50 protein-coding genes and 1 pseudogene (2 of these 51 cut by a window edge) are annotated in these 57,671 nt (G+C 63.4%); 20 read left to right on the top strand and 31 right to left on the bottom strand.

Translation table 11 applies throughout. From position 1 onward, the window contains the following. Window positions 1-553, bottom strand: partial view of a Uma2 family endonuclease gene (locus P2869_RS05875; protein WP_277597730.1) — the 5' portion only. Its footprint begins 32 nt before the window's first position; the window shows 553 of its 585 coding nt (coding positions 1-553); its start codon is at window positions 551-553; the stop codon falls past the left edge of the window. Window positions 554-1,038: 485 nt separating this feature from the next. Between P2869_RS05875 and P2869_RS05870 the strand changes: the two genes are divergently transcribed. Next, window positions 1,039-1,248, top strand: coding sequence for a hypothetical protein (locus P2869_RS05870; RefSeq protein WP_017777842.1), 210 nt, complete (start codon window positions 1,039-1,041; stop codon window positions 1,246-1,248). 13 nt (window positions 1,249-1,261) lie between these two features. Here P2869_RS05870 and P2869_RS05865 read toward each other — a convergent pair whose 3' ends face one another. Beyond that, window positions 1,262-1,534 carry a DUF1488 family protein gene (locus tag P2869_RS05865; RefSeq protein ID WP_026122051.1) on the bottom strand — a complete coding sequence of 91 codons (273 nt, stop codon included), beginning with the start codon at window positions 1,532-1,534 and terminating at the stop codon, window positions 1,262-1,264. Window positions 1,535-1,945: 411 nt separating this feature from the next. Here P2869_RS05865 and P2869_RS05860 point away from each other — a divergent pair, with 411 nt between their 5' ends. Together P2869_RS05860 and P2869_RS05855 are read left to right on the top strand one after the other, a co-directional pair. Continuing rightward, window positions 1,946-3,889, top strand: coding sequence for a GGDEF domain-containing protein (locus P2869_RS05860; RefSeq protein ID WP_277597729.1), 1,944 nt, complete (start codon window positions 1,946-1,948; stop codon window positions 3,887-3,889). A 772-nt stretch (window positions 3,890-4,661) separates the two neighbouring features. After that, the gene (locus P2869_RS05855) at window positions 4,662-5,138 is read left to right on the top strand and encodes a hypothetical protein (protein WP_277597728.1); all 477 of its coding nucleotides are present in this window, start codon (window positions 4,662-4,664) and stop codon (window positions 5,136-5,138) included. A gap of 67 nt (window positions 5,139-5,205) precedes the next feature. Here P2869_RS05855 and P2869_RS05850 read toward each other — a convergent pair whose 3' ends face one another. From P2869_RS05850 to P2869_RS05820, 7 genes are all read right to left on the bottom strand, one after another. Beyond that, window positions 5,206-6,486: a divalent metal cation transporter gene (locus tag P2869_RS05850; RefSeq protein ID WP_277597727.1), complete on the bottom strand. Its 1,281-nt coding sequence runs from the start codon at window positions 6,484-6,486 to the stop codon at window positions 5,206-5,208. Between the two features lie 504 nt (window positions 6,487-6,990). Further along, a complete protein-coding gene (locus P2869_RS05845; RefSeq protein WP_277597726.1) occupies window positions 6,991-8,157 on the bottom strand; it encodes a DUF4382 domain-containing protein in 1,167 nt (388 codons plus the stop codon). Window positions 8,158-8,397: 240 nt separating this feature from the next. After that, window positions 8,398-9,618 (bottom strand): M20 aminoacylase family protein, encoded by a 1,221-nt coding sequence (locus P2869_RS05840; RefSeq protein WP_277597725.1) that lies wholly within the window; start codon window positions 9,616-9,618, stop codon window positions 8,398-8,400. Window positions 9,619-9,686: 68 nt separating this feature from the next. Further along, a complete protein-coding gene (locus P2869_RS05835) occupies window positions 9,687-11,144 on the bottom strand; it encodes an aldehyde dehydrogenase family protein (protein WP_277598061.1) in 1,458 nt (485 codons plus the stop codon). Further along, window positions 11,141-12,418, bottom strand: a complete 1,278-nt coding sequence (locus tag P2869_RS05830) for an FAD-binding oxidoreductase (protein WP_277598060.1) — start codon at window positions 12,416-12,418, stop codon at window positions 11,141-11,143. Before P2869_RS05830 ends, P2869_RS05835 begins: the two co-directional genes overlap by 4 nt. A 122-nt stretch (window positions 12,419-12,540) precedes the next feature. Beyond that, entirely contained in the window at window positions 12,541-13,443 is a 903-nt protein-coding gene (locus P2869_RS05825; RefSeq protein ID WP_277597724.1) for a GNAT family N-acetyltransferase, read from the bottom strand. Window positions 13,444-13,496: 53 nt separating this feature from the next. Continuing rightward, window positions 13,497-13,901: a RidA family protein gene (locus P2869_RS05820; RefSeq protein ID WP_199541373.1), complete on the bottom strand. Its 405-nt coding sequence runs from the start codon at window positions 13,899-13,901 to the stop codon at window positions 13,497-13,499. Window positions 13,902-14,024: 123 nt separating this feature from the next. Between P2869_RS05820 and P2869_RS05815 the strand changes: the two genes are divergently transcribed. Next, window positions 14,025-14,945, top strand: coding sequence for a LysR substrate-binding domain-containing protein (locus tag P2869_RS05815; RefSeq protein WP_277598059.1), 921 nt, complete (start codon window positions 14,025-14,027; stop codon window positions 14,943-14,945). 91 nt (window positions 14,946-15,036) lie between these two features. Here the strand turns inward: P2869_RS05815 and P2869_RS05810 are convergent, their stop codons facing one another. Both P2869_RS05810 and P2869_RS05805 read right to left on the bottom strand, forming a co-directional pair. Next, a complete protein-coding gene (locus tag P2869_RS05810; protein ID WP_277597723.1) occupies window positions 15,037-16,362 on the bottom strand; it encodes an FAD-binding oxidoreductase in 1,326 nt (441 codons plus the stop codon). 3 nt (window positions 16,363-16,365) lie between these two features. Beyond that, window positions 16,366-17,100, bottom strand: coding sequence for a cupin domain-containing protein (locus P2869_RS05805; RefSeq protein WP_277597722.1), 735 nt, complete (start codon window positions 17,098-17,100; stop codon window positions 16,366-16,368). A 389-nt stretch (window positions 17,101-17,489) separates the two neighbouring features. Here P2869_RS05805 and P2869_RS05800 point away from each other — a divergent pair, with 389 nt between their 5' ends. Beyond that, a complete protein-coding gene (locus P2869_RS05800; protein WP_277597721.1) occupies window positions 17,490-18,620 on the top strand; it encodes a DSD1 family PLP-dependent enzyme in 1,131 nt (376 codons plus the stop codon). A gap of 361 nt (window positions 18,621-18,981) precedes the next feature. On the opposite strand, the gene P2869_RS05795 is transcribed toward P2869_RS05800, so the two are convergent. After that, a complete protein-coding gene (locus P2869_RS05795; protein WP_277597720.1) occupies window positions 18,982-19,281 on the bottom strand; it encodes a putative quinol monooxygenase in 300 nt (99 codons plus the stop codon). A 292-nt stretch (window positions 19,282-19,573) separates the two neighbouring features. Between P2869_RS05795 and P2869_RS05790 the strand changes: the two genes are divergently transcribed. The 3 genes from P2869_RS05790 to P2869_RS05780 all read left to right on the top strand — a co-directional run bounded on the left by P2869_RS05790 (window position 19,574) and on the right by P2869_RS05780 (window position 22,560). Then, window positions 19,574-20,392, top strand: coding sequence for a MipA/OmpV family protein (locus tag P2869_RS05790; RefSeq protein ID WP_277597719.1), 819 nt, complete (start codon window positions 19,574-19,576; stop codon window positions 20,390-20,392). Between the two features lie 10 nt (window positions 20,393-20,402). After that, window positions 20,403-21,095, top strand: coding sequence for a response regulator transcription factor (locus P2869_RS05785; RefSeq protein WP_017777825.1), 693 nt, complete (start codon window positions 20,403-20,405; stop codon window positions 21,093-21,095). 109 nt (window positions 21,096-21,204) lie between these two features. Further along, complete coding sequence (locus tag P2869_RS05780) at window positions 21,205-22,560, top strand: ATP-binding protein (RefSeq protein WP_277597718.1); 1,356 nt, start codon at window positions 21,205-21,207, stop codon at window positions 22,558-22,560. Between the two features lie 252 nt (window positions 22,561-22,812). Here the strand turns inward: P2869_RS05780 and P2869_RS05775 are convergent, their stop codons facing one another. The 8 genes from P2869_RS05775 to P2869_RS05740 form a co-directional block, all read right to left on the bottom strand. Further along, window positions 22,813-26,469, bottom strand: a complete 3,657-nt coding sequence (locus P2869_RS05775) for an autotransporter outer membrane beta-barrel domain-containing protein (protein WP_277597717.1) — start codon at window positions 26,467-26,469, stop codon at window positions 22,813-22,815. A 1,056-nt stretch (window positions 26,470-27,525) separates the two neighbouring features. Next, complete coding sequence (locus tag P2869_RS05770; protein WP_277597716.1) at window positions 27,526-27,822, bottom strand: sugar nucleotide-binding protein; 297 nt, start codon at window positions 27,820-27,822, stop codon at window positions 27,526-27,528. Between the two features lie 166 nt (window positions 27,823-27,988). Further along, on the bottom strand, window positions 27,989-28,924 hold the full coding sequence (locus tag P2869_RS05765) for a dihydrodipicolinate synthase family protein (RefSeq protein WP_277597715.1): 936 nt from the start codon (window positions 28,922-28,924) through the stop codon (window positions 27,989-27,991). A gap of 101 nt (window positions 28,925-29,025) precedes the next feature. Then, window positions 29,026-29,910: a glycosyltransferase family 2 protein gene (locus tag P2869_RS05760; protein ID WP_277597714.1), complete on the bottom strand. Its 885-nt coding sequence runs from the start codon at window positions 29,908-29,910 to the stop codon at window positions 29,026-29,028. Window positions 29,911-30,027: 117 nt separating this feature from the next. Next, on the bottom strand, window positions 30,028-30,750 hold the full coding sequence (locus tag P2869_RS05755; protein WP_277597713.1) for a GntR family transcriptional regulator: 723 nt from the start codon (window positions 30,748-30,750) through the stop codon (window positions 30,028-30,030). A gap of 126 nt (window positions 30,751-30,876) precedes the next feature. Beyond that, a complete protein-coding gene (locus P2869_RS05750) occupies window positions 30,877-31,668 on the bottom strand; it encodes an Asp/Glu racemase (RefSeq protein ID WP_277597712.1) in 792 nt (263 codons plus the stop codon). Continuing rightward, on the bottom strand, window positions 31,665-32,909 hold the full coding sequence (locus P2869_RS05745) for a D-amino acid dehydrogenase (protein ID WP_277597711.1): 1,245 nt from the start codon (window positions 32,907-32,909) through the stop codon (window positions 31,665-31,667). Before P2869_RS05745 ends, P2869_RS05750 begins: the two co-directional genes overlap by 4 nt. A gap of 33 nt (window positions 32,910-32,942) precedes the next feature. After that, complete coding sequence (locus P2869_RS05740) at window positions 32,943-33,290, bottom strand: RidA family protein (protein ID WP_126875844.1); 348 nt, start codon at window positions 33,288-33,290, stop codon at window positions 32,943-32,945. A gap of 305 nt (window positions 33,291-33,595) precedes the next feature. Between P2869_RS05740 and P2869_RS05735 the strand changes: the two genes are divergently transcribed. The 10 genes from P2869_RS05735 (at window position 33,596) to rfbB (ending at window position 42,878) form a co-directional block, all read left to right on the top strand. Next, on the top strand, window positions 33,596-34,690 hold the full coding sequence (locus tag P2869_RS05735; protein WP_277597710.1) for an ABC transporter substrate-binding protein: 1,095 nt from the start codon (window positions 33,596-33,598) through the stop codon (window positions 34,688-34,690). Between the two features lie 31 nt (window positions 34,691-34,721). Further along, window positions 34,722-35,615, top strand: coding sequence for a branched-chain amino acid ABC transporter permease (locus P2869_RS05730; RefSeq protein WP_017777814.1), 894 nt, complete (start codon window positions 34,722-34,724; stop codon window positions 35,613-35,615). Next, window positions 35,608-36,495, top strand: a complete 888-nt coding sequence (locus P2869_RS05725) for a branched-chain amino acid ABC transporter permease (protein ID WP_199541362.1) — start codon at window positions 35,608-35,610, stop codon at window positions 36,493-36,495. The genes P2869_RS05730 and P2869_RS05725 overlap by 8 nt, the downstream gene beginning before the upstream one ends. After that, window positions 36,492-37,277, top strand: a complete 786-nt coding sequence (locus P2869_RS05720) for an ABC transporter ATP-binding protein (RefSeq protein ID WP_126875848.1) — start codon at window positions 36,492-36,494, stop codon at window positions 37,275-37,277. Before P2869_RS05725 ends, P2869_RS05720 begins: the two co-directional genes overlap by 4 nt. Further along, window positions 37,274-37,993, top strand: coding sequence for an ABC transporter ATP-binding protein (locus tag P2869_RS05715; RefSeq protein ID WP_277597709.1), 720 nt, complete (start codon window positions 37,274-37,276; stop codon window positions 37,991-37,993). Before P2869_RS05720 ends, P2869_RS05715 begins: the two co-directional genes overlap by 4 nt. Before the next feature lie 89 nt (window positions 37,994-38,082). Further along, the gene (locus tag P2869_RS05710) at window positions 38,083-39,396 is read left to right on the top strand and encodes an MFS transporter (protein WP_346833743.1); all 1,314 of its coding nucleotides are present in this window, start codon (window positions 38,083-38,085) and stop codon (window positions 39,394-39,396) included. A gap of 53 nt (window positions 39,397-39,449) precedes the next feature. Continuing rightward, window positions 39,450-40,346 carry a glucose-1-phosphate thymidylyltransferase RfbA gene (gene rfbA, locus P2869_RS05705; protein ID WP_277597707.1) on the top strand — a complete coding sequence of 299 codons (897 nt, stop codon included), beginning with the start codon at window positions 39,450-39,452 and terminating at the stop codon, window positions 40,344-40,346. Beyond that, window positions 40,343-40,915, top strand: a complete 573-nt coding sequence (gene rfbC, locus P2869_RS05700) for a dTDP-4-dehydrorhamnose 3,5-epimerase (RefSeq protein WP_199541357.1) — start codon at window positions 40,343-40,345, stop codon at window positions 40,913-40,915. The genes rfbA and rfbC overlap by 4 nt, the downstream gene beginning before the upstream one ends. A gap of 32 nt (window positions 40,916-40,947) precedes the next feature. Then, window positions 40,948-41,820, top strand: coding sequence for a dTDP-4-dehydrorhamnose reductase (rfbD, locus tag P2869_RS05695; RefSeq protein WP_277597706.1), 873 nt, complete (start codon window positions 40,948-40,950; stop codon window positions 41,818-41,820). Continuing rightward, window positions 41,817-42,878 (top strand): dTDP-glucose 4,6-dehydratase, encoded by a 1,062-nt coding sequence (rfbB, locus tag P2869_RS05690; RefSeq protein WP_277597705.1) that lies wholly within the window; start codon window positions 41,817-41,819, stop codon window positions 42,876-42,878. Before rfbD ends, rfbB begins: the two co-directional genes overlap by 4 nt. 14 nt (window positions 42,879-42,892) lie before the next feature. On the opposite strand, the pseudogene P2869_RS05685 reads toward rfbB, so the two are convergent. Continuing rightward, a pseudogene (locus P2869_RS05685) lies at window positions 42,893-43,228 on the bottom strand (IS3 family transposase); the annotation flags it as partial. Window positions 43,229-44,158: 930 nt separating this feature from the next. Here P2869_RS05685 and P2869_RS05680 point away from each other — a divergent pair. Then, a complete protein-coding gene (locus tag P2869_RS05680; RefSeq protein WP_277597704.1) occupies window positions 44,159-45,349 on the top strand; it encodes a sialidase family protein in 1,191 nt (396 codons plus the stop codon). Window positions 45,350-46,079: 730 nt separating this feature from the next. Here the strand turns inward: P2869_RS05680 and P2869_RS05675 are convergent. Beyond that, complete coding sequence (locus P2869_RS05675; RefSeq protein ID WP_277597703.1) at window positions 46,080-47,036, bottom strand: NADP-dependent oxidoreductase; 957 nt, start codon at window positions 47,034-47,036, stop codon at window positions 46,080-46,082. 145 nt (window positions 47,037-47,181) lie between these two features. Here P2869_RS05675 and P2869_RS05670 point away from each other — a divergent pair, with 145 nt between their 5' ends. Then, window positions 47,182-47,775: a TetR/AcrR family transcriptional regulator gene (locus P2869_RS05670; RefSeq protein ID WP_233411501.1), complete on the top strand. Its 594-nt coding sequence runs from the start codon at window positions 47,182-47,184 to the stop codon at window positions 47,773-47,775. 208 nt (window positions 47,776-47,983) lie between these two features. Here the strand turns inward: P2869_RS05670 and P2869_RS05665 are convergent, their stop codons facing one another. The 9 genes from P2869_RS05665 to P2869_RS05625 all read right to left on the bottom strand — a co-directional run. Then, window positions 47,984-48,355 (bottom strand): YciI family protein, encoded by a 372-nt coding sequence (locus P2869_RS05665; RefSeq protein WP_277597702.1) that lies wholly within the window; start codon window positions 48,353-48,355, stop codon window positions 47,984-47,986. Between the two features lie 112 nt (window positions 48,356-48,467). Beyond that, the gene (locus P2869_RS05660; protein ID WP_277597701.1) at window positions 48,468-49,211 is read right to left on the bottom strand and encodes a CoA ester lyase; all 744 of its coding nucleotides are present in this window, start codon (window positions 49,209-49,211) and stop codon (window positions 48,468-48,470) included. Window positions 49,212-49,341: 130 nt separating this feature from the next. Next, window positions 49,342-50,313, bottom strand: coding sequence for a 2-dehydropantoate 2-reductase (locus P2869_RS05655; RefSeq protein WP_017777796.1), 972 nt, complete (start codon window positions 50,311-50,313; stop codon window positions 49,342-49,344). Beyond that, complete coding sequence (locus P2869_RS05650) at window positions 50,310-51,692, bottom strand: MFS transporter (protein WP_017777795.1); 1,383 nt, start codon at window positions 51,690-51,692, stop codon at window positions 50,310-50,312. The genes P2869_RS05655 and P2869_RS05650 overlap by 4 nt, the downstream gene beginning before the upstream one ends. A 71-nt stretch (window positions 51,693-51,763) precedes the next feature. After that, the gene (locus P2869_RS05645; protein ID WP_277597700.1) at window positions 51,764-52,612 is read right to left on the bottom strand and encodes a MaoC family dehydratase N-terminal domain-containing protein; all 849 of its coding nucleotides are present in this window, start codon (window positions 52,610-52,612) and stop codon (window positions 51,764-51,766) included. Beyond that, window positions 52,609-53,778 carry a CaiB/BaiF CoA-transferase family protein gene (locus P2869_RS05640; protein ID WP_277597699.1) on the bottom strand — a complete coding sequence of 390 codons (1,170 nt, stop codon included), beginning with the start codon at window positions 53,776-53,778 and terminating at the stop codon, window positions 52,609-52,611. The genes P2869_RS05645 and P2869_RS05640 overlap by 4 nt, the downstream gene beginning before the upstream one ends. Window positions 53,779-53,808: 30 nt before the next feature. Further along, window positions 53,809-55,248: an MmgE/PrpD family protein gene (locus P2869_RS05635; RefSeq protein WP_277597698.1), complete on the bottom strand. Its 1,440-nt coding sequence runs from the start codon at window positions 55,246-55,248 to the stop codon at window positions 53,809-53,811. A gap of 35 nt (window positions 55,249-55,283) precedes the next feature. Next, the gene (locus tag P2869_RS05630; RefSeq protein WP_277597697.1) at window positions 55,284-56,495 is read right to left on the bottom strand and encodes a porin; all 1,212 of its coding nucleotides are present in this window, start codon (window positions 56,493-56,495) and stop codon (window positions 55,284-55,286) included. Between the two features lie 395 nt (window positions 56,496-56,890). Beyond that, window positions 56,891-57,671, bottom strand: the 3' portion of a protein-coding gene (locus P2869_RS05625) for an alpha/beta hydrolase (RefSeq protein ID WP_277597696.1). 98 nt of this gene lie beyond the right edge of the window; the window shows 781 of its 879 coding nt (coding positions 99-879); its start codon lies beyond the right edge, outside the window; the stop codon is at window positions 56,891-56,893.

Raw genomic sequence — 57,671 nt, 5'->3', positions numbered from 1 at the left:
GCTCCGCCGTCGCCCCGTGGGCGAGCTCGAAATACAGAGGATCGAACGCGAGCACGATGCCGAATACCGACGCCTGCCGGCGTCCGCCCGCGCCCCAGAATTGCACCTGGCCGCGTGCATCCACGAGAATCACCTCGCTGCAGCCGCCCTCGAAATAGGCGGCCACGCGGCGTTCCACGTCGTCGCGCCGGTCGCGATCGAGCAGCACTTCGACGCACAGATCGGGAACGAACGGCACGGGCGCGTCCCGGTCGAACGTTTCCCATTTCTCGCACGGCATCCAGACCACGTCGGCGATCCGTATGCCATACGAGGGCGTGGTCACCGCAGCCGACATCACGGCGAGATGGCCGATCTGTTCAGTGAGCTGGCAATAGGCGTCCGTGAGCACGATCTGCCGCCGCGCGGACGGCGGGGAATGGATCACCGCTTCACCGGCCTCGTCGACTTCATACCGTTCATGCCCGCTTGGTGCAGTCCAGCCCGCATCCGCACCGAGCCGGTGCCAGGAGGCTAACAGTCCATTGCGGTCCAGAAGAGAAGGCGTACCCATAAGCGTCTCGTCGGGAAGTCACCTAAGCGTATACCCTCTACCCGCCTCTTAACAATTATTAAGTATGTGTGCAGCGCACAATCCAGGGTATGCTCAACGTTGCTTCGAGGCCCTTCAAGCAGGGGTTCTGATGGACGCTTCCGTGCAGCCGGTCTGCATTGTGTGCCGCAGAGCCGCCACCCGCTTGACTCAAAAACGGGGTCCGAATTCGAAGTCGAAGACGTAGAGACTTCGTTGTGCGGCGCGACAGCCGCCATTTGACGAGCGCACGTTGCGACACGCCGAATCACCGGGGGCTGCCGCCGAAACCGGCCTGCGGGTTCCCGCGAGAATGGATGGCAACCATGCCGGCCATCTCGGTGCCGTTCCACGGTGTACGGCTGGAACGTGCCGCTCATGCATCACGCGAACACCAAGGCTCGCCGGCGGGCACAGCAGCACAGCATGTCTTGCCACCGTCCGGCGCCACCTACCGGAGGTCCACCATGAAACTCGACGACGCGACTTTTCATCGACTGCGCCGTCTTGCTCCGGTCCTCGACGACATACTGGGCGCGAGGGAAGTCGAGCATGCGGATCAGGCCGTCAACGTGGCGGCGCTTGCGCAACTGTGCGCAGAGATCTTCGACGCGTATCGCGACCAGTACCCGGACGAGACCGCCCAGGCGCGCTGTGACGCGCTCGAATCGCAGTAGAGGATCGAGCGGGCTATTTGCGCACGCCGAAGTCGGCGACGGTCAGCACGACCCGCTCGCCGGGATGCGTGAGCACCTTGCGCTCGGCGACGGCGACGATGCGTTTGCGACCATCGGTAAATGCCTTGAGAACGCGCAATTCGCTGTCGCCCGGCTGTACCCAGAAATGCTGTTCGAGTGCGTCGCGCGTAATGGCGCATTCGATGTCGCGACCTCGACTCGACAGGAAAAAGACCACAGTGCGTCCATCCGGCGAAACGCCGGGTTCACGTTCAAGGGTTTCCACGATGAGAACTCGCCAGAATTTTTTTTGGCCGACCTGCGCCCCGACCCGCACCCCGCCTGCACCTCACTTGCACCATATCGTACAGGCGAGACAACCTCATTCTCAAGCAAAACCAGCTGGCCGCGCGACGTTGCACGCGGCGTGCATATCGCCCGCACAACCGCGCAGGGCAAGCGGTTCGAGCAAGCGGTAAAAGTGCCGTCATGCCCTCACTGCGCGCACGGCAAACAAGGTAAAGACGAACGTCCGGCCACGCGTCTCAAGTCCCATTCGAAACTTCCCCGGCACCTTGTCGTATTCGCGATTGCGTATTCATCAGTCTAAATAACCGGCGGCGCATGCCGTATACATCGGTTAAAGCGTGCACAGAATATGGACAAACAGAGGGCGACCGCTGAATCGGGAGCAGGCATGCTGCATGAACTCCGGCGAGTCGCCGATGCGCAATACGATTTCGCAGACGTCGCCGCGGCCACTGCGCCACTCGCGCCGCCCGACGCTGCGGACGATGCGCGGTCCGCTGCCGCGTCTTTGCCGCCCGCACGGGACACACGCCTCGGCGCATTCGCGCTGGCCGCCGTACTCGTCTTTCTGATTTGCCTCGGCAGCGGCGCAGCAAGGGCCATGTCGGGCGAAGTGCTGCCGATCTGGGTGGCCAACGGCGTACTGCTCGCGCAGGCGCTCGCGGCTCGCGAACCGTGCCGGCTCCATGTGCTGCTGGGCGGCGCGCTGGGTTTTCTCGGCGCCAACCTGGCGCGGGGCGACTCCCTCTACGTGTCTTCTTCGTTCATGGCGGCCGATATCGTCGAGGTCGTCATCGCGCTGCTCTTCGCCCCGCGCGTTGCGTGCACCGCCGAACTGGCGCGGCCGCGTCGCTGCCTGCGCTTCGTGGCAGGCGCCGTCGCGCTCGCGCCGGTCGCATCCGGGGCCGTTGCGGTGTCGCTGCTTCACGCGCGGTTCGGCGCCCATCCGTTCTCCTCGTTTCGCGACTGGGTCGTCGCCGACGCCCTCGGGATGACGATCTTCACACCCGCGGCGCTTGTGTTCTTCTCCGGCGAATTGCGCGCGCTCTGGCGCTCGGAACGGCGCAATCGCACGCTTGCGTTGCTCGCGTTGCTCGCCGTGGTTGCGCTTGCCGTCTTTAGTCAGGGCACCTGGCGCCTCACGTACTGGGCGCTGCCGCCCGTGGCCGTGCTCGCATTCGAGGCCGAACTCGCCGCGGTGTTCGTCGGCGTGCTGCTGTTGATTGCGATTGCGATGGCTTTCACGATCCACGGCCAGGGCGCGCTGTGGATCGAGCCTCATCACGAGTCGAATCACGCCCGCATCCTCGCGCTGCAGCTCTTCGTGCTCGCGGCCCTGGGTATCGCGTTTCCTATCAACGCACTCCAGGCGCAACGCCGCAAGCTGCTCGATCTGCTGCGTGAAAGCGAACAGCGCTACCGCGCGCTGGCCGAAAACGCCGACGACGTAGTCATGCAACTCTCGCTGAACGGCACGGTGACCTACGTATCGCCGCGCGTTCAGTCGAAGCTCGGCTACCTGCCGGCTGCGCTCATGGGCACAGGCGTGCTCGGCCTCGTTCATCCGGCGGACCGCCACGCTGTGGAGTCCGCAATCGAAGCCGTGCAGTGCGACCGCGGCGAAGTCGCGATCCGCTACCGCGCGCGGCACGCCAATGGCTCGCATATCTGGATGCAGAGCCTGCTTTCGCCAGCGTTCACGCCCCCGCACCGCCCGTTCGACGCGCTCGCGTTCACCATGCGCGACATCAACGCCAGCACACTCGAAGACCAGCGGCGCGATGCCGAGCAGATCGAGCTCAAACGTCTTGCCTATGTCGACGGCCTCTCGGGGCTCTATAACCGGCGCCACTTCGACATCGAGCTCAAGCGCAGCCTGCTTTCGGCCGACGCGGCGAATGCGAGTGCGGGCGTCGTACTTCTGCTCGTCGACATCGACGAGTTCAAGGCCTACAACGACGCCTACGGCCATCAGGCCGGAGACGACTGCCTGCGGGCCGTGGCGAGCGCCATTGCAGCCGCAGTGCCGCACACCGGTATGGCGGCGCGTTACGGCGGCGAAGAGTTCGCGATCATCCTCGGTGACAGCGATCCTGATGACGCGCTCGAGACTGCCGAACGCATTCGCTGCGGCGTCGAACTGCAGCGCATTCCGCACGCGGCGAGCAACCGGCAAACGGTGACGGTGAGTGTCGGCGTGGCGGCCGCAAGGGGCGGCGCAGAGGTCACCGTCCGCATGCTGGTGGGCGCAGCCGATGCGGCGCTGTATCGGGCGAAGCGCCTCGGCAGAAACCGCATTGCCAGTCAGGGATGGCTGACGGCCGAGGTTTGAGTGCGCTGATGCGATAGCGGCTAAGGGTTCGGATCGCCCTGCGGCCCGCTGTGGGGATGTTGGGCCGTGCCGGGACTCGGGTACGCCACGACTTGAGCCGATGCCCCCGGCTTCGATCAATTGCCCAAATTAGCCGCCATACCTTGCCCCTTTCGACCAATTGGATTGCGTGCGCAGCGCCTACACTGTTTTCCATGGAGCGCGACATCGGCTCCATCCCCGGCTCCCCTCCGGTGGTGTTGTGAACCAGTACCGTTGATATCAGTTGCAGCACGTGCAGTCTTGAAGTTGCAGTAACACGCAGTGAGTTTGTGCAGTGGCTTCTCGTTGAAGTGAGTTTGTGCAGTGGCAGTTCGTTGTGGTGGATTTGCGTAGCGGTAGTTCGTTGTTGTGAGTTTGCGTAGTCGCGGTTCGTTGTGATGGGTTGTGGTCCGTGGTGTGCGGTTCGTTGTGGCGGTTCGTTGTGGCGGTTCGTTGTGGCGGTTCGTTGTGGCGGTTCGTTGTGGCGGTTCGTTGTGGCGGTTTGTTGTTGCAGTCCGTTTCACGTATTTGACGCTGTTGTTGCACGAAGCAGTTGCAGTCTGTAGTACCGGTTGTAGCAAGCAAGGCAGCACGCAGTTCAGCATGTAGTTGAGTACGCAGTTCGGGCCGCTCGAATCCGCAAGGACGCGAGCGGCCGTATCCATTCGTGCATCCTGCACCGGGCACCAATCGCGGCACCCTCCCCTCGCGCTCTATAATCGCGGTCGAACCAGACTGGGGAGTTCGATCCGTGAGGACCATCATCGCCGCCGCGCTCGCGGCATCTATTGCATTCGCGCTTGCCGGCTGCATGTCGTCGGCCGACAAGGACACGCAGCGCGAGCGCGATTTCAACCGCACCGAAGATGCGCTGGAAGCGGCGCAACGGGCCGCAACGGTCTCATGCCGCGACGCATCGCAGTGCGACAAGGCCTGGGCGCTGACGCACGACTACATCGCACAGCGCTCGGCCACGTCAATCGTCAGCACCAGCAGCGAAACCATCGACACCGACGTGCCCGGCGGATCGGGCAAGGCCACCTTTTCCGCGACGCGCGTGCCGCATAGTGGCGGCGCCACCATCACGCTCTACGCGCAATGCCGCGGCATGTACGGTCCGAATCGCGCCATGGGCTCCGACTACGACGATTGCGCTAGAAAGATCGTCGCCACGCAGAACGGGTTCCCGCGGTTCCTCAGCGAGCGCATCGCAGCCGGCTCGAAGTAACAACATGCGCGGCGTTGCAGCGGGATAGCTACCGTTTACGCCGATAGCGAAACGCGCGGCGCTGCGTCTAACCCGGAAGCAGCGTACCCGCCGCAGCGATCGCCATGATGCCGGCCACCGCCCAGCCGGCCGCCTTGAGCCATCCCGTCACCGCAAACTCGCGCATCACGCGGGTGTTCGTGCCCATCAGCATCACCACAATCACGACCGGCACGGCAGCGACACCGTTGATCACGGCGCTCCAGTAGAGCGCCTTCACCGGATCGAAGTGGAAGAAGGTCATGGCGGCGCCGCCCAGAATCGCGACCGCAATCACCGCGTAGAACTCGCGCGCGAGCACGAGGCGCAGCGCAAGGCTGCTGCGCCAGCGGAACACGCCGGCCATCCCGTACGCAGCCGACCCGGCGAGCACCGGAAGCGCAAGCAGCCCCGTGCCCAGAATACCCAGCGCAAAAACGTGCGACGCCCATTTGCCGGCGATCGGTGCAAGCGCGCGAGCAGCGTCGGCCGATGTCTTGATCTCGACGTGATGGCTGTGCAGGGTGGACGCCGCCGTGAGCATGATGAAGAACGCGATACCGTTCGAGACGGCCATGCCGGTCCAGGTGTCCGCGCTGATCCTCGCGAACTGGGCGGCGGCCTGTTGCGGCACGTGCTTGAGTGGCGCGTCGCCCGGGGCAGCACGCATCTCCTCGACCTCCTGCGACGCCTGCCAGAAGAACAGATACGGGCTGATCGTCGTGCCAAATACGGCGACCACGGCGGTCAGGTAATCCGCGGAGAGTGTCGCCTGCGGATGGACGATGGCCACCGCCACCTCGCGCCAATCGATGGGCACGACGAGTGCCACGGCAACGTACGAGAAGAGCACCAGCGTGAGCCACTTGAGTATCTGCGCATACCGCTCGTAGGGCACGAAAACCTGCAGCACGACGGAAACCACGCCGATCACGACCACATAGAGCTGCTGCGGACCGCCCGTCACCAGACGCACCGACGTTCCCATCGCCGCGAGGTCCGCCGCGATGTTGATCGTGTTCGCCGCCACGAGCAGCAACACGAGAAGCACCGCGACCCAGCGCGGCGTGAACTGCCGGATGTTCGATGCGAGCCCCCTGCCGGTCACCCGCCCGATCCGTGCACTGATCATCTGGATTGCCACCATCAGCGGATAGGTGAGCAGCACGGTCCATAGCAGACTAAAGCCAAATTGCGCACCCGCCTGCGTGTAGGTGCCGATACCGCTCGGGTCGTCGTCCGCCGCCCCGGTGATCAGGCCGGGGCCCAGCCTCTTCAGCCAGAACGGGTTCGCCGTGTCCGCGGTTTCTGGTTCGCGCACGTTGTCCATCGTTGGGTCCCGAGCACAGTGTGGCGTGATCCTCGCAATGCGTGTTCCCGTGAAGGGCGCTCGGTGCAGTCATTCGCCGTGCTTGCGTCGGAGGGCGGACAGCATGGGGCCGCGGCGCACATTGTTGTGTTGTCCAATGCAATTCCCCGAGGCGTGATCGAGCCGCGCGGAACTGCATGACGCACCGCACCTCGGCACATATTGCGTACGCACAACTTACTATCGGTTACAAAGGCTGAGCGTCCCAGCGACGCAAAAACGAAGGGCGCCAGCGGCGCCCTTCGTTTTTCTGCCTTACTTCTCTAGCAGTTGCCCTTCTTGGCCTGTCCCGGTGGACAGAATCCGTTACCTGGGCCGCCTTGCGGGTGAACGACTACACCGGGTGCGTCCGGCACGTACACCGCGCAACCTGCCAACATGCCCGTCGCCACGGCGGCGACTGCGATGAGTTTCTTCATGGAATCCCCGCGAGGAGGGGCATGCCCCTCCGTTACGCCTTGTTTGTCAGAAAGTGAAGTTGATGCCTGATTGACTGCCGCTCGTGATGCTGACCGCCGTGGACTGCGTCGCGCCCGACGCCGCATCGGCCTCTATCGTGTATTGACCGGCCGACGACGCAGCCGCAGCGAACGCGACCGGCAGCGTGCCCGTATAGGCCGCCACCATCGGGGCCGCGACCGGCAAGCTCGTCGTATAGGCGCCCGTATCGAGATTGGCGTTGGCCGATGCAATCTCATAGGTGCCCGACGACGTTTTCTGCAGCGCACGCAGGCTCGCATCCGCGGATGCCGTCACTGTGCCGCTCACCGTATTCATCGTAGCGGCCGGCAACGTGACGGGCGCCGACGAAGTCGACACATGCGTCGTTGCCCCGACCACGACCGGTACCGACGTGATGATGCCCGTCGTCTCGTCGGGCTGCGCAATGACGATGTCGTAATTGCCGTTCGTGGAGCTCTGCACGAGCGTGGAGAAAACGAAATGCCCCGTGCTGTCCGCAACCGTTCCGCTGATTACCTTGCCGCTCTGCTCCGCGTACACCGTGGCGCCCGCCTCGGCCGGCGCGACATAGCCATCGATGATGCCGGCCACGTTGGTGGGCGTCGCCGTAATCACGGGCTTCAGCGTGTAGGAACCGTTGCCCTGCTGGACGACCGACTTGCAGGCGTTGAAGTCGAGAACGAGATCGACCATCGCGTTCGCGGCCACGTCAAACGGCCGGATGATCTTGAGGCCGCTCTGCGTCGCACTCGGCGTGGCTAGCGGTTGTTCGTTGGTCGTGCCTGAAACCACGACCGAATTGGCCACCGTATTACCCTGGTTCTGGGTCAGCACGAGGCGCACCTGCTGATATTGCCCGGCAGGAAGCGACGCCTGCCCAAGTGTGGCCATCGTCCCGTTGGTGAGCGAGAGAAGATCGATCTTCTGCGGAGTGGCAAGCGTAATGTTGGTCCATCCGCTGTCGTTGTCGCCCGCGCTCGAACTCGCGTTGATACGCACCTGGCTGACCGTCACATAGACGTGATCGAAGCCGCACGAAGGCGCATCGGTCATCTGAACGTTGACGGTGCCCGTCGGCGTGCCGTCTCCCCCTCCACCTCCTCCGCCGCACGCGGCTAATGCCACCGATGCAAAAGCAGCGGCAAGCAGTGTCTTCCTCCAGTCATTCATGGCAACACCTGTTGTTTTGTGAGTGGTGCCGGAAGAATACGTTGCCGCGAAAGCCGCAACTTTTGCACTTTGAAACAAAGCGTAACTTGTTGGAATGGCGGCGAAGTTGGGGTTGCGGAAAGGTCGCCTGGGCCGCTTCTTGGGCCGCTTCTTGGGCCGCTTCTTGGGCCGCTTCTTGGGCCGCTTCTTGGACCGCTTCTTGGACCGCTTAGTGAGGCTAGCCCAATTTCCGTCCCGGTCTTAATTGGAAAATTCCGGCCGCTGCACGCCCTTCCCCTGCGCCATAGCGAAATAACGCTGCGCCAATGCAACCCAGTACCGGACGCCTACGGGAATGATGTCATCGTTGAAATCGTATTTCGGGTGATGCAGGCCGGGCGCAGCCATTCCCGTCGCGGCATTACCGATCAGCACGTACGCGCCGGGCCGCTCTTCCAGCATGAAACCGAAGTCTTCGGAGGTCATGTTCGGCGGGACGTCGCTATCAAGACAGGCCTCTCCAAACGTCTGCCGAATCACCGCTTCGCACAACGCCGTCTCGTTCGGCGTGTTGATCGTCGCGGGATAGTACTGAAAAAAAGTAACCTCGACCTGCGCGCCATAGGCCGAAGCCAGCCCTTCGCACATGCGCTCGATGTCTCGCTGCAATTGCTGCTGCAGCCCCGACGACAACGTGCGGATCGTCCCCCGCAGCTCGGCACTGTCCGGAATGACGTTGTCCGTATCGCCCGCATGGAACATGCAGACGGAAATAACAGCAGGATCCGCAGGGTCCTTGTGCCGCGCGGCAATGGTCTGACACTGCAGCACCATCGAGCAGGCGAGCGGGATGGGATCAAGGCCCAGATGCGGCTGCGCCGCATGCGCCCCCTTGCCCGTTATCGTGATCCTGAATCTGGAGCCGGCAGCCATGATGGGGCCCGTGCGCAAACCGAAATATCCCGCCGGCAAACCGGGCCAGTTGTGCATGCCAAACACCGCTTGCGTTGGGCATTGTTCGAATAACCCGTCGTCGATCATCTTGCGCGCACCGGCGCCGCCCTCTTCGCCCGGCTGGAACACGAAGTGAACGGTGCCAGGCAACTGCGGCAGTTCCTTCAGGATGCGCGCCGCGCCCAGCAGCATCACTGTGTGCCCATCGTGCCCGCAAGCATGCATGACGCCATCCGCGCACGATGCATGCGAGAAATCGTTGGCCTCCCGTATCGGCAATGCATCCAGATCGGCGCGCAGCACGATTCCCCACTCGGCCGACGCGCCAGGCAGGCTCGCGACCACACCGGTACCGCCCAGCCCGCGCGACACGGCATAGCCCAAGGCTTCGAGCTCGCGGGCAACCACGTCGGCGGTTCGGTGCTCTTCGAATCGCAACTCGGGATGGGCATGCAGGTCACGTCGCAATTTCGCCCAGTGCGCGTGATGCGTTTTCAACGAAGTCTCGGGAATCACGGAGGGTTCCAATCTCGGCACCTTTAGCAAACAAATGACTTCAATTCTGTACTGTGATCGCGCGAGGCGTGGGCGCTGCTTTAATCGTAGAACCCGACGATCGACTTCACCTCCATGTACTCCTCCATACCTTCGATCCCATACTCGCGACCGTTCCCCGATTGCTTGTAGCCGCCAAACGGCGCCTGCGGGTCCCATGCCGGATAGTTCAGATGCACCTGGCCCGACTGGATGCGCGCAGCCACCGAACGCACGAGTGCCTTGTCCGAGCCTTGCACATGCGCGCCGAGCCCGTACACCGTGTCGTTCGCGATGGCGATCGCTTCTTCGACGGTATCGTAAGGAAGGATGGCGAGTACAGGACCAAATATCTCCTGCTGGGCGATGGTCATATCGGTGCGCACGTCGGAAAAGATCGTGGGCTGCGCATACAAGCCTCGGCCGAATCCTGCGGGTCTTCCGGGGCCGCCCGTAATCAGCGTCGCCTCTTCGGCGATACCCGCTTCGATCATCTGCCGCACGCGGTCAAACTGCGCGCGATTGGCCAGCGGTCCGTGCGTGGTCGCCTCGACGAACGGGTCGCCGACAATCATCTGCTGTGTGGCTGCGACGGCCAGTTCCTCGACGCGCTTCAGCGCGCCGCGCGGCACGATGAGCCGCGTGGGTGCGCTGCACGACTGGCCCATGTTGCGGAACGCGGCGGCAACGCCAGGCGCGATGGCGCGCGACAGATCGGTATCGGGCAGCACAACGTTGGGCGACTTGCCGCCGAGCTCCTGCGCCACGCGTTTGATGGTGGGTGCCGCCGCTTGCGCAACCAGCACGCCAGCACGTGTCGAACCGGTGATCGAAACCATGTCGACCTTCGGATGAGACGAAAGCGATGTGCCCACTACCGCGCCCGTTCCGTTCACCAGATTGAATACGCCCGCGGGAACGCCCGCGTCCGCAATCACCTCTGCAAAGAGCATGGCGCTGAGCGGCGAGAGTTCGCTGGGTTTCAGGACCACGGTGCACCCCGCCGCGAGCGCCGGGCCCACTTTGGCTGTGATCTGATAAATGGGCCAGTTCCATGGCGTAATCAGTGCGCACACGCCGATGGGCTCGCGCACGATCGCGGTCGTTCCTCGCTGCGTTCGGAACGGGTAATTTGCCAGATTGTCGCGCGCGACCCGAATGTGTTCGGCCGCAAATGGTACGTGCGCGCCACGGGCATAACTGATCGGCGCGCCCATTTCCGTGGCCAGTGCGGTGGCAAACAACTCCGCACGTTCGAGTACCAAGGCATGAGCGCGGTCGAGCAAGGCCGCACGCTGTTGCGGCGACGTTACGGACCACGAAGCGAAGGCCCTGCGCGCGGCGCGTACTGCCCGGTCCACATCGCGTTCGTTTCCAGCAGCGAGCTCGCAGACCGTGTCTTCGGTAGACGGGCAAACCACGGCAATTCGGTCGGTGCCGTCGGAAACCGTCCATTCCCCGTCGATGTAGAACCGATCCAGCCTTCCAGCTTGCATCAGGTGACGAACAGGTGAATTCATTGCAATGTGTCCTTGAGCCGGTACCAGGCGCCCACCAGCGGTAAAAACCATGGCTTGCCGAAATGACCGGGAATAGCAGACCAGGCGAAGTCGTTCCACGGATTGAGGTCGGCGCGCCCATCCATGATTTCCGCCATGAGCGTACCCATCAGCGTGGCCATGTGCGTACCGTGGCCGCTGTATCCCATCGAATAGTAGATGCCGTCTTTCTGCCCCGCGCGCGGCAGGCGGTCGGCCGTCATATCGACCATGCCGCCCCAGCAATAGTCGATGCGCACGTTTGCCAGTTCCGGAAACACCGTGGCCATTTGAGCGCGCAAAATCAGTCCGCTCTTTTCGTCGGACGCAGGGTTCGACGTCGCGAAACGCGCGCGACCACCAAACAGCATCCGGTTGTCGGGCGTGACACGAAAAAAGTTGACGAAGTTTTTGGTATCGGTCGCCATCCGGCGAGTTGGCAGCAACCGGTCGAGCAGCTCTTGCGACAACGGCTCGGTGACGATGATGAAAGCGCCGACCGGCACGATCCTGCGCCGAATCCAGCCGAATGGTCCCACCTGCGAGATGCCGCTTGCGAGCAACACCTGTGACGCGCGGATCGTTCCATGCGGCGTTCGCGCCACGTAGGCGTCGCGAGCTTCACGCTGCAAACCTAGCACCGGCGCGTGTTCAAGGATGTGTGCGCCACGTGCCTGCGCAGCCTTCGCGAGACCGCGAACATAGCGCCCCACGTGCATCCCCGCGCTCTTCTCCAGGATCAATCCGCCGTGATACCGGTTCGAACCGATCTCGCTACGAAGCTCGGCCTTCGTCACGACGCGCGTATCCGGGTCGACGCCCGCGGCGAGCAACGCCTGACTTCGCACCAGCTTGTCGTAATGCTCGGGCTTCGCTGCGAGCTTGAGTTTTCCTCTGCGCACGAAATCGCAATCGATCGACTCTTCCCTGACCAGCCGCTCGACCGTATCGACACCGGCGTCGAACGCGCGATACAACCGGTTGGCCAGTTCGGTGCCAATGCGCTGCGAGAGCGACGCGTAGTCCTGCGCAAAGCCGTTGTTGCACATGCCGCCATTGCGGCCCGACGCAGCCTGTCCCACGGTTCCTGCTTCACACACAATGACGCGCGCACCCTTCTTTGCCAGCGCCAATGCAGCTGCCGAGCCCGTGATTCCACCGCCCACCACGACGACGTCGCATTCTCCACCGGCGATCTCGGGCGTGCTGCCGGCGAAGGGCTCGGAGGTATCCAGCCAGTAAGAACTCAGATGCATCACACACTCCAAAGCAGGCGCATTGGTGCTCAAACCCCGAACCATGCGCACGGGCAACAAAAGCGGTGCTTAAAAGTCGGCGGCAAATTCGTGACTTCGGAGCCGCCGTTCGCAGCGCAAACCTAAAGCATGGCCTGACTCACCAGCGCATACAACCGGCAGACCGGGTCGGGCGCTCCACGGTGTTCAGTGGCAGACGCGTTCAGAACCATCTTCGGACAGGTGTCCACTCGCTTCAATCCCTGCTCGCTTAGCCAGCCGGTCAAACCTGTTTCAACAGGGACGTCGATGCGAATGAACTCGCCCTCGCGTGCGGTCAGCCAATGGCCGATCAACGCCTTCGCGCGTGCATCGTCTTGTGAACGCAGTGCAACCACAGGGCCGATCACATGCCCCCGGCCAAAACGGCGCAGCACCGAGAATCCGACGATCTCGCCATCGCGTTCAAGCACCACGCTTTCGCCGCGCTGGAGCAATGCCATCAGGAGCGAACGACGCTCCAGACCACACGCGCGCGAGGCCAGTTCGATGAGGTAAGGTAAGTCGGCAGAAGTCCCCGCACGCAGCCGCTCGCCATCCAGCAACGCGACTGGAACGGCCTTGCTGACGTTCCCATGACATTGATCCAACCATCCGCACTCGCTGAAGCCAAGCTTTTCGTAGAGGGGGCGACCGGCCAGCGTCGCATGGAGGAAGGTGACGCGCGACCCCAGCTCGTCGAGTACCGCCTTCATCAGCTCGCGGCCGACGCCCCGGCCCTGGTGCCGGGACGACACAATCACGTGCCCGAGAGAGGCCCGGTCCGCGCCGAACTTCCAGCACATCGCTGTGCCAATGACGACACCCTTTTCTTCAGCAACGAATCCCGTCGAGGTCTCAGCGGAGAATTGCCAGTCTTCCTGCCTGTATGGCCAGGCAAGCGCCATGGAAAGCGCGTGGGCCGCGGGCACATCGGCCGGGGTAAACGTTCGATACCGAATACCCGCCGTGGAAGACGGAACGCTCGCAATGGATTCCCGTTTCATTTGATCTGTCCTGCCAAATATATTCGTTCCGTCACGAATCGAACCGCCCCGCCCTATATCACCGCGACCGCTTCGATTTCGATCTTCAGTCCGAAGTGCAATGCAGGAACCGGCACCACGGCGCGAGCGGGCCTCGCATCGCCCGCCCAGCGTGCATAGATCTGGTTGAAACTCGCCCAATGCTCGATGTCGACGATGTAGACACGAACCTGGGCAAGTTTCCTGACATCGCTGCCTGCACCGGCAAGTGCGCAAGCCAGGTTTGCCAAAGCCTGGTCGGCCTGAGCTTCAAAAGACGCGTCCGTGAGCCTTCGGCCGGCAGCATCGATGGGAAGTTGTCCCGACACAAAGACCAGACCATTCGCGACCGAAACGTGACTGTAGTGGCCACCCGGCGTTGCCAGCCCAGCGGGATTCATTGTCTGGGGCCACTGCGCACCGTTTTCATGCTGATCCATGACGACCGCTCCACGTAGAAAGCACGCTGCCCACAGAGATGGCCACGTGAATGCGACCCACTATAGAAAAAAATATTTTTGTCGTGTTTAATCTCCAATGAATTGACCGTTAACGGACCCTTAATGCTCCAACTGGAAGACATGCAGTTGCTCCGTGCGCTCGGCGTATCGCAATCGCTTGCGGCCGCGGCAAGGTTATTGAACCTGACGCCGCCCGCGGTCACCGTACGTCTTCAGCGCATCGAAGAACGTGTGGGCGTGAACCTCGCGACGCGCGCGGCCAGAGGCATCTCCCTCACCGCCGAAGGCCACCGCCTGGTTCAGGAAGCGATCGACATCCTGGAGCGAATCGAGTCCATTCCGTCCCGCGTTTCGGGAGAATCGGGCGGAGTAAGCGGGCATTTACGCGTGGTGGCACCGTTCGGGTTCGGCAGGGAATATGTCGGGCCGCTCGTTCGAGACCTGTATCGCTCGCATCCGAATCTGGCGATCTCGCTGATCCTCGTCGAAAGTCCGCTCTCCGCCGCGTCGGGCGCGGACGTAGTCGTTTCCATCGGCCACATCAAAGGGTCTTCCTGGGTAGGCCATTTCCTGGCCCCGAACGACCGCTTCCTTTGCGCGAGCCCCGCGCTTGCGCGTAGCCTGTCGAAACTCAAGCATCCGTCCGAACTCACACGGCACGCATATCTGACCTTACGGGAGAACGACGAGGACGTGACCCGTCTGCGTTTCACTCAGCACGATGCTGCGGGCAAACGCGTAAGCAAAGCCGTCACGGTTCGGTTGAACGGCGCATTGTCGTCGAACGACGGCACCGTGGTTCGCGACTGGGCCGTTGACGGCCTTGGCGTTGTCGCGCGATCCGAATGGGACTGCGCACGGCTAGTCGCAGAGGGAAAACTGAAGCGGGTCTTGCCCGCGTGGCGCCTTGAACCCGCACCGATCATGGCGCTTACGCCCACGCGTCAGGGCTTGACCGTCCGCCAGCGGGTATTTCTGGAGGCCGCGAAGCAGGCGTTCCACCCGGTGCCATGGCGGAATTGACCTGGCACGGAACATCGCCCGTCAACCCGCCAACCCGCCTTCCTGCTGTTGAGCCGGCATTCCCGGCGAACGCCGACCGTCGACCTTCGCACTAGAAATCAGCCACCTTGCCCCATGCCGAGTGGGCGAACCGGCTGGGCCGATACGGTACGGGGTCCACAATCGGCTCGGCGCCCGTTGCGAGATCCGCGATCAGATGGCCGGCGCCAGGGCTTATTCCGAAGCCGTGCCCCGAAAAGCCCGCTGCCAGGATGAGTCCCGGTACGCCTGGCACCTCTCCAATTCCTGGCACGCCGTCCGGCGTGCTGTCGACGAAACCGGCCCAGGCATGCGTGATTCTGGCCTCGCGAAGCTCAGGCAGAAGCTCGACCGCGCGGCGGTGCGTTTCGGCCACTGTCGCCCGATCAGGCTTCGGGTCCAGAATGCGCACGCGCTCCATGGGTGTTGGCACGTCGAGCCGCCACCGCTTCAGCATTTCATGACCGCCGCGAATACCTTCCAGCCCTCCCGGCAGAAGGTTGCGCCAGCGCCTCGCAAACATGGGCACGAAATGCGGAGCGAACCGCAGCAACTGAGGCGTCATATCCACGCGTGCCCGCCCGCTGATCGCCAGTGCGTAGCCTCCATCGCTGCGGCGAGTAATCGATACGCCTGAGGTGAATAGCGCATCCGGCACGCGACCTTCTACAGGCGACACACTGAGGATGGACTGGCGAATCGACGCCTGAGGAAAACGAATGCCGAGCTGGCGGCAGAACGACGACGCCCACGCGCCACCCGCGAGCACAACCGTCTTCGTCTTGATGACGCCGGCTTCGGTGACAACGCCGGCAACCCGCCCGCCCTCCAGCTCGATGCCTCGGGCCGCGCACTGTTGGGTGACGCTGCCCCCAAGCTTCATGAGTGCAACGGCCACGGCCGGCGCGGCCTTGCCGGGGTCGGCGGTGCCGTCGCTGGGCGAGAAAACGCCGCCCTTCCAGACTCGGCCAGTCGCGCCGCCCCGCTGGGTGGCCTGCTGGCTATCGAGCATGTAGGTGGTCACCCCAGCGGTCTTTGCAAAGTCGCCCCAACTGGCCCAACGGGACAACTCGGCGTCGTCATTGCTGAGATACAGCAGCCCGCAGCGGCGAAAGCCAGTATCTTCGCCCGATTCGCGAGCGAATCGCTCCCACAGATCGAGACTCTTGCTGGCCATCGGCAATTCGCGAGCGTCACGGTTCTGCTGCCGGCACCAGCCCCAGTTGCGGCTTGACTGCTCGGCTCCAATCCTCCCCTTCTCTACCAGGGCGACTGAAACCCCGCGTTGAGCCAGGTAGTAGGCAGCAAAGACCCCGATCACGCCGCCGCCGATCACAACCACGTCGGCGGCGGCTGGCAGCGTGGGCGAAGTCTGTATGTGGCGCAGCGGAGGCGACATGATTTAATCTCGTTCGATTGAAGCGCGGACAGTTTGGACAACGTAAAACTTCGCCACGTGATCGCTGCTTTCCCATCCCATCGACGTACCGCGAGGCACAAAGAGCGCGTCGCCCGTGCCGAGCGACAGCACACTGCCATCAGGGGCAGCGAACCGCACGCTGCCGGCCAGAAGCTGCATGAACTCGTTCACGGGATGCGGGCGAACAATTCGATGATAAGGCGTCGAATCCCACGTACCGGCGCGGTACTCTGCGCCCTCCTCGGTGAAGACGTTGTCGCTGCGGCATTGGGGGGCCGCGCCCAGCAGCAGCTCCGCGGGCAGCGATGAAGACGGCTTGAAGTCGGCGTCGGCGCGCAAGGGAAAAAGGCCGCGTCGCGTAGGGCTCTGGCAATCGGCCGCGCAGAATACGAAGCGTGCTCGGGACCCGGCACTCACCCGAAGTGCGGTCCCGCCTCCGATAACGGCGCCCTCCTGTGGGCCCAGCACTAACGGTGCCATTCCGGCTGCTTCCAGCGTGAGTTCGCCTTCCACGACCACGATGGTTTCAATGTGCGGAAAGCTCGGTACGTCAACCTCGCCAACGAAGTCGATACGACCTGCGACCATCGAGTCGGGCCCCTCCCATGCGATCTCCCGATGCTGCGCGAATGGGTCGTTCCCACCGAATGCCTGTCTGCGGAACACGGTCGAACAAGGCGCGCCGTCGGCACGGTGCAATACGAATGCTGTGGTCACTTTTTCTCCTGTCGACGGCACGGCTCATCGTTGATGCGCGCAATTGTGCGGCGCAAGCGTGTTCATGTGGTTAATTTTCGGACAAGCGAGGGTTAAACGCTAATTAATGAGGGGCCGATCCGGCGCCTATCCCATCGTTGTTCCTGGTCGAAAAGCGACGACTATCCGGCATGCCGAACGGGCCCCCACCACTCCATGCGATAGCGAAGCGCTCGAATCTCGCGCCTCTGACGCAGCATCGTCTTCGACGCATCGACATTCACGGACGCTTAATGGCTGGTTTATCAGTCGTTAAGCACAACTTCTCGACAAACTCCTATAGTGGCTCCTGCCTAGGCGCGATACCTGCATCCGACGTCGATCGCGCGAAGAATAGCCAGGAGTCGCACATGAATCTGGAGTCGTTGAACACCCCGGCCGCATTGATCGATGTCGCGCGCATGCAGCACAACATCGAGCGGATGCAGCAGCGCATGAATGCGCTCGGCGTAAGGTTCCGGCCGCACGTCAAGACAACCAAATGCGAACAGGTGGTCCAGGCGCAAATGAACGCCGGTGCGCGGGGTATCACCGTGTCCACACTCAAGGAAGCCGAACAGTTCTTTGCAAGCGGCATTCGCGACATCGTCTACGCCGTCGGCATCGCCCCGACGAAACTCCAGCAAGCACTGGCGCTACGCCGGCAAGGCTGCGACCTGAAGATCGTCGCCGATAGCGTCGCCTGTGCCGAAGCGATCGTCGCTTTCGGGCGCGAACACGAAGAAGCCTTCGAGGTCTGGATCGAAATCGACGTGGACGGCCATCGCTCAGGCATCGTGCCCGATGACGACACACTCCTTGATGTAGCAACAACACTCTGCAACGGCGGCATGCATCCAGGTGGCGTGCTGGCCCATGCAGGATCCAGCTATGACTACGATGCACATGACGACCTCGTCCGCATCGCCGAACAGGAGCGTTCGGGTTGCGTGCGCGCCGCCGATCGTCTGCGGGCCGCCGGACTGCGATGCGACGTGGTCAGCATCGGCTCGACACCCACCGCGCTGACTGCTGAGCATCTTGAAGGTGTCACCGAGGTTCGGGCAGGCGTTTATGTCATGTTCGATCTCGTCATGCACAACGTGGGCGTGAACGAGACATCCGAGATCGCGTTGAGCGTATTGACCACTGTGATTGGCCACCAGAAAGAGAAAGGCTGGGCTATCGTCGACGCGGGCTGGATGGCAATGAGCCGCGACCGCGGCACGCAGCGCCAGAAGCGGGATTTCGGCTACGGACTCGTCTGTCATGAAAACGGCAGCGTACTGGACGGATACCTGATGAGCGGCGCGAACCAGGAGCATGGCATCGTCTCGCGATGCGGCGCACCAGATCACGAAATCGATCAGCGGTTCCCCATTGGAACACGTCTGCGAATCCTGCCCAACCATGCGTGCGCCACCGGCGCGCAACATCCCGCCTATCATGCCGTACGTGCTGACGGACAAATCGAAACCTGGCCGCGGTTCTATGGCTGGTAACGAACGTCGGTATTAAAAGCGAGAACATGCAACGCATCGATTCAGATGACGACTTTCAGGGCTATCCACGTGTGCCCCGCACTTCGTCACTTCTGGCTCAGCAGTCCCGCAACACGTGAGAAATGCGTCTTCTCGATAATCTGGATCCGGCATGACGCATTCGATGCCATTGCAGGAAGCCGGACGCTCGAACGGGTGAGCACGAAGATCGAACCCACCTCCCCGCCTCCAGACTGCGCTGGCGTACTTCGACATGACGGCGGCCCGACCCACAGGCGACGAACGTCGCGGATGCCCTCATGCGTGACGGCATCCGCGCGCCCCCAGTGCGAGAGCAGGCCGCGACGGCGACTCAGCTTATTTACCCGGCCACGTCGATTGCGGACAACACCCTGATGACCGGTGGCGCCGCGAACCAGTCGGCCGACTTCGTACGGAACTCCTTGAAGTGCGGACTGGCCACGTGTGCATCGAACGCTGCCTGGTCGTCGTAGATCTCGTACAGGTGCAGGTGTGGTGAACCGTCCTGTTCGCGGAACAGGTCGTAGCGCTGGTTGCCCGGTTCGGCACGCGTCTTGACCACCATGCTACGCAGCTCGGCTTCGCCGGCCTGCGCGTGCTCCGGCTTCAGGAACAGGGAAGCAATCACGTGAAGCGCCATCTTGTCACTCCTTTCGAAATGGAATCGAGCAGGTCGAAAGCTTGCGTCCAGCGACGCCAGGTTGCAACCGTTTTGTATCGGCGGGATGCGGTGTCGGTGCAATCGGACAGCCGCCTGATCCTCCAGCAACAGCGTGGCCCGCGGCCGGTGTCACGCCACGTCCATTGAAGTCAGCGCGCAGACGCGCGCTATCTGTGAACGCAGTTGACCGCCAATTAACCGGTAAGTGATTGGTAAGTCGAGCTCCCATAAAGTCAGTCCGCCCTTGTCAGCTGACCTCCTGGAAGCAATCGTGAAAAAAAACCATCTGCCGGTTCGGCCCGTCATCCTCGCCACCGCCTTGCTTGCGCTCCTTTCGAAGACGGCGTGGGCCGAAGGAGAGGGGCTCGACCAGGCCGATGCGGCAAGCTCGGGACTTACGATCCTGAACAATGCGACGAACGTGACGCGCTGGGGCCTGGGTGCGGGAGTGGGTGTCGGGCAATCGCCATACAAGGGATACGGGACGAAAGTTGAACCGTTTCCGTTGGTTTACTTCGACGACAAGTGGGTGCATCTCCTTGGCACCACGCTTGACCTGAAAGTCGGCACCTGGCATGGCGTGAGCGTCGCACTTCGCGGAAAGTATTCGCTGGGCGATGGCTACAAGCAATCGGATGCTCCGGTCCTGAATGGCATGGAGGATCGGAACGGCGCTTTCTGGTACGGTCCGGCGCTCGCATGGCACACCGCGTTCGGCACGCTGTCCGGCAATTATCTGCTGGGCGGAAACAAGGGCGAGAAGGCCGCTCTGGATTACAGCAAGTCATTCGATGTCGGCGATTTTTCGCTTACACCGCACGTGGGCATCGAATGGCTAAGCGGAAAATACGTGAATTACTATTACGGCGTGCGCCCTTCCGAAGCGCGCCCCGGACGTCCGGCTTACACGGGCACGGCAACCTGGAGCACGTCGCTCGGAACACGTGTCGATTACAACGTCACGAAGCACCAGCGCTTCGTGCTGGACGTGGGCGTATCGCACCTCGGCAGCGGCATCACGGACAGTCCGCTGGTCGGCAAGCGGTTCATTCCAGATATCAGGCTCGGCTACATTTACCAGTTCAAGTGAGTTCAATTCCATGGCGCGAGTCGCAATTGTGGAAGACCACGAACGTCTCGCCGACATGGTGAGACAGGCTCTCGCCGGCGTGGGCATCGAGGCGGACCTGTTCCACACGGTCTCCGAGGCGGCCTACGGCATGCGCCGGGCAGACTACGCGGTGTTGATCGTGGATCGTGGCCTGCCTGATGGCGATGGGCTCACCTTCCTGCGCACGCTGCGCAAGGCGCACCAGATGACACCGTGTCTTATGCTGACCGCTCGCGATGCCCTGCACGATCGTGTGGAGGGTCTTGAAAGCGGCGCCGACGACTACCTGACCAAGCCGTTTGCCATGAGCGAGCTGGTTGCGCGAGTGCGTACGCTGATGCGACGCCCGGCGTTGCTGACGGCGTTGGTCATGTCGTTCGGGGGCGTTACGGTGGACCCTCGTCAACGCGAGATGCGGTGTGGCGCATCGTCCGTTCTGCTCGCGCCGGCAGAACTGCAGATCATGTCGTGCCTCATCGAGGCGGGCGGCCGGACGGTTCGGCACGCGGCGCTCGAGCATGCTGCATGGGGACTCGGTGAAGCAGTCACACCGAATGCACTGGAGGTGACCGTGCACCGGTTGCGCAAGAAGCTGGCCGCAATCAACGCAACGGTGCGACTCGTGAATCTTCGCGGCACGGGCTTCACCCTTCAGGAAGCCCCCGACGATGAGCGCGTATAACCGGGGCGTTCTTCGTTCCACCCATCGGGCGGTCGAGATTGACGGAAATGCGTGACGTGTCCCGTCATCCGGCCGCCCAGACCCATACCGCTTTCAGCAAAGGAGCGTCGTGCTCGATCACTGGATTCGAAGTCTGTCTGCGCGGTTATGGGTGACAACCGTCGTGGCACTGGCCACCAGCCTGACAGCCCTGGCTGCGCTCGTGATCTATGTGTTCGATCGCTATCCGGAGCAGACGCTAGGTCGACGGGAACTGGTGGAAAACGTCCGTACCGTGGTTGACGCAATCAACTTCGACAACGGGGGCGTTCCTGTTTCCGTCAGACTTCCGGAGCGCGAGGGCTGGCTGTTCCGGGTGGCGTCCACCGAACTCAAATACCGGGTATTGGATGAACAAGGACACATCCTGCTGGCTTCGGACAGAGACAAGAGCGCTGGCCCCTGGCTTGCCGACGACCTTTCCGTGGACGCAAGCAAGATCGTGCACGCGACGATCGGGGGGCAGCGGTTCTCCGTGGCGACGCAGCAGGTCGCGCGAGGCCGCTCCGTGTACTACGTGCAGACCGCGACGAGCGTACGTTTCATCAAGGCGCTCGTCAGTCTGAAAGTCAAGCCGATTCCGGCCCTGGTGAGAATCATCCTGCTGGTCGCCGTCGTCATCTTCGGGCTGGCACTGCCCTTCACGATTCGCCGGGTACTCAAGCCGCTGCGTGACGCGTCCGACGCAGCAGCGCAGATTACGCCGCGCAATCTAAAGACGCGTCTTTCGGCTCGCGGCATTCCGAGCGAGATCAAGCCGTTGATCAATGCATTCAACGAGGCGCTTGAACGACTGGAGAACGGCTTTACGGTCCAGCAGCAATTCCTCGCGACCGCGGCGCATGAGCTTCAAACGCCGCTGACCCTGATCCGCGGCCAGATCGAGCTGCAATCCGAGATCAGAGAAAAAGACCTGTTGTTTCGCGAGATCGATCTGATGTCGCGACAGGTTCGGCAACTGCTGCATCTCGCCGAAGTCAGCGATGCCCAGAATTTCACCTTCGGCGAAGTCAACACCGCCGACGTGGCGCACGAAGTGATTGGGTATCTCGCCCGTAAAGCGGATGACAAGCAGGTGAGCCTGCGTATCGAAGAACGTGCCGCACTACCCGCTATTTGGGCCGACAAAGGCGCGCTCTTCATCCTCCTCAAGAACATCGTCGAAAACGCCATTCATGCGTCGCCCGCGAATGGCATCGTGCTGTTAACGATCGACGCGGCGTCGATCGGAATCAGTGACGAAGGGCCCGGCATACGCGAGGATCATCTTCCCTTTCTGTTCAAGCGATTCTGGCGTGCGCCCGATGCCAGGCATGAAGGTGCCGGTCTTGGGCTCGCGATATGCAAGGAAATTGCGCTGGCGCATGGTTGGCGGTTAACCGTGAGCGCTTTCTCGGCTGGAACGGGCTTCACTGTGTGGTTGTGATCGCGCGGCTCGCGGTGCCGATCCTGATCCAGCTGCTCTTCTCGTAGGCTTCGTGATACGGTCCTACTCCCTTTCGAGCACGACATGGCATCCACACTCAGCTGCTTCGATAGTGGTGCGGTCGAGCACGCGAATCGATTCCGGACGGCAGCGCAGGGCGCCGCTCGCTTTGAGCGACTTCAGCGCGCCTCAGCGACACCGCCGCCCCCGCGGATGGCGCGGAAGGCGGCGGTGTTCATCGCTGCTTGAGGATCACCACGACCAACGCGCGCCGACATTTCCTCCAACAGTCCGGACGTGCTCGCCGTCCAGATTCGTGCCCCAGTTGACAGCCGCATACGCACTGCCGTGCTTCGAAAACTTCGTGACCACGCCGACGTCGATCCGGGCCGTTGTCTGGTTGACCGGCGTGCCGATCGACGTTCCGCCGTCATAGTTCTGGTGATCGCCGCTCGCGAACGCGTGCAACACGTTGAACCCCATATAGGGCTGCCATGCGGCGCCAAGCGCGTCCCACGTGCCCTCGAATCGCACGCCGAATCTTGCCAGCACGCTATTGCCGCTGCTGAACCCCACGCTGGAGGCGCCGTCGTTCAGATCGCGGATCGACAGATGCTGGTAGACCAGCTGCGCCTGCGGCTCCACCGTGAGTCCATGCCCGATGGACAGCGGCAAACCGCCTTCGATTGAGGCCGTGACGGCAGTACCGTGAGTGCCCGAACGGATGTTGTCGCTCGATGTCGTATCCGCCGTGAGCGCGCTGCCGGAAATGACCGTATCCGTATACCAGCCGCCCGGCCCGATGTGTGTCCAATAGCCGGCGAGGCTGTATGCGTTGACCGCGAGATGTCCGACGGCGGCGCCCGGCACGCCCACCGCAAACCCGCTGACATCGCCCGTTGCGCGCGCCATGCCGAGATAGAAGCCGTAGTGGTTGCGATGGCCGCCTTGCGTGCCGTCCGCATAGATGTCGTGGCCCACCTGCACGCCGCCCATCGAGCCGTCGAATTGCGGACTCACATCGCCGCCTTCCGACAGCACGCTATGCGCGCCCCAGACACGGCCCCATCCTGCTGGCAGGCTGCCCTTTTCGTTCAGCAGCATCTGGTCGCCCTGGCGCAGATGGAACTCGTCGATCTGCATCCAGTCGAGTTGGCGCATGACGTCCGGAACCTGCGCGTAAAGCGCGACCTCGGGGCGGTAAAGCGTGACCGCATGGGTATTCGCTGCCGGCAAGGCCGGCGTGCCCGCTGCCGCGCCCACGGTGGACGCGCCGCTACCGTTCGCGTTTGTCACCGCTGCGCTGCTCGCGGCGGGCACCGTGTTGCGCAAGTACCAGTTCTGCGACGTGCCCGCGCTCACGCCGCCCTTCGCCAGATAGTATTCGTACGCCCCGCCCTTGACCGTGCCGCCCGCGAGCGTAAACGCGCTCGTATCGGTGGTCGCGCCGTTGGTGGCCGCAACGACCTCGATGCCGTTCGACACGATCGGCGCGCCCTGGCCGCCCACGTTCGTCACCTTTAGCGTGGTCGCCCCCGTTGCCGTGCCGCCGTTGATGACGAGCTTGTCCGAAGCCGCATTGTCCGCGGCGAGAACGGTGTTGAGCGCGATGACGCCGTTTTGCCCGACGTAGCTGTTGACGTTCAGCGTGTTGCCGGCCTGAGCGCCGCTGCCGAGTTGCACGAGGCCCGCGTTCGCCAGTTGGCCGTTGATCGTGAAGCTGCCCTGCGCGTCGGCTGCGGCCGACGGCAACGCATTGGCCACCGCGATTGTCCCGTTGTTCGTCACGTCGCCATTGACGGTGCCGTAGCCGCCGAGCACAGCGCCCGTTGCAACGGTCACCGGCCCCGCAACCGACGCGCCCGCGCTCGACGCATCGCCCACCACGAGCGTGCCGGCCGTCACTGAGGTCCCGCCCGAATAGGTGTTGACGCCATCGAGCACGAGCGTGCCGGTGCCCATCTTCGCCAGAGCGCCGGTGCCCGTGATGTTTTGCGCGATGGTCGACTGGAAGCCCTGCGTATCGATCGTGCCGCCGTTCGACGTGATCGATACCGCTCGCGTGCTGGCCAGATCGAAGCTGCTGCCCAGTTGCAGCGCGCCGCCGTCGAAGGTCACGCCACCCGACGTACCGCCGAGCGCGCTGTCCGCCGCCACGGAGACCGTGCCCGCTTTCAGCACGGTGCCGCCCGTGTACATATTGCCGCCGGCCGCGGAGGGCGCAAGCGTCAGCGTGCCCGTCCCGTCTTTCTCGACCACGCCCGAGCCGCCGATGGCGCCCGTGTAGACGCCGTCCACACCTTGCTCGAACTGCACGAGTCCGTTGTCGGTTACCGTGGGCGGCAGGCTTTGCGCGCTGGCCTGCAGCACGCCCGGCTGGTCCACCGTCACGCTTCCCGTGAACTGCGACCCGTCGCCGTTCAGCACGAGCGTGCCCTGCTGAACCTCGGCGGCGATCGGACCGACCACCGCGCCGTTCAACGTCAGCGTTCCCGAGCCGGTTTTGTCGAGCGCGCCCGATCCGCTGATGCTCTGGTTGATCGTCGAGTCGAAGGCCTGTGTGTCGATCGTGCCGCCGTTCGAGGTGACGGAGACGGCGCGCGTGCCGGCAAGGTCGAACGCGCCGCCGAACTGCAGGGTACCGCCGTCGAAGGTCACGCCACCCGACGTACCGCCGAGCGCGCTGTCCGCCGCGACCGAAAGCACGCCCTGCCTGAGGACCGTGCCGCCGGTATAGGTGTTGCCGCCGGCGGCGGTGGGCGCCAGCGTCAGCGTGCCCGTCCCGTCTTTTTCCACGGCACCCGAACCGCTCACGAGGCCGGTGTAGGTGCCCGCCGTGTCCTGCTGAAACTGCACGAGGCCGTTGTCCGTCACCGCGCCCGGCAGACTCTGTGCACTCGCCCGCAACGTGCCCGCCTGATCCACGAGCATCGAACCGGTATAGCTCGCGTTGTTGCCGGTCAGAACCAGCGTGCCTTGCTGGACCTCGGCGGAGGTGACGCCCATGCTGCCGATCGGATTCGTGATCGTCCAGGTACCGCTGTCCTTCTTTTGCAGCGTCTGGAAGTTGGTGATCGTCGTGGGCAGCGTGTCGCTGCCCGTGCCGTTGAGCGTCAGCAGATTGCTGCCGCCTCCGCCGTTGATGGTGCCCGATACGCTCGATCCGGTGTACATGTTGAGCGTGTCGTTGCCGCCTGCAAAAACCAGGTTGCCCACCACCTTGCCGAGGTTGCTGAACACCACAGCGCCGTTGCCCGACGCCCCCATCACGTTGCCCGGGGCCTGAATGACACCCGTGGCGTTGTTGATGACCGTATTGGTGCCCGACGTGTTCTGAAACCAGATGGCCGCCGAATTGACGCCGCGAATGGTCCCGTTGTTGATGATCGTATTGCCGGTGCCCTCCGGATTCACGGCCTCCGCGTCGCTCTCTGTGCCGTTGGCGAGCACTGTCGCTCCCTGCTCCACCGTCAGCGTGCTGTTGTTCCGGAAATCGATCGTATTGCCGCCCGTGCCGTACGTGCCGGTGGTGTTCGTCGCATTACCCTGCACCAGTGCGCCGGACTGCACGACGATGTTCGCGCTGTCCGACAGCGCGATGGCGCTGCTGTTGCCAACGACGACCTGCGCATTGGGGCCCACCGTCACCTGGGAACCCGATGCTTCCGTCGGGCCCGCGCCGATCATCGTCGTCCATGGCGACGGCGAGGTCGTGTCGCAAGTGGTCGTCGTGCCCGACGTCGTGCAGTTCGCGTGAGCGAGCGCAGGAACGAGGGCGATATAGCCGAGAACCGCGAGCGTCGTCGCCTTCGGACGGGGGTTCAGCGTGATGCAGGAAAGTTGATGCCGATTCCTGCGCAAATTGGCGTCACAGTGCGACGCCTCGTGGGGTAAGCGCTCTTTTTTCATTTTCCGCGTATGCCTTTTTGGGATTGTTTTACGTCTATGTTCGAAGCACGGGACGCCGGTGCTTCGAACGACGGCTGAAGGATTCGACGGACTGGACCGCTTATCCGTGAAAATCACGTCCCTGCACGAGTGCGGAATATAGGGAAATTAAAAAAAGCGAATGTAAAGGATCGTTAAACGGTTTTCTTAAATAGAGGGATATACCGCTTACACATCTTGCAATCGTTAAAAGATAGCAATGAATTACCGCGACGCAAACGATTGGCGTTCGACGCTGTAAATACGCAAACGTTTGCGATTATCTTTTTATTGCGCGGCGATATCCCGGAAAAACCACGCAGGGGAATGCTCAACAAAACTCAAACGGTTGGCCGGCGGGCCTCGGCAGGCTGTTGCACGGGGGGCTGCACCCGCGGCGGCATCTTCCTGATAGCCTGTCTGGAAGCCACTGCGGTCGCGAGCGCAAAGCATCGGGCCGCGGTAGTAAGTCGCGTGACCTCGTGGCTATAGAGAATCGGGATTATTCGCGCGAATGGCGAAGTGGCGTACCGTGATGAAACGCGTGCGCAGGTGCGCCGTACTTTTACCTTCACAGGTCGTCAATTTCATTGAGCCGCGGTGAATGGGTTTCGCGCCGCGACATTCTTTATGGCATCCCAACATCTGGAGAAGCGATTTTATTTTTACATCGCATTATGCTAAAGCTGTCCCTTTATAAGTAAAAACGTATCTGCCGCGCAAAACGAGATCTGCGTTAATACAGAAAGGAAAATGAAATTCGTCCTCGTCGACGCTAATTGAGGCGAGGCTCATAGCAGTGAGCCCTATGCATGGCGCCCGGCGTCATACTCAACGCAACCGCAGGAAAGCGGGCACGGGTCGATCAGCTGATACCAGACGGGAGCAGACCGATTCGATACGCCACGAGCGGCCGTGTCCACAACGACAGAAGCCAGGGTCGCATCCAGCGATCTATCGCCTCGTCTGCGAAGGCGGTTCGCCGGATAACGCCTGATAGCTGGCGGGGCGGGGAAACGTCGCTGCCGCGCGTTGTCCTCAGTTCGTTGCCCACACCGTTGAGGCGCCCAAACGCCGATACTTCACAAGGTATAGAGGAACCCAGTTGGCTTCCGACGATTGCCGCCGGTGACGAGCACGCGCTGCGGACGATGATTCATGAGTTCTCTTCCAGGTGTTGAGCGACGAATTGGCCGGCCGCGGCGCCGGCCGTGGATACGCCGAGGTCAGGATGGGTTGAACGAGCGGCGTGCACGCAAGAAGCCCGGCACGGTGCGCGGCGGCGAAGATCGCTTGTGCGAATCCATGCCGGGTCGTGACGGGCGTGCCGCACAAATGATAGGTGCCCCAGGCAAGCGGCTCGCCTGCACGATATCGCGCGGCGAAACGTCAAGGTACGGTGAGATGTCACCGTCGAGCCGTTCCCGGCCACACGGATCGTTGACATGCTCATAGGTCGACTTCCCCTGGGCACGAGAAAAGGCACGGGCGCCGGCTCTGCTCAGTGAGCCCAGCGCAAGACCTGCGCGTCGAGCCGCCGGGCAATCTCGATCAGTCCGGCACGTGTCGCCGGATGCAGCGGCACGAGCGGCCGGCGCACAGCGTCCGAGGCGATCACCCCGCCTTCCTTCATCAGAGCCTTGCAGGCAATCAGTCCGCATTGGCGGTTCTCGTAGTTGATAAGCGGCAGCCAGCGTGCGTAGCCCGCCGCCGCTTCATCGCGATTGCCCGCCAGATAGGCCTTCAGGATCGGCTGCAGGCCGTCCGGATAGCCACCGCCGAGGATACTGCCCGTCGCGCCCGCATCGAGGTCGGCCAGCAAGGTGATGGCCTCGTCGCCGTCCCACGGTCCTTCGATGGCGTCACCGCCCAGCTCGATCAACTCGCGCAGCTTCGCGGCCGATTGCGGCACCTCGATCTTGAAGTAGCGCAAGTTGTCGATCTTGTGTGCCAGCCGCGCAAGAAACGCAGCCGATACCGATGTGCCGCTCATCGGCGCGTCCTGGTACATGATCGGAATGTCGATGGCGTGCGCCACCTCCTCGAAGAAGTGTTCGATCGCCGCCTCGCCGCAACGAATCGTCGCGCCGTGATACGGCGGCATGATCATCACCATCGCGGCGCCAGCCGCCTGCGCCGCACGGCTACGCGCGGCACAAATAGCCGGACTGAAGTGCGTGGTCGTGACGATCACCGGCACGCGACCCGCGACATGGTCGAGGATTGTGGTTGTCAGCAGCGTGCGCTCTTCGTCGGTCAGCGAAAACTGTTCCGAGTAGTTCGCGAGAATGCAGAGGCCGTCCGCGCCCGCGTCGATGATGAAATCGACGCAGCGCTTCTGCCCGTCCAGATCGAGCGCGCCCTCCTCTGTGAAAATGGTTGGCGCAACGGAGAAGGCGCCTGCGTAGCGGCGCTTGATCGGCGTTGTACGATTCATCTCGCTTCCCCTTCCTTTAATTAAGGATTGCATAACGATTAATGAAGTCCATCACCCTGTTTTGCCATGCGACACATGGCGAACGAAAAATCGCCTCGCCGTCAGACGCGGCCGTACTTCCCGCGCAGGCCATCCGCCACGCCGCACAGGATGGCCTGCAGCTTCATGCGCTTTTCCCGTGCATGCAGCAACACGAAGGCAATATGCTTGAGCGTGATCAGGTTGATGAGCAACAGTGCGGGGTAGCGGCGCCAGTAATCGCGCGCGACCAGGATGCAGTTACGGGCCGCGTAGTAGTGCCGCAACGCGCTTTGGTCGAATATCTCGACGCGCGGCCAGTGCTGCGCCGGCACCGGTTTGCCAAGCTCGTGCGGCAGCGACACGTCCGCGTTCACGCATACCGGCACCCCGTGCGCCTGGGCGCGCATGCAGTACTCCGCATCGACATGGTCGATGAAGAAGTCTTCCCGGAACCGGCCCAGCGCGCGATACGCTTCGAGCGAAATCGCCGTGCCGGACGAGATGATGACCGAGCACGGTTGCAACCCATGCGCGCCGTCACGAATCGGCGCGATCTGCGCTGACCAGCGCCGCACGGTGAAGAGCGGCAGGTCGCGCCGGACATTCAGGTTGAAGATGCGCGGCCCGACCAGAAAGCGCCTGTCGCCGACGGCCGCGCATCCTTCCAGCATTCGCGCAAAGTAATCGTCGGGGATCGTCGAATCCTGATCGAAGATGAAGAACACGTCGCAGCCGCGTCCAATCAAAAATTCGACACCGGCGTTGAACGCGCCGGCAATGCCGCCGCGATTGTGATTGGCGATGACGTCGATGCCGTGGGCGGCAAGGCGCGCATGCAGGACCGGATCGGTCTGCGGGGAGTTGTCCACCGCAACGACCACGGGGCTCAAGGCGGGCAAGCGCAACAGATGATCGGTTTGTTCAGCGCTCGGCTTGTACAGCGTAATCAACGTGCCATGTTTCATGACGACGCCTCATCGCAAAAGAATGATGGTTCGCCGCCCTCGCCTGCGGGCTGCGGCTTCCTCCTTTCAATTGCTGCTGTCCCTTCTTGCCACGAACAGCACCTATCGTGGCCGCCGTTATTTTGCGTACAGCTTCACGACGCTTGCGTGAACCACGCGCGTGATCTCTTCCATGCGCCAGCGGATGTGGGTATCCGTCAGCGCCACGCAGCGCTCGGTGTCGCGCTGCTCCAGTGCATCGAGAATCTGCAGGTGCTCGGTGAACGCCTCGTTGCGGCGCTGATCGACGTCGACCCAACGGACGTAGTGGATCCGGGCATTGATTCCCTGCAGCACCCTGCCAATCTCCGCGTTGCCGGACATCGCCGCCAGCTCGAGGTGGAACAGCTCGTCATTCACGACAAGCTCGTCCGACGGCATGCGCTCCGCGGTCTTCATGACCTGCTTCCAGAAGCGGCGCAGCGTCTTGATGTCGCCGTCGGAAGCCCGCTCGCACGCGAGCATGACCGCCGTCGATTCAATCGAACGCCGCAATTCAAAGAGATCGAACACGTCCTTCTCGCCCAGTTCGCGGATGAAAAATCCCCGGTTCGGCACGAACGCCAGCAGGTTCTCGGCCACCAGCCGGTTGAGTGCCTCGCGAATCGGCGTACGGCTCACGTCGAGGCGCTCCGCCAGCTCGAGTTCGTTGACGCGCTCGCCCGGCCGGATCTTGTACAGCACCGCCATCTGCTTCAACTGCTCGTAAATCTCGTTGACCGTCATGCCCGTGCGCTTCGGCGCAACGGAGTCCCGCCCGCCGGGACGCACGTTCCGCGCAATCACGGAATCCGCTGTCATGTTGTCTCCTGGTTCAATCTGTCACCGCTCATTATCACTACCCTTCTGACCTTCAGGCCAACTCTGGCGTGGCTACACGTGACACGTGCGACACGTGCAGCCGCATGCCGCCGTTGGGCGCACGCTTCAAACCGTGAACAGTCTGCCGAACTGCGGCAACGAATCGGTCACGCCTGCCAGCCGCAGCGCATGCCACGCCAACGCATGATTGCTCGACAAAACCGGCTTGTCGAGCCGCGCCTCGAAGCCTGCAATGGCGTCGGCAAGCCGAAGGCTCGTGCACGATACGAACACCGCGTCAACGGCCGGATCGCTCGCCAGCTCGAATACCGCGTGTTCGATGGACGCGCGGTCGATTCTCGCGACCTCGTTGTCGTCGCGATGTTCGAACGACCCTATCCGCACCACGTCGACGCCGCGCTGCCGCAGGTAGCCCGCCATCGCTTCGTTGATAGGCCGCTCGTATGGCGTGAGGAGGGCCACCCCTCGCGCACCGAGCGCGTCGAGCGCCACCCGCGCCGCGGTAATGGGCGTCGTGCAGGCAACGTCCGGGCGCGCCTCGTGGATGCGCTCGAAGACGCGTTCTTCGCCGAGCACCATCGATGCCGACGTGCAGCCGAAGGCGACGACATCGAGGTGCTCGCCGGGCCGGATCAGCTCCACGCCCGCGCGAATCCGGCCGTCCATCTGCCCGAGCGTGGCCGCCGTGATTTCCGCCGAGTTGGCGACGCGGCTTTCGTAGAACGCAACGCCTTCGAGCGCGAGCATCCGGCGCCATTCGTATTCGATCGTGTGATCGGTCGCGAGCACGACAAGGCCGATTGCGGCGCGCCGCGCGATACCGTCGTCCAGCGAAAAGCCGAAGCGCGCATAGGGACTCTGGCTGCGCTCGACGCGATTCGAGAGAAGTTCGCTCACTGTAGTGTCATCCCTGAGATATCGATGTCCGGTTGCCGCCCGCTCATCACGTCGGCGAGGATCTTCGCGGTGCCGCAGGACATGGTCCAGCCCATGTGCCCATGCCCCGTGTTGAGAAACAGATTGCGATGCCGCGTGGCGCCGATCAGCGGCGTACCCTCCGGCGTCATCGGCCGCAATCCGGCCCAGTAAGAAGGCCGAGCGTAATCGGCGCCGTTCGGGAACAACGCTCGCGCGGTCGCGAGCATGTGAGTGAAATCGGCAGGCGTGTGCGCTGTGTCGTAACCGCAAAACTCCGCTGTCGCAGTGAGGCGCAGCCGCTGACCGAAGCGCGCCCACGCGACGAGCTGGTTCTCCTCGACGCCGCCCAGCGTGGGCGCTTCGTGCGACGCCTCGATCGGCAGCGTGACCGAATACCCTTTGACGGGATAAACCGGCAGCCGGTAGCCGAGTCCGCGAGCCAGCAACGGCGAATACGAGCCCAGCGCGAGCACGTAGCGGTCGGCCGTGACCCGCCCTGCCGACGTCTGCACGTAGTCCACGGCATCCCCGCTCGCGCTGATGCCGTCGATCGCGGTGCCGAAGCGAAAGTCGACGCCGAGTTCACGGCAACGCTGTTCGAGCGCGCGGGTAAACAGATGCGCGTCGCCGCTTTCGTCGGTGGGGCAATAGATCGCGCCGGCGATGTCGCCACCGGCTGCTCGTAGTGCGGGCTCGCGCGCCATCACCGCCTGCCGGTCGAGCGTTTCGAGCGGCAGTCCGTTGTCGGCGAGGATCGCCATGTTCGACACGCCGCGTTCGAACGACGCGGGATCGCGATACAGGTACAGCAACCCGCCGCTGATCCGGTCGTAAGCCAGTCTTTCATCCTGCGTCGCCTGCTGGAGCTGCTGCTGCGCATAGCGGCAAAGCCGCACCTTGATCGACGTATTACGGCGCGAACGTTCAGCCGTGCAGTTCTGCAGGAACAGCCAGCACCACGCCCACATCCGCCAGTCGGCCTTCGGTTTGAGCCGCAGCGCCTGGCCTTCCGTAAACAGCGACTTGAGCAGGATCTTGGGCGCGCGCGGCGACGCCCATGTGTACGAGTGTCCCGGCGCGATGAGGCCGGCATTCGCGAAACTGGTTTCGAGCGCGACGCCATCGCGGCGGTCGAGGACCACCACCTCGTCGCCCGCCTTCGCCAGAAAATAAGCTGTCGTCACGCCCACGATCCCGCCGCCCAGCACAACCGTTTTCATCCCGATACTCCGCCGAGTTCAGCCAGTCCGAATCTAGAACGCCGCAATCGCCGCGATCTCCACCGTGTACTGCGGGAAAGCCAGCTTCGACTCAACGCATGCGCGCGCCGGCGCATCGCCCTTCGGCACCCACGCGTCCCAGATCCGGTTCATGTCGGCGAAGCTGCGATGGTCCGCGAGCCAGATGCTGGCGGACACGATGTGGCGCTTGTCGAGTTTCGCCTCTTCCAGCAGGCGGTCGAGCTTGTCGAGAATCTGTTGGGTCTGGCCGGCGACGTCGAGCGACGTATCGTCTGCCACCTGCCCCGCGATGAAGGCGAATCCGCCCGCCACCACCATCTGGCTCATCCGCTCGCCCGTTCCATAACGCTTGATTTCCATTGAGTCGCCTCTCGTTGACCTACGCAAGTTGAGGTCGATCGTAGCATCGACAATTCAGCGGTGTATACACATTTTCAATAAAACCGACGTGTGCGCCAATCTTGAGCGGACCACTCGAATTGGTGCATCCATGAATGCTTCTTCGTGCATAAAGTGCGCTTTTTAAGGGCATTCCTGTTCTATTCGTCGCCATACACAAGCCCGCAAAATTCCACCAAAAATTTATCGCACAACTATTTTTGATCGGCAATTCTGTACACACTTTTGTATATCCAAACGTCCAATCACCCATCAGGAGAAACACGATGAAGCTGTATCGCTGGAGTGCCGGAGTCGTTGCCGTGTGGTGTCTGTGCGCGTCGAACGCATGGGCCGATGTCAGCCTTGGGGCCGTGTTGCCGTTGACGGGATCGAGCGCGTCGATCGGCGAGGATCAGCGGCGCGGCATCGAACTCGCTGTCGCGAAGATCAATGCCCAAGGCGGCGTGCTGGGCCAGAAACTGCAGGTCAAGATCGAGGACTCGGGCGGCACGGCCAATACCGCGCTCGACGCGACGCGCAAGCTCGCCACCGTCGATCATGTGCCCGTCGTGCTGGGCGAGTTCTCGTCGTCGGTGACGATTCCCATCGGCCAGTTCCTCGTCAGACAGGGCGAAGTACACGTCAACATCGGCTCGTCGAGCCAGCAGATTCGCAAGATCGGTGCGGGCTCGTTCAGCGTGATCGGACTCGACGACCTCTCGGCGCGCTTCGCCGCACAGGACGTGTACGCGCGCAAGTTGCGCCACGTCGCGTTCATCGCGCCGAATAACGGCTACGGGCAAGGTCTTGCGAGCGAGTTCAAGAAGCGCTTCGAGGCGCTCGGCGGCACCGTCGTGTCGCTCGTGCTCTATACCGAGGGGCAGTCCACCTATCGCCGCGAACTGGAACAGGCGGCACGCGCGAAACCCGACGCCTACGTCTACAGCGCGTACGGCCAGGAAGCGGCGACGCTGAATCGCCAGGCCTACGAGATGCAGCTCAACAAAGCGCCGTGGTACGGCATCTATCTGACCATGTGCACGAGCGATACGACGCCGCAGATCGCGCAAGGCCAGATCGGCCTGGAAGTCGCGGCGGGCGGTGCGAACGCAAAGTCGTACGCCGACGCCTACCAGGCCGCCTACAAGGAGGCGCCGCGTTCGGCGTTTGGAAGCTACGCCTACGACGCCACGATGCTCGCCGCCGCTGCCATCAACAGCGCGCATTCGGCGGACCCGGCGAAGATCCGCGCGGCGATGGACGCGCTCGGCAAGGGCTACGACGGCGTGACAGGAGACATTGCGTTCGACAGCGACGGCCAGCGCGCGGTCCAGCCCTACGAGAAGGTGGTCTTCAGACAGGCCGTCGTCGCGCAGTGAGCGTCATCGTCTGCCGTTCACGGAGAATGCCATGCTGCCATTCCTGCTCGACGTCCTGATCCGCACCTCCGACCTGCTGCTGGTTTCGATCGGACTGTCCACGCTCTATTCGCTGATCCGCTTTCCCAACATCGCGCACGTGCAGTACGCGATGTTGGGCGCCTTCGCGTCGCTCGGCTGCGAACGCGCCGGACTGCCGCTCGTTCTGGCCGCCGCCGTGTCGTGCACGCTGGTGGGCTGCCTCGCGGTTCTGCTCAATGTTTTCGTATTCGCCCGACTGCTGCGTTCGGGCAGCGCGGTCGCGATGATCGGTTCGCTCGCAGTGTCGCTGATCGCCATCGCACTCGTGCTGGGTACGGCAGGTTCGCGACCGCTCCAGTACGCGCAGGACCTGACGCCGCCCCTCTTGATCGGCGGCATAGCCGTGTCGCGCGCGCAACTGGACTCGATTGCGTGCGGCACCCTCACGCTGCTCTTGTTCTCCGCGCTGCTGTACCGAACCGATCTGGGGCGCTCGATGCGCGCACTCGCGTCGAATGGTCCGCTCGCACTCGCAACCGGTATCGACGCCCAGCGCGTCACCAACGTCATCACCTTCGCGAGCGGTGTACTCGCCGCGCTGGGCGGCACGATGCTCGGCCTCACCGAGAGCGTGCACGTGAACCTCGGCAACGGGCTGCTCATCCCGGTGTTTTCGGCGGCGATCCTCGGCGGTCTGGGCAATCCGCTCGGCGCAGCGGCTGGCGCGCTGCTGATCGCGCTCGCCGAAACGCTGATGCTCAACGTCGATTTCGGCGCGCTGACGGGCTATCCGCAGCTGGCATTCCCCGTGGCCTACGTGAGCGCGGTGTCGTTCCTGATCCTGCTCGTCGCGCTCATGTTCCGGCCGTACGGCATCTTCGACAGGGAGGTGCGGCGTGTCTAGCTTCCTCGTCCATCTGCTGACCTCGGCCTGCCTGTCCGCGATGATGGCGCTCGGACTCAACCTGCAGGCGGGCTATGCGGGCATGGTCAACTTCGGCTTCGTCGCGTTCGCCGGGCTCGGGGCGTACGCAGCCGGCATCGCCTCGCAGCTCGGCTGGACGCTGCCCGCCGCGTTGGCACTCGCGCTCGCAGCGGCGGCCGCGCTGGCCGTCGCGATTGCGCGTCTAGGCCGCCAGTTGTCGTCGGACTACTGGGGCATCGCGACGCTGGCGATTGCGGAGATTCTGCGCACCGTCGCGCTCAACGAAACGTGGCTCACGGGCGGCGCCCAGGGCATCGGCGGCATCCCGCCGCTCTTCGGCGGTCTCGCCGCGCCCTGGTCCGACCTTGCATTCCTCGGCGTGGCGGCCGGCTGCCTTGCGCTCGTGTACGCCGCGTATCGCCGCATCGTGCGCAGCCGCTTCGGCCGCGCGCTGAAGGTCATGCGCGAAGAGCCGGCGCTCGCCGTCTGCTTCGGCTACGACCCGCTTTCGCTGAAGACGCGCGCGAGTGTCGCGGCCGCCCTGCCCGCCGCGCTGGCCGGTGCGCTGCTCACCTGGTACATCAGCTACGTCGGGCCGGACACGATGCTGTCGTCCGAAACCTTCGCGCTCTGGACCATCGTGATGGTGGGCGGTCTGGGCAGCCATGCCGGCGTGCTGGTGGGCGCGGTGCTGGTTCAGGCCGTGTATTCCTTCGCACCTTTCCTGAAAGACTGGTTCGGCGTGGGCAGCGACCTCGCGGGCGCGGTGCGGCTCGGCCTCGTCGGGCTCATGCTGCTCGCCTGTCTGATGTGGCGGCCGCGCGGCCTGCTGCCCGAACGTCTGGAGACTCACCTATGAGCGCCCTTCTCGAGCTGGATGGCATCGCCATCCGCTATGGCGGCAACACCGTGCTGTCGGGACTCACGCTCTCGGTCGGCAGCGGCGAGATTGTGGGCCTGCTGGGCCCGAACGGCTCCGGCAAGAGCACGGTGCTGAATGCCGTGACGGGTTTCGCGCCGCTCGCAAGCGGCGAGATCCGCTTCGACGGCCGCCGCATCGACCGCTTCGCGCCGCAGCGTATCGCGCAACTCGGCATTCGCCGTACCTTCCAGCTACCGTCCATGCCGGCCCGAATGTCCGTACTCGAACTGACGATGGCTGCCTCGTCGGCGCGCCACGGACTCGCCGCGGCGCTGCTGCGCGGACCCTCGCTGCGCGCACTCGAACGCGAAACACGCGCCCGCGCTGCCGCGCTGCTCGACGAACTCAAGCTCGCCGCCGTGGCACATCTGCCCGCAGCATCGATCTCCGGCGGTCAGAAGAAGCTGCTCGGCATTGCCTGCGCCATGATGACCGCGCCGAAGCTGCTGCTGCTCGACGAACCGACGGCCGGCGTTCATCCGAACCTGCGCGGCGAACTCGTCGCGGAACTGCGGCGCATCCACGGGCTCGGCGTGACGCTCGTCGTGATCGAACACGACATGCATTTCATCCGCGAGCTGTGCGACCGCTGCATCGTGCTCGATCGGGGCGCGGCCATCGCCAACTGCAAGCCGGTCGAACTGGAGCGCAACCGCCGCGTGCTCGATGCGTATCTCGGCCGTGCGCGCGCCGGCCGCCGGCCGCTGGAGGCGTCATGATCGAAGTCGACCAACTCGTTGCCGGCTACACCAAGGGCATCGACATCCTGCATGGCGTGTCGCTGCGTGTCGGCGCCGTGGAGATCGTGTCGATCCTCGGTCCGAACGGCTGCGGCAAGTCCACGCTGCTCAAGGCCATTGCCGGATTCGTGCTGCCCCGCTCGGGCACGGTGACGATGCAGGGCCGCGACCTCGCGCGCGAGCCGGTGTATCGCAAGGTTCGCCACCACGGCATCGGCTACGTACCGCAGACCGACAACGTATTCGGCGCATTGACCGTGCGCGAAAACCTGATGCTCGGCGGCCAGGGCATGTCGTCGTTTCCGCGCGAGGCCCGCATCGAGGAGCTGTGCGAGCAATACCCGGTGCTGCGGCGCCGTTACCGTGCGCCGGCCGCGGCGCTCTCGGGTGGCGAGCGGCAGATCGTGTCGCTCGCACGGGCGCTCGTGCCGCGGCCCGCGATGCTGCTGCTCGACGAACCGTCGGCCGGTCTGTCGCCGAAGATGGTGGACGAAGTGTTCGACGCGATTGTCCGCATGCGCGACACCGAACACATCGGCGTGCTGATGGTGGAGCAGAACGCGATCGAGGCGCTGCGCATTGCCGATCGCGGCATCGTGCTGACGATGGGGCGCGTGGCGCTCGAAGGTCCGGCCGCCGAACTGCTCGAAAGCGACGACATGCGGCGGCTCTACCTCGGCGGGAGAGCCGCATGAATCCGGCCACTTCCGGGACGAGCAGCACAAGCGGCACGAGCGGCCCGGGCGCGACGACCACGGCACCACAGGCGCGCCCCGCGACGGTCATGGTGGCCGTTGCGTGCGGCTTCGTGATGGCGATGCTCGACGTGACCATCGTGAACGTCGCGCTGAAGGCGATGCAGAACAGCCTCGCGATGTCGTTGACGACGCTCGTCTGGGTCGTCGACGCGTACACGCTCAGCTTCGCCGCGCTGCTGCTGTTGGGCGGCGCGCTGGCGAACCGTTACGGCTCGAAGACCATCTATCTGCTCGGACTCGCGCTGTTCGTCGCCGCCTCGGCGCTGTGCGCGCTCGCGGCGACACCCGCGATGCTGATCGCCGCGCGCCTGCTGCAAGGCGTGGGCGCCGCGCTCTTCATGCCGAGTTCGTTGAGCCTCTTGACGCTCGCGTTCCCGCCCGGCCCGCTGCGCACCCGCATGATCGGCATCTGGGGCGCGCTGGTGTCGGCCGCGATGGCCCTCGGGCCGTGTGTCGGCGGCGTGCTGGTGGACGCGATCGGCTGGCGCGGCATCTTCTGGGTCAACCTGCCGGTCGGGGTCGCGGGCTTGTGGCTGACCCAGCGCTACGTGGCACGTTCGCCACGCCATGCCGGGCCGCTCAACGGCACGGGCCATCTGCTCGCCGCGCTCGCGCTCGCCGCGTTGAGCCTGACGCTGATCCAGGGGCCGAGCCTCGGCTGGACCTCGCCCGCCATCGTCGCCGGCGCGATAACGACGATCGCCGCCACCGCCGCATTCGTGCTGCGCGAGCGGTTTGCCCGCTACCGCATCCTGTCGGCCGCGCTGCTCGGCGAGCCGCGCTTCGTGGCGGGCAGTGTGCTCGGCCTCGCCATCAACTTCGGCATCCTCGCCGAAATCTTTCTGATCAGCCTCTACCTCCAGCAGCAGCGCGGGTCGAGCCCGCTCGTGACGGGTTTCCAGCTGTTTCCGCTGATGGCGATGTTCGGCATCGGCAATCTCGCCACCGCCCGCGTCAGCGCGCGGCTCGGCTCGCGCGGCGCGCTGCTTACAGGCCTTGCGCTCGCGACACTCGGCAGCACCGCGCTACTCGGCATCGACGCGTTGCCGTACGGCGCGATCGCGCTGTGCATCGGCATCGCCAACTTCGGCGCCGGCCTCGCGATACCGGCCATGAACCTGGTCGTCATGCAGGCCGGGCGTCCCGAGGATGCCAACCTCGCCGCCGCCTCGCTCAATGCGAGCCGGCAGATCGGCTCGCTTGTCGGCGTGGCCATCGCGTCGGTCGTACTGCATAGCTTCGCCGATGCCGGCCGCGCCACCGCCGCCGGCTTCGCGATCATCGCGGCAGCCTACGCGGGCGGCTTCGCGGTTGTGGTCCGGGCCATCAAGCCCGGCTGAACGCCGGACCATCGGCGCCCGCTCAACGTTCTTCTACTGGCAGCGAGGACAGCATGATCACAGCGACTGGCCGAAAAGGCCTCATTCTGGCGGGCGGCTCCGGTACCCGACTGCATCCGCTGACGCATTCGGTATCGAAGCAGCTGATGCCCGTCTACGACAAACCAATGATCTACTACCCGCTCAGCACGATCATGCTGTCGGGCATCCGCGAAGTGCTGATCATCTCCACGCCGCGCGATCTGGGCGCGTTCCAGCAACTGCTCGGCGACGGCGCCCAGTGGGGCATGCGTTTCTCGTACGCCGAGCAACCGCGTCCGGAAGGCCTCGCCCAGGCGTTCGTGATCGGCGCGCCGTTCATCGGGCACGACGCGGCGACCCTCGTACTCGGCGACAACATCTATCACGGGCCCGCGCTGTCGTCGCTGCTGCAGCGCGCCGCCGCGAAAACCACGGGCGCGACCGTGTTCGGCTACTACGTGCGCGACCCCGAGCGCTACGGCGTGGTGTCGTTCGACGAAACCGGACGCGCGATCGACCTCGAGGAAAAGCCGAAGCAGCCGAAATCGAACTACGCGGTGACGGGGCTCTATTTCTACGACAACGATGTCGTCGAACTGGCGAAGGCCGTCCGGCCTTCCGCGCGCGGCGAGCTGGAGATCACCGACCTGAACCGCGCCTACCTCGAACGGGGCGCGCTCGATGTGGAGATTCTGGGTCGCGGCTATGCGTGGCTCGACACCGGCACACACGAATCGTTGCTCGACGCCGCCAACTTCATTCAGGTGATGCAGGCGCGTCAGGGACTGCAAATTGCCTGCCCCGAAGAGATTGCCTACCGGCTGGGCTGGATCGGCGCGGACCAACTCGAAGCGCAGGCACACCGACTCGCGAAAAACGGCTACGGCCAGTATCTGCTCGACGTGCTGCGCAAGGAGGTGGTCGCATGAAGATCGTCGAAACGCCATTGCCGGGCGTGCTGCTGTTCGAACCCCGTGTGTTCGGCGACGAGCGCGGCTTTTTTGTCGAAAGCTTCCGCGAGAGCTGGCTGCGCGAAGCGGGCATCGACGCGACGTTCGTGCAGGACAACCAGTCGCGCTCGCGGCGGGGCGTGCTGCGCGGCCTGCACTACCAGCGCGTCAATCCGCAGGGCAAGCTGGTGCGCGCCGCTCGCGGCGCCGTCTATGACGTGGCAGTCGACATCCGCCGCGACTCGCCGCATTTCGGCGCATGGTTCGGTACTCGCCTCGACGACGAGTCGCACCGGCAGCTCTGGATTCCGCCCGGCTTCGCCCACGGCTTCTGCGTGCTCTCGGAAGCTGCCGACTTCGCCTACAAGTGCACGCAGTACTACGACGCCGCCTCGGACGCTGGCATACGCTGGGACGACCCCGATCTCGGCATCGACTGGCCCGTGTTCGACGACATCGCGCCGCAACTCTCCGACAAGGACCGCCTGCATCCGCGCCTCGCCGAACGCGCGCCCGACTCGCTGCCGCGCTACCGGAGCCTGTCGTGACGATCCCTGTGACGATCCCTGCGACCATCCTCGTGACGGGCGCGGGCGGCCAGGTGGGCCAGGAGCTCGTGCAGCGTGCCGGGCAGCATGCGTTGGTCGGGCTGTCGCGCGCGCAGCTCGATATCGCCGATATGGACGCGGTGCGCGCCGCGCTGGCCGCGCATCGCGCGAGTGTGGTCATCAACGCGGCCGCCTGGACGGCGGTGGATCGCGCCGAAAGCGAACCGGAGGCCGCCTGGCGCGCGAACCACGACGGGCCGGCGACGCTCGCCGCCGCCTGTGCCGAAGCCGGGATTGCCCTGTTTCATCTGTCGACCGACTACGTGTTCGACGGCCGGGCGCCCGGTGCCTATGCGGAAACTGCGGAGGTAGCGCCGCTCGGCGTCTACGGCATGAGCAAATGGGCCGGCGAACAGGCGGTGCGCGCGCATCTGCCGGACCGGCATCTGATCGTGCGGGTCGCGTGGGTATTCGGCGCGTACGGCGGCAACTTCGTGCGCACCATGCTGCGCATTGGCCAGGAGCGCGACGTGGTGCGCGTCGTCGCCGACCAGTACGGCGGCCCGACCTATGCGGGCGCCATCGCCGACGCCTTGCTGTCGATCGCCGCGCGCCATCTCGCAGGCGAGCCGCTTGCCTCTGGCACCTACCATTTGTGCGGCACGCCCGTCACGACCTGGCATGGGTTCGCGCAAACCATCTTCACCGCCGCGCAGCGTGCCGGGCTGCTCGCGCGCACGCCGCTCGTTCAGCCCATCCTGAGCTCGGCGTATCCGCTGCCGGCGCCGCGGCCCGCCAATTCGTCGCTCGACTGCACCCGGCTGCGCGAGCGCCTCGGCATCGAAGCCCCGCCGTGGATGGCGGGTTTAAGCGAAACGCTCGACATCTGGAAGCGAACCTCATGAACCATCGTCCGCAGCACGTGCTCGTCACCGGCGGCGCCGGCTTCATCGGCGCCAATTTCGTCCGCTACCTGCTGGCGACCGATCCACACGTGAAGATCGTCACGCTCGATCTGCTGACCTACGCCGGCAGGCTCGACAACCTTGCCGACCTGCCGGACGAGGACCGGCACCGGCTCGTGGTCGGCGACATCTGCGACAGGCAACTGGTCGATGCTTTGTTGCGCGAGCACGCAATCGACACGGTCGTCCATTTCGCCGCCGAGAGCCACGTGGACCGCTCGATCGCAGGTCCCGGCGAGTTCGTCCGCACCAACGTCGTGGGTACCGCGACCCTGCTCGAAGCCGCGCGGCAGTACTGGTTCGGCGAGCAGCGTCTTGACGCCGCCACCGTGCGGGCGCAACGACGCTTTCATCACATCGGCACCGACGAGGTGTACGGCACGCTCGGGCCCGACGATCCCCCGTTTTCCGAGACGACGCGCTACGCGCCCAATTCGCCGTATTCGGCCAGCAAGGCCGGCTCCGATCATCTGGTGCGCGCCTACTGGCACACGTACGGATTGCCGGTCACGACGACCAACTGCTCGAACAACTACGGCCCGCTTCAGCACGACGAAAAATTTGTCCCGACGGTCATCCGCAGTTGTATCGAAGGCACGCGCATCCCGGTGTACGGCAACGGCTCGAACATCCGCGACTGGCTGTTCGTCGACGACCATTGCCGCGCCATCGACACGGTCGTGCGCCGCGGCGCCCCAGGCGAGACCTACAACGTCGGCGGCTGCAACGAATGGCGAAACATCGATATCGTGCGACTGATCTGTGCGCTGATGGACGAGGCCCGACCCGATGGCGCGCCGCATGCGGGGCTGATCCAGTTCGTGACCGATCGGCCCGGACACGACTGGCGCTACGCGATCGATGCCGGCAAGATCATCGACGAACTCGGTTGGCGGCCCGAGGAGAGCTTCGAGAGCGGGATTCGCAAAACACTGACGTGGAATCGGGAGCGGATAAAAACCTGGACTGATCCGGCGATGAATCGGGGGTGCGGCTAAAAACCTGGCATGGCGTTGACGAGTTCAGCATCTGGCCGTGTGCCGATTGACCGGCTCACAACGAACCCGTCGAAGCAGTCTATTACCGGCGACAGATGCACCTTGCCGGCAGGGATCTGGAATTCGGTGATGTCAGTGAGCCATTTCTGATTCGGGGCGGCTGCACGGAAATCACGATTGATGAGATTCTCCGGAGCGGGAGTGATTTCTCCACGATAGGAGCCATAGCGACGTCGGCTGGTCGACGCAGCGGGCAGGCCTTCCTGTCGCATCAAACGTCGCACGACTTTCTCTGAGATAAAGACCTGCTGCCTGCCCAACGCCGCCCGGATTCGACGATAGCCGTAACAGCAGGGAGATCCGGTGCGGGGCAGCCAAGCCATCATCGCCGCGCTGGAATCAGACCAGCCCCCGCTGCATCTCGTCATTGGAGGCGATGCGCTCGATCTTGTCCGCACCAAGCTCGAGGACCTGAGGCGCGATCTCGACACATGGGAGCGTCTGACGAGAAGCACGGATTACGAGACTTGAGAGGTCGCGCGAACGCACCCAGCGGGCTGCTTTGGCCCTGTCGCCTGGCACCTCCGTGCGAAAGGCGGCGACATTGAAACCCGCTGTTCTAGCGGCCCCGAATGCTTTCGAGGAAGCGAGCCATGATCAGGATCATGTTGCTTACGCCTACGTTCGCACCGAGCGCCTGCGGTAAAGCCGCTCCGACTGACGCGATGAAATTTCTTGCTGCTCGTCCCGAGCATCTGCGGGAAGTCGAACAGCGGTCAGCGATTTAACTTCGCGTACTACACCACCGCTTCGCAACAGACGCGGCTCCGAGTGAAGGTCGACCCAAAATCACTGGAGCTTGTTGAGACGCTAATACTTTGACTTTGGCACAGGCGGACGCGTCACCGCCAGACCGGTACCGCTCGGTGTTGGTTTCGCCCACAGCGCCTCGCTGTATCGCGAACGTGTCGGAGTACCAGACTTGCAGCCATGTTTGCGCATCGTGGCGAGGTGCGAAGAACGCAAAACGAAGCGCAGCAGCGCCGATCACTTTCCGTGCGATGGGATTCCCGGCAGTAAGCGGCGCTTCGGCAACGTGTACGCGAGATCATTTCCGGAGAGGCAGTGTCACCGGGAGCGAAGGCATTCGCGCTCCCGGGCATTCACTTACGGGCATCCTTCACCACGTATGCGCTATCAGCACCTTCTCGCTCCAGCATGGCTGCACGTCGGCATGTATGGGAGAGCGCACTCATTTGCCTTGAATAGGAGCACATCGGATGAGGATTAGCTTGCGTTTCCTGCTGTTGCTTGGTGCGTTGACCGGCTATCTGCAGTTCAACATCGCAATGTCGCAAGAGAGCACCGATACACCGTTTTCCCCTGGGGTGCGCATTTCACCAGAATCGCCTATCCCGGGAAGTACAGGCTATCCGAGGATTGTACGAGTGATGAACGAAGCGGGGCATTACACCGGCGATCTGGTTGCGAGTTCCCGAAGCGACATCTTTTCCAGTGGTGACCACGGCAAGACCTGGACCCGGATCAGTACCATTGACGCCTCGTCGAACGGTCTCACCCTCAGGTGCTGCGAAACCCTCTTTCAGTTAGACCGACAAGTTGGAAGCTTGCCGCGCGGTACCCTCGTCTATGCCGCAGCGTACCTGGAGGGGAAAACGCCTGCCATCGGTTACTTCACAAGCGGTGACCACGGGCGGGTTTGGCAATATCAAGGCATTCCGGTGGCGAGAGGCGATCTCCATCATGGCCTTTGGGAGCCTCAATTCGAGATTGCGGATGACGGGGCACTGGTCATGTTCTGGTCTGACGAGACGGATCCTGCGCATAGCCAGAAGCTTGTCCAGATGCGCAATTATTTCAAGGGCGCCGGCTGGGAAGATCAGCGAGATACCGTAGCCAGCGGTGTAAAGCAGGACCGCCCAGGCATGGCCGTGGTCAGCCGCATTTCAAACGGCCGGTTCTTCATGACATACGAGGTTCAGGGGCCCCGGTTTTCAGGCACTGTACATGCGCGTGTCTCGACAGATGGATGGAATTTTGGCGATTCCACGTATCTGGGTTTTGTGCCAAAGGATGAGAAGGGTGAGTATTTTAAGGTCGCTCCGAATAACACGTGGCTTCCCGGTTCGATGAAAGAGAGTGGCCGGATCATCGTAGTTGGCAGGAATCTGGTCGACAGCAACGGCAAGCAGGCCCCGCTCGACGGGCGCGTATTGTTCGCGAATGCCGATTCGGAAGGACATGGAGTCTGGACCAGGTTGCCGGCACCGGTGCAAGTCGGCGGCATACCGCCAAGCACAGACATCAATTGCGCCAATTATTCGTCAGCGCTGCTCGCCTATCCGAATGGACGCGGATTGGTGGAACTCGCGACAAAGCCTGACAATCCCGGCGTCAAATTTGGGAAAGGGTGCACGGTCTACGTCGGTCATCTGGATATTGGCCCCTAGCAGACCAACAGAAGATGTCCGCTGGCACATCGGCCAGCCCTTCTGAGCGATCGCGATGGCCGTGGCGGACAAGACGCTCGTCAACGTCGCAGGCCGAGGTTGACGCCGGCTTCAAGCCGGGTGCACCTGTCTAACGTGCCGCGTCGGCCAGAAGCGGCCGCTCGACACCTCCGCATGGATCGTTAGCAATTGGTATCTCCGACATCGAGGTTACCTCATGCGCAGATTACAGGCACCGCGCTGCTATATTGCGGGCGGCGACGTCGCGGAGCCAATCTTCATACTGGATGGTGCAGTCTCCGAGCGGCTCTTCGCGTCGGAATTCTGGAAGCGAATCAACAGCTCGTGGGGCACGATGTTCGACCAATTCGAAGACGACGAGGCTGCGCCCACGATTCTTTTGCAAATTGCATCCGAGCAAGAGTCTTGCGTTCGGTCGCTTCACTCGCAGAGTGGAGACACGGTGTGTTTCGTTTGCGGTTGGTCTCCCAGGGGGACGCCGACACTATTGAGGTTCAGCGGAAGGATCTTGTCTCGCAACGGGTCATGCTACGAAGCCTCCTTGCTTCGGCTGCTGCCAGCAGGGAAGCGCTTGAATTCAGTCTTTGACTGCGGCCTGCTTGCGAAATGGGCTGACCACGGCCCGACGAGAGCCTGCGACCTGCGTGCTTGACGGCCGCAGGCCTCCGAAGACGCAAATCAGGTGATGGGTCGCGGCGCCGTTGCGCGTTTAACGCGGTCCGGGGATGAGGAGCAGCTTGCCGTGCGCGCGACCGGCCATGCTAAGTTCGACCGCTTCCCGCCAGTCTTCCCACGTGAACGTGCGCGCGACCGGAATGGCGAACTGCCCGACGGCGGCCAACCGGGCGTAGTCTCCGAGTACATCGTAGCGATGCACCCCCTCCTTCTCGCGCCCTGTCGTGCGAACGCCGAGGCCGCCCTCGTCAAAATCGCTGAAGCTCATCACCCGGCGAGGGTCGCCGCCCACGATCCGGATGAGGTCGGGCAGCACGCCTTGGACACGCGCGGTATGCAAGGCGAAATCAGTCGCGCCTTGCGCGATCTCGCGAACACGCTCGACCATCCCTTCGCCATAGGGCGTCACTTTCGCGCCTAGCGCACGCAAGCGATCCGCGAACGTTTCGCCGGCACTAGCGATCACATGGGCGCCCCGCAGCAGCGCGATCTGAACAGCGGCGAACCCGGTCATCGTCCCGCCGCCGTTGATCATGATGGTTTGCCCTTTCGATAGACCAAGCAGGTCGATGCTGCGGGTGGCCGTTTCAACGGCCATGGGAAGACACGCCGCGTGCTCGAGGCTCAACCCGTGCGGCACGGCAAACCAGACTTTCAGGACGGCGAATTCCGCCGCTCCGGCGGTGGGATAGCCGAGATAGTCGGGAACGCCAAAGACGGGATCGCCAAGGTTGACGTCAGTGACGCCTTCCCCGATTGCATCGACCGTCCCCGCCACGTCGAAGCCGATGCCGCGCGGCGGCGGCAGCGGAAAGAAGCCCTGGCACACCGCCCAGTCGGCCGGATTAAAAGCGCACGCATGAACCCGGACACGCACCTGCCCCGCGCGGGGTGAGGGGACGGGAACATCGGCCAGATGCAGGACATCCGCCGGCGCACCATAGCGCTGAACCCAAAGGGCTTTCATCGTTGACGGATCGGAACTCGACATTGCAATTCTCCGTGACGGTTGGCAGTGGATGCGAGACGCGCGGTTGCCTCTCCCATGCTTGCGGCGCACGGAGAACAACGATAGCGTATCGTCATATGCTGACGATACGCGTAAAGTCAGCTTGTGACAATACGATTGGTGAATCATGCCCAGAGATCCCGAAAAAGTGCGGCGCCGCCTTCAGGAGGCGGCGCTCAAGCTCTATCAAACCCGCGGTTACGACGGCACGACGGCGGCCGACATCGCCGCTGAGGCCGGTGTCACGCAGCGCACGTTCTTTCGTCATTTCCCTGATAAGCGGGAAGTGCTGTTCGGGGGGGAAGACGAGTTCATCTCGACACTGACGAGCGCGGTGGCGAGCGCTCCGCCAGATCTAGGACCGCTGGAAGCCCTGGTTCGCGCGTTCCCGTCGGTCGAGCCACTCTTCATCCAGAATCGCTCGTTTACCGAGCCGCGCCGGTACATCATCGCGGCCAACCCTGCCTTGCAGGAGCGGGCACAGACCAAGTCCCGCGCCGTCACGTCGGCGCTCGTGGAGGCATTCCGGCAGCGTGGTGTGTCCGACAAGGCCGCCAGCCTCGCGGCACAAGTCGGAATGGCGACGCTAGGGCAGGCGGTTGCGGCCTGGTTCGAAAACGGGTCGACGGATCTTGGCGTCCACGTCGAACACGCGTTCAAGGAATTGAGCGATCTCGTGACGTTTGCTCAGAGGCCACGAGACGAGAGAGGGGTGCGGTAGTCCTCACGCCCGGACTGTCGTTATCGGCCTCGAAGTTGTCATTCGGTGCCCGATGACAGAAGGTCAGCGTCGGGTCGACGGGGGCCAGTCACCAGCCAGGTTCGACCGAGATGCAATGACATCGGGCGCCGCCGCGATGACTCACGAAGCCTGAAAGGTGTTTGTGAAGAAAGGCGCCCACCCATTCTTGAGGCAGGCGCCGTGGCTGTTATCGAGGCAGGTAGAAATCCATGGGAATAAGCTCGACGGCCCATCCGCCTTCTTCGCCCAGAGTGGCGGCCGGGTGCATGGACGCGATGCGCAACGCGTCGTCAAGGCTATCTGCTTCGATGATGAACAGGCCGCCCACGACTTCCTTCGACTCGGTGTAGGGTCCATCGGTCACGTGTGTCTTGCCACCGCGCGGGCGAAGCGTACGCCAGCCGCTCAGATCGCCAAGCGACGCGGAAACCAGAACCTTGCCGGTAGCACGCATGTTCTCGTCCAACGCGGGGCATCGGCTCAACAATTCCTTGACGTCGTCCGGTGGCATCGCGGCAAACCTTTCAGGGGTGTAGTAGGCCAAGCCGAGGTATTTCATAGGAGATCCCTTGAGTGTGTATGGACTGACGACGAAGCTGACGATCGGAAATCGACAATGCTTCTGGATGCTTGAACGCTGTCGGCGATGGTTGGGAACGCCTAACGTTACGTCAGTTTGACGAAGCAAGCTTCATGATCCGCTCCGCCCGTCGCACGACGGGCCGGTCCACCATGCTTCCATCTATCATCAGTGCGACGCCCTTCCCGTCCTGCGCCGCATCAAGCACACACCGCGCCCACGCTATGTCGCTTTCCGATGGCGCATAACCCTGGTTCACCGTGACCACCTGTTTCGGGTGAATGCATAGCTTGCCGAAGAACCCAAATCGCTTGCCGTTGCTGGTGTCGCGTTCGAGTTGCAACGCGTCGTGCACCGCGACCGTTACGCCGTCGACAGGGGCATCGATACCGGCCACACGCGAGACTTTCGTGAGCTCTGCCCGAAAGCCGTTGAGTTCCTCGTTGTCCACGTCCATCTGCATATCGAGCGTGAAGTCGAGCGTGCCGAACATGAGCTGACGCACGCATGGCGCCTTCGCAATTTCAAGTGCGTTGCACATGCCCTTCGCACTTTCAATGAGCGGGAAGACGGCCGTTTGCTGCTTTGCGGCGCTGACGAGCGCGGCTACGTCGGCGGAACATTCTGCTTTCGGCAGCACGAGCCCCGCGATGCCCGGCAGACGGCTCAACTGTGCGTCTTCCTCGAACCACGGCGTGTCACGGGCATTGACACGGACATACACCACGCGGTCTTCTCGCGCCCAGGTAGCGACAGAATGGCGGGCCGATATCTTGTCCGCCGCGGCAACCGCGTCTTCCAGATCGATGATTACCGCGTCGGCGCCGCTCTTCATCGCACGGTCGAAGCGATCCGGCCTGCTTCCGGGTACAAAGAGATAGGAGCGGTGTTTCCCAGCGCCATGTTCTGTCATGTCGTTCCTTATGGTTCATGCGTACAGTCGTCGGGTGCACAGTCGCAGACATTCACCCTCTGTTTGCGCGCAAACGCAAAAGCGCCAGCACGCTGTCGATGGTCGGCGTGCCAAGTCCGGCTATGTCGCGCATGGCCTCGATCGAATCGGCGAGCGGCTGATATTCGAGCGGACGTCCTCGCTCAAGATCCTGCAACATCGACATCTTGTGATGAGGCGCCGAGCGCGCCGCCGCCAGCCGTTCTTCAACCGCAATGGGCGGCGGCCCGCCCAGCGCGCACGCCACGGCATCGGCTTCCTGCATCATGCGACGCACGACGTCCACGGCGCCTGGGCTCGCAGCCAGCTCGCCCCACGTAGCAAGCGTCAACGCCGCTACCGGATTCCAGCACAAGCTGCTGATCATCTTGATCCAGAGCCAGCTACGGATGTTGTCGACTACAGGCGATTCGAAGCCTGCGGCGCACATCGCTTCCGACAGACGCCGCACACGCGCCGATACGGAACCGTCCGGCTCGCCGAGTGGCAGCTTTGCGTAGCTACCGTCCTGATGAACGACGCCCGGCGCGACGACTTGAGCCGCCACGCGAAACACACAACCGAGTACACGCTGCGGCGGGATAGCACGCCATAGCGTGCCACCGGGATCGAGCCGGTCGATGCGGCGATTGGCATGCGCGCCCGGCTGCCCGTAGAAGTACCAGTAAGGAATGCCGGTGGTCGGTGGAATGAGCGAAGTATGCGTGCCGATGAGCGGCTCGATGGAATTCACCACGTCTAGCAGTTGATGCTGCTTCAGCGCAAGGAATACGTAGTCCTGCACACCGAGCGACGCGGGGTTGTCCGTTGCCTTCACATGTGCCGTGACCTCGCCCGCGGCATCGACAATGCGTATGCCCTGCCGGCTGATCGCATCCAGTTGCTCGCCGCGCGCAACGACGCTGACCTCGATACCCGAAACGCAAGCGAGGCGCCCGGCGATCAGACTGCCGATAGCCCCGGCTCCATAGACACACACCTTCATCGCGCGACTTCTCCCGAGATGCGCTTCAGTGCTTCGCGCTGACTCTCCTCGTGACTCGGAGCACGGCCCTCGGCAATAGCGAGCAGGTCCACATCACGCGTCTCGGGCCCGGCCCATGCGCTGAACAGAAACAGCAGTCCGCCGACGCATTCGAGCACCAGTGGGGTGTACTCGTAAGGCATGAACTTCTGCAGGCCGAGCAGCCAGAAGCTGTAGAGGCCCGGCACGATCACGCTCAGGTAGTAAGCAAGCGAATAGCCGGTGGAGCGCATCCGCGTCGGAAAGCATTCGTTCAGGTATGTGATGACGACGCCGAGCGACCCGCTTGCGACAATCATCAAGACAGATATCGCAACACCCATGCCGGCGGCGTCGTGTGCGCCTTTGCCGTATTCGACGATCGTGTGATAAAGGAAAGGCGACAACGTGATCGCGACACCGAAGATCATCAACATCCGCCGCCGCCCGATCCTTTGACTCAGGATGCCGAACGCGACCACCGCAATCATCACCGCCACGTTCGCAACGATCGCCCATTTCGTGAAGATGGAAGCCGGCACGTGCAGATAACCCATCATCAGGGAGGGCAGCAGCGAGAGCGCCATCTGGTTGCTGAACCAGTAGCCGGTCATCATCAGAAAGAGAATGCCCGCCTTGCGCACGTGCGCGCGATTGCCCAGAAGCTCGCCGAGCGGTTGCTTTTTGGCGCGCGTGCCGTGCAGGCCCTTGAACTCCAGCTCCGGCACCTTCGCGTAATAAAACAGATAGACCACCCCGAACAACACGCCGGCCAGAAAAGGCAGCCGCCATCCCCACGCGCTGTACTGCGCTCTGGAGATGACGAGCAGCAGCACGAACTGGATGGCGTTGATGGCGATCACCGAAAACACGGCCGATGCGGCCATCAGCCCGCCGACAAGCCCGCGCATCGGGATAGGAGAACGTTCGAGCGCGAGCGGCAGCGCAGACGCATAGCCGCCGCCGAGAAAAATGCCGTCCAGAAACCGCAGCAGAATGAAGAGCACCACCGCCCCATAGCCCCACTGTGCATAGCCGGGCATGATCGACAGCACGAACGTGACGAAGGTAAATCCGGCCGAAACCAGCATGGCGATCTTCTTGCGTCCGTACTTGTCGCTGAGATGTCCGAATATCAAACCGCCCAGCGGACGACCGAGCAGCGTGGCGGTGAAGATCAGCGTGCTGACCGTGACCTGAATCGACTCGGGCAGCGACTTCGGTATGAAATAGCCGATGATTGCCGGCAGGATGAATGCCGGAAGATAGATATCGAACGTGTCGATGAACATCATGAACGCTCCACCGAACATGGAACGTTTCGCCGCGGGCGAGAGGCTCGCGGCTGTCGGCTGATTCATGGCAATGTCTCCTCGATTGGATTTCCCGGCGCGGCACCGCAACGGCACGCGCCGCTTAAGTCAGCAGAACGTCAGTCGAACGTCGCGTCGGCCTGCATGGATACGCTGCCGTCCGGCAGTGCCGTCCAGACCATTGCATCGCTGCCGCTCGCGTGTGCGTTGATCGTGAGCACGGTGCCGAGCACGCTCGGCTGCATGCCGCGGTAGCGGAGCGTCGCGAGCGATTTGCCCGCGATCTCTTCGGCGTACATGGCCAGAAGCGTCGCGTGCAGCGGGCCGTGAATCACGAGGTTGCTGTAGCCCTCCACCTCGCGGCAATAGTCGACGTCGTAATGAATACGGTGGCCGTTGAACGTCAGCGCCGAATAGCGGAACAAGGTGGTCGACGTAGGCTCGAAGCGCCTGCTGTGCTGCGCCGCGGGCATGGCAGTCGCGGCCGAAGGCGGGCGCGGGCCTGGCGGCGCCGTTTCCTTGTAGACGATATCGTGATGCTCGCTGATTGCGGTGCGGCCTTCATGTAGCACGTCATGCCGTACGGTCACGAACACCAGTTCGCCGCTACGCCCCTGCTTGTGTTCGACAGAGACGATCCGCGAACGCTTCTCGACGCTCGCGCCCAACGGCAGCGGTGCGAGAAACTCGAGCCGGCCGCCTGCCCACATGCGATTGGGCAGCGGCACGGGCGGCAGGAAGCCGCCGCGTGCCGGATGACCGTCGCGCCCGAGCTCCGACGGCGGAGAGCCGCTCAGGAAGTAGATCCAGTGCCATAGCGGCGGCAGCGGCACGCCTTCGACCAGGGCGGCGGGATCAAGGCCCAGCGTGGCGGCCATCAGGTGCGCGTGACGAACCGACAACGTATCGACATCCGACATCTCCTTGCCGACCCATTGCTTCAGATGCGCCATATCCACACGACTCATGACGGTTCTCCTATCGCTACGTCTGCGAACTCCTCGCGTAGTGCGGCTCCCTGCTGATTCAACCGCGGTGCCGGCATGAATCGCTGCGCGTCCCACGGCGCGCGCACGGCCGGCGCAATCAGATCGAGTTCGCAGTCGCCCACCTGCATCGGCCATGTACGAAGAGCCGGGTGCTTCGCCATTTCCGCAACGGAGCGTACCTGTCCGAATGCCGTGTTGGCTTCGGTCAGCCGGTGCAGCACTTGCTCGACATCCAGCAATGCAAATGCCCTGGCGATTACGGCATCGAGCGCGGCGCCGTTTCGCACGCGTGCATTGTTCGTCGCGAAGCGTTCGTCGTTCGCAACATCGGGCGCGCGCAGAAAGACGGCGCAAAACTGTTGCCACTCGCGCTCGTTCTGGATGCTGATCACGATGTCTCGACCATCGCGCGTCGTGTAGGCACCATAGGGCGCAATCGACGGATGCCGCACGCCCTGCCGCGTCGGCGCGCCCTTTCCATACATTTCGTGGACGTACGGAATCGTCATCCAGTCGGCAGCGCCATCGAACAGCGATACCGCGACGCCCGTACCCGCCCCCGTTCGTTCACGCAGCGCCAAGGCCGAAAGGACCGCGATCGTGGCGTTCATGCCCGCGCCGATGTCGCAGATCGACACACCGATGCGTCCGTACCCTTCGGGCGTGCCCGTGATCGACACGAGCCCGCTCTCGCATTGCACCAGCATGTCGTAGGCCTTGAGCGCGCTCGCGCCACCTTCGCCGTAACCGGTGATGTCGCACGTGATGAGCCGCGGGTTGCTCCTGCGCAGCGCAGCGCTGTCGAGGCCGGCACGTGCGAGTGCGCCGGGCGCGAGGTTCTGGACGAAGACGTCCGCCCTCGAAACGATGCGTTTGAGCAATGCCGCATCTTCCGGTTGCTTGAAGTCGAGTACGAGCGACTCCTTGCCGCGATTGGTCCAGACGAAGTACGACGACTCGCCGTTCGCCGCGTCGTCGTAGCCGCGCGCGAAGTCGCCCTCCGCGCGTTCGATCTTGATGACGCGCGCGCCCATTTCAGCGAGCCGGCCGGTGCACAGCGGCGCGGCCAGCGCCTGCTCTATGGAGACCACCAGAAGCCCTTCCAGTGGTTTCGTGTTTATCTGCTTTGCCGCCGATGCGGACATGTGATCTCTCCTTGCCTTGCTTTCTGTGAGTCAGGTCGCGTCGCTGCCGTGCGCGGGCACGATGTGCCGCATCAAGCCGGATACCGCGCGCACGTTCTCCAGATCCATCAGTGCGTCGACGGCGGAATCGATCTGCGCCGGCGTCAGCACGCGTCGCGCGTTGTGCCTGAATTTGCCGATCAGTGCGGCATCGTCCATTTCGAAGCCGGGGCGTGGCGTGCCGTACGCGAACGTTGTCTCGTCGGTGTACGTGCGGCCATTCGCGCTCACTTCGATGCGACCGAGGCTCATCAAGCGATCCGCGAGCGGCCGACGCGTGTATTCCGGGTGTACTTCACACGTCACCTTGTCCATGAACGCGAGAATTTTCGCGTCGTGCATCGTGGCGTCGTCCTGCCACTCGTGGCCGATCGTTACCCCGTGCGCGGCGACCGCGAAGTTGTACGCCGCACTGAACTGAGCGTCGATTGCGCTGCGGATGATGCGGTTTTGCAGATGCGGCTTTTCGCAGTACTGCGGGCCGAACACACGAATGCTGTCGATGTCGTCCGGCGTGAATCCATGCAGCCCCACCATGCGGTAGAACAGGTCGAGACTCGAGTGCAGCACGCGACAGCACGGATAAGGCTTGTATTGCTGTTCGGCGAAGAGCCACTCGTCGTGCAGACCCGGCAGCACGCGTTCCGGCATCCAGGTATCGCTTCCCGTGAAGCGCCATAGGCCACTCACGCCGTCGAACAGCGTCTCGTCGCCGAGGTAGCCCATTTCGGCGAGATAGCAGGCGACGATCGCGCCGGTGCCCTGCCATCCCGGCGTGCCGTACTTCACCATCGACGTGGGCACGCTGTACGACAGCTTGCCGTGCGTCGGCACCTGCGTGTAATGCCCTGCGAGGCCAAGCGCGTGCGTCATCCGTTGCGTGTCGAGCGCGAGCAAGCGCCCGACACCCGCTGCAGCACCGACGTTGAACCGTGAGCCGCCGTACGGTGTCGTCCATTCGTAGCGCTGCGCGTCGGGGCCTTCGGCGAACACCTGGATCATCGGCGACATGCCGCGCGTAACGCGCATCGCCACTTCGTGCGACAGCACCGTCGCGAGGATCAGGTCTTTGCCCGAAGCGTTGCGCTGCTCGGCAATCGCCATCACGGGCGGTACGACGTAGGGCGACACGTGGCCACCTGGAATCACGAGCGCGTCGTAATCCATCGCGTTGATGAGTTCGCCATTCGCGAGCACCGCGTTGCAGGACGACACCTTGCCTGCTACACCGATGATGGACGCCTCGGCCGGGCCGCCGAGCCGCTGGGACAGCGCGATGCACAGCCGCCCCTTCTCCGACGATGTCGATGCGAGCGCGCAACCGATCGAATCGAGCAGCACACGTTTCGCTTCGTGCACGATCGCATGCGGCAGATCGTCGAACGCGGCCTCGGCGGCAAAGCGCGACAACCCTTTCAGCACATCAGTCATAACCGTTCCTTCAAAAATGTGTCTCTTGCAGCGGTTCAAAATGCCACGACAAGCCCCGTTGAAACGCCCAGCGGATGACGCTGCGTCGTCTTCGTGCCATAGCCGAGCACCTGGTTTCCGGAGAGCGCGGTTCTATCGATTTCGCCATACAGGTAGGTGGTTTTCGACAAGGACCAGGTCGCCGCGAACATCAGCAGATCCTTTTTGCCGCTGGTTCCGGAGGCGGCGCCCGCTGCCCGGGCGATCGGCGTATCGACCAGGGTGCGAAACCAGCCGGCCGCCAGATTGAAGAATGGAGACACAGTCCAGTTTGCGCCGAACCAGCCGACCCGCACACGTGTGTCGCCTTGCGCCGGCGTCAACGGCAGTCCGGCGACGACGTTGTTGAGCGCCCCGGCAAGGCGCTCGTCGTTGTAGCCGGCTGACACTCGTACAGATCCGAATCTGTACGCGGCGCCCGCAGACCACGAGCGGTCCGCATAGGTGGGCGTGTTCGCGTTGACGGTGGGCTCGCCGGCAACGGCCGGCGGCCCCGCAACCGCTGGCGCACCGGTGAAGACACCGCCCGTCGTCGCGATCTTGCGAGTGGTATACGAGCCCGCTATCACTAACGGCCCTGACTTGTATGCGAGCGATCCCGCAGTCGCCGTATTGGCCGTAACGGCGCCCGCGACGTTACCGAACGCGTGTTCGGCCCGCACGGTGATCGGACCGAACACGCCGGTGTACTGAACATCGTTGTGGAAACGCACGCCCGCGGTCACTTGCGAGACGCTGCTGCCAGGCACGATGGCGCTGACTGGATCGATGGTCGGATAACGATAGTTGAACGGATCGTAGTCGTAGCTCGTGCGCCAGCCCACGCTGTAGTTCTGGCCGAGGTCGATCGTTCCCCAGCGCGCGTGCGAGATTCCGACAATCGCCAACCGCTGGAACAACGCCCGGTTGCCTGTGATGGGTGAGCCGGTTGTCGATTCGAGCGCGCCGTTGCCGGCGTTCCAGCCCGTTTCGAGGTTGAAGTGCGCGCTCAACCCGCCGCCCAGTTCCTCGACGCCCTTGAAGCCGAGCCGATTCGGCGTCGACGTGCCGTTCGAGCCCATGCTTACCGAACTTTGGCCCGCGGCGTTCGCCTCGTGAAGGTAGCGCAGGCCCGCATCGTATATTCCATAGATCGTCACGCTCGACTCCGCATGGGCGGCGGCCGCGAACATCCCTAGCGCACCGGCCGCTATCAGTCTCTTCCTCATTCATGTCTCCAAGATAGATTTTTTTTGTGATTTCCCGCGGTTCAATTGGCCATCAGTCGCCAGCCGTGCGGGTACGGCGCATTTCGCATGTCAGCCGGTCTGCGCCAGTTCAGGTTCGTGCCCGGACTCTCGGTGCAATTGCCTTGAGACAGCAAGGAGGTAAATCACGCCCACCGCGCAGAACACGGGAAAAATGCAGTCCACTCACCTTGCCGACTCGGCTGAATCAAAAGCGGCAGCGCTGTGCGGTCGATGAACGCGACCGCATTGATGACGCACAACATCGCAGCCATCCACCCGTGCCCGCGCGCAGGCGCAGTCGAATCCGTTTGCACGTTCGTCTCCATCTGTTTTGTCTGGCGGACGTCGTTGCGGCGTCCGTCAGGGTTGCCCTGTCAGCCTGCGCGATCAGCCGCATCGCGGACGATGGCGTTGAAGCGCGTCGGGGCTTCGAGCTTCAGCATGTGTGCACAGTCTTCGAACACGTGAAGCCGGATTCCGGGAGCGGCTTCGCACAACGGCAACGCATGCTGTTCGACTGGAGCCAGGGTGTCGCGCGCACCGGCGAGCATGTCGATCGGGCATCGGATATCGCCGACGAGAGAAGGCGTGTGCACGGAGAACAGCATTCGAACCGCCTGTGCCCATCCGCATGGCGTCACCGCATCGCGCAATTGAGCCACCCGTTCCCGTACTTGCGACGGCGCATCGGCCGGGAGCAGGCGAGCAACCACCGCTGCGCGTGACGCTCCATCAGGTGTCCTACCCGAATCGAGCATGCGTGCGAGCGCTTCGTCCCTTGTCGTGCCCGCCAAACGGCCACGCCCCGTATTGGGTGCCGCGAGCACGAGCCGCCCGAGCCGATGCGGGTAGCGCGCAGCGAACGCCATCGCGATCACGCTTCCCCACGAGCTGCCGACCAACGCGGCCATGCGCGTGCACTGCAACTGGTCGAGCAGACTCAGAAGCACGTCGGCGTAGTCGTCGGCGTGGGGCTCGGCCACGGCGAGCGGCGTACTGGCGCCAAAGCCCGGCGCATTCCAGGCAATGACGCGAAACCGGTGGGACAGACCCGCGAGCTGCGCGCGATAGCCTGCGGAGTTCGAGCCGATGCCGTGCAGGCACACGATCACCGGCGCGCGAGCCGGCCCGCTTGCGCGCAGTTCGACATAACCA

It is taken from the genome of Paraburkholderia sp. SUR17 (assembly GCF_029536165.1).
Lineage (GTDB): Bacteria > Pseudomonadota > Gammaproteobacteria > Burkholderiales > Burkholderiaceae > Paraburkholderia > Paraburkholderia kururiensis.
The sequence above is the reverse complement of the archived record's forward strand: the minus strand, read 5'-3'. Positions and strand labels throughout refer to the sequence as shown.

What these genes read in the sequence shown, in the direction of transcription:
- P2869_RS05740 (WP_126875844.1), bottom strand. Translation starts at nt 33,290, where the DNA reads ATGGAAATCAAGCGTTATGGAACGGGCGAGCGGATGAGCCAGATGGTG.
- P2869_RS05745 (WP_277597711.1), bottom strand. Translation starts at nt 32,909, where the DNA reads ATGAAAACGGTTGTGCTGGGCGGCGGGATCGTGGGCGTGACGACAGCT.
- P2869_RS05850 (WP_277597727.1), bottom strand. Translation starts at nt 6,486, where the DNA reads ATGGACAACGTGCGCGAACCAGAAACCGCGGACACGGCGAACCCGTTC.
- P2869_RS05870 (WP_017777842.1), top strand. Translation starts at nt 1,039, where the DNA reads ATGAAACTCGACGACGCGACTTTTCATCGACTGCGCCGTCTTGCTCCG.
- P2869_RS05715 (WP_277597709.1), top strand. Translation starts at nt 37,274, where the DNA reads ATGATCGAAGTCGACCAACTCGTTGCCGGCTACACCAAGGGCATCGAC.
- P2869_RS05675 (WP_277597703.1), bottom strand. Translation starts at nt 47,036, where the DNA reads ATGTCGAGTTCCGATCCGTCAACGATGAAAGCCCTTTGGGTTCAGCGC.
- P2869_RS05815 (WP_277598059.1), top strand. Translation starts at nt 14,025, where the DNA reads ATGCTCCAACTGGAAGACATGCAGTTGCTCCGTGCGCTCGGCGTATCG.
- P2869_RS05835 (WP_277598061.1), bottom strand. Translation starts at nt 11,144, where the DNA reads ATGAATTCACCTGTTCGTCACCTGATGCAAGCTGGAAGGCTGGATCGG.
- P2869_RS05720 (WP_126875848.1), top strand. Translation starts at nt 36,492, where the DNA reads ATGAGCGCCCTTCTCGAGCTGGATGGCATCGCCATCCGCTATGGCGGC.
- P2869_RS05800 (WP_277597721.1), top strand. Translation starts at nt 17,490, where the DNA reads ATGAATCTGGAGTCGTTGAACACCCCGGCCGCATTGATCGATGTCGCG.
- rfbC (WP_199541357.1), top strand. Translation starts at nt 40,343, where the DNA reads ATGAAGATCGTCGAAACGCCATTGCCGGGCGTGCTGCTGTTCGAACCC.
- P2869_RS05645 (WP_277597700.1), bottom strand. Translation starts at nt 52,612, where the DNA reads ATGAGTCGTGTGGATATGGCGCATCTGAAGCAATGGGTCGGCAAGGAG.
- P2869_RS05655 (WP_017777796.1), bottom strand. Translation starts at nt 50,313, where the DNA reads ATGAAGGTGTGTGTCTATGGAGCCGGGGCTATCGGCAGTCTGATCGCC.
- rfbB (WP_277597705.1), top strand. Translation starts at nt 41,817, where the DNA reads ATGAACCATCGTCCGCAGCACGTGCTCGTCACCGGCGGCGCCGGCTTC.
- P2869_RS05795 (WP_277597720.1), bottom strand. Translation starts at nt 19,281, where the DNA reads ATGGCGCTTCACGTGATTGCTTCCCTGTTCCTGAAGCCGGAGCACGCG.
- P2869_RS05820 (WP_199541373.1), bottom strand. Translation starts at nt 13,901, where the DNA reads ATGGATCAGCATGAAAACGGTGCGCAGTGGCCCCAGACAATGAATCCC.
- P2869_RS05735 (WP_277597710.1), top strand. Translation starts at nt 33,596, where the DNA reads ATGAAGCTGTATCGCTGGAGTGCCGGAGTCGTTGCCGTGTGGTGTCTG.
- P2869_RS05630 (WP_277597697.1), bottom strand. Translation starts at nt 56,495, where the DNA reads ATGAGGAAGAGACTGATAGCGGCCGGTGCGCTAGGGATGTTCGCGGCC.
- P2869_RS05730 (WP_017777814.1), top strand. Translation starts at nt 34,722, where the DNA reads ATGCTGCCATTCCTGCTCGACGTCCTGATCCGCACCTCCGACCTGCTG.
- P2869_RS05810 (WP_277597723.1), bottom strand. Translation starts at nt 16,362, where the DNA reads ATGTCGCCTCCGCTGCGCCACATACAGACTTCGCCCACGCTGCCAGCC.
- P2869_RS05680 (WP_277597704.1), top strand. Translation starts at nt 44,159, where the DNA reads ATGAGGATTAGCTTGCGTTTCCTGCTGTTGCTTGGTGCGTTGACCGGC.
- rfbA (WP_277597707.1), top strand. Translation starts at nt 39,450, where the DNA reads ATGATCACAGCGACTGGCCGAAAAGGCCTCATTCTGGCGGGCGGCTCC.
- P2869_RS05650 (WP_017777795.1), bottom strand. Translation starts at nt 51,692, where the DNA reads ATGAATCAGCCGACAGCCGCGAGCCTCTCGCCCGCGGCGAAACGTTCC.
- P2869_RS05765 (WP_277597715.1), bottom strand. Translation starts at nt 28,924, where the DNA reads ATGAATCGTACAACGCCGATCAAGCGCCGCTACGCAGGCGCCTTCTCC.
- P2869_RS05660 (WP_277597701.1), bottom strand. Translation starts at nt 49,211, where the DNA reads ATGAAGAGCGGCGCCGACGCGGTAATCATCGATCTGGAAGACGCGGTT.
- P2869_RS05710 (WP_346833743.1), top strand. Translation starts at nt 38,083, where the DNA reads ATGGTGGCCGTTGCGTGCGGCTTCGTGATGGCGATGCTCGACGTGACC.
- P2869_RS05670 (WP_233411501.1), top strand. Translation starts at nt 47,182, where the DNA reads ATGCCCAGAGATCCCGAAAAAGTGCGGCGCCGCCTTCAGGAGGCGGCG.
- P2869_RS05830 (WP_277598060.1), bottom strand. Translation starts at nt 12,418, where the DNA reads ATGCATCTGAGTTCTTACTGGCTGGATACCTCCGAGCCCTTCGCCGGC.
- P2869_RS05825 (WP_277597724.1), bottom strand. Translation starts at nt 13,443, where the DNA reads ATGAAACGGGAATCCATTGCGAGCGTTCCGTCTTCCACGGCGGGTATT.
- P2869_RS05860 (WP_277597729.1), top strand. Translation starts at nt 1,946, where the DNA reads ATGCTGCATGAACTCCGGCGAGTCGCCGATGCGCAATACGATTTCGCA.
- P2869_RS05665 (WP_277597702.1), bottom strand. Translation starts at nt 48,355, where the DNA reads ATGAAATACCTCGGCTTGGCCTACTACACCCCTGAAAGGTTTGCCGCG.
- P2869_RS05755 (WP_277597713.1), bottom strand. Translation starts at nt 30,750, where the DNA reads ATGACAGCGGATTCCGTGATTGCGCGGAACGTGCGTCCCGGCGGGCGG.
- P2869_RS05635 (WP_277597698.1), bottom strand. Translation starts at nt 55,248, where the DNA reads ATGACTGATGTGCTGAAAGGGTTGTCGCGCTTTGCCGCCGAGGCCGCG.
- P2869_RS05785 (WP_017777825.1), top strand. Translation starts at nt 20,403, where the DNA reads ATGGCGCGAGTCGCAATTGTGGAAGACCACGAACGTCTCGCCGACATG.
- P2869_RS05640 (WP_277597699.1), bottom strand. Translation starts at nt 53,778, where the DNA reads ATGTCCGCATCGGCGGCAAAGCAGATAAACACGAAACCACTGGAAGGG.
- P2869_RS05775 (WP_277597717.1), bottom strand. Translation starts at nt 26,469, where the DNA reads ATGAAAAAAGAGCGCTTACCCCACGAGGCGTCGCACTGTGACGCCAAT.
- P2869_RS05845 (WP_277597726.1), bottom strand. Translation starts at nt 8,157, where the DNA reads ATGAATGACTGGAGGAAGACACTGCTTGCCGCTGCTTTTGCATCGGTG.
- P2869_RS05760 (WP_277597714.1), bottom strand. Translation starts at nt 29,910, where the DNA reads ATGAAACATGGCACGTTGATTACGCTGTACAAGCCGAGCGCTGAACAA.